Source organism: Algoriphagus alkaliphilus (assembly GCF_900103735.1).
Classification (GTDB): domain Bacteria; phylum Bacteroidota; class Bacteroidia; order Cytophagales; family Cyclobacteriaceae; genus Algoriphagus; species Algoriphagus alkaliphilus.
The window spans coordinates 1-57,671 of record NZ_FMXE01000013.1 but is presented as its reverse complement, the minus strand read 5'-3'; the positions used below and the strand labels follow the sequence as shown (position 1 = coordinate 57,671).

Sequence of the window (57,671 nt, the reverse complement as noted above, 5' to 3'; positions counted from 1 at the left end):
ACTATGGAATAAAATAAGAAGATTTGTAGGCAGAAAAGAATTGTTTCCTTACTTTTGCGCTTCGTTTTGAATCAAAAATATTAAAAATATACGTCCATGGCTGTAACTACACTCAAAAGAAAACTTAAAAGAAAAAGACAAGGTCAGACCGCTCGCGTGATCAAAATCAAGCAGTTGTGTGCGAAGCCTGTAATCAAAAACGTAGACGTTGAGGCTCTAAAAGCTTCTTTTGCTAAGTAATTGACAGTCTTTTAAAAGATATGAAGGCGGCCAGTGGTCGCCTTTTTTTCGATAAAAGTTTCCTGCTTCAAAGCATCTATTTGATTCTTTCTTTTTGTAGCCGTTCAAATTCTTCCAGCAAGGCAATCAACTTGATTCTCACATTTTTGTCAGAAATATCCAATCCCATGGAGGAGAATTGGGTATGAATAAACTTTAGTGCATTGTACGGTGTGACTTTAATTTTTTTGAAAGCAGCCTCTTCGGGACTGAGGATGTTATTGTACATATCCATCAATACATACCCCCGATCTGATGTTCTCAAGACCTCAAGCGCCTTATCTATGACTGAGTTCCAATTCATGTGAGTTTAGTTAATCAAGCAATGACTCTTGGGGAAAAGAGTCAAATCAGGTGTGTTAAGCACATCAAAAATACATGGAATAATTTCTTTTAAACAGCTTAAATTCCAGAATGGTTTTCATTTATCCCCATCATAAATTTTTTACCCTATAGTTTTTATAGACTTTAATCATTTTTGAAAGAATAATTTTTATATTTGTCATACTAACTATTGGTATGACACAAGAACTTTTCGCGAAATACTCTTTCCTGCTCGACCGTACGGCTCGTAAGGTAAAGCAATATGCCCAGCATCAGTTCAAAACAGGGGAATTTGACGTCACTGTGGATCAATGGTTAGTATTGAAAAACCTTTCTGAAAACGAACTGTTGAGCCAAACGGAATTGGCTAATCTGGTATTCAAAGATCATCCTACCCTCACACGTATCATTGACCTTCTTTGTAAAAAAGGATATGTAGAACGCGTTCCACATCCTCAAGACCGGAGGAGCTTTCAACTTCTACTCACTGAGTCTGGATCAGCTAAGGTCTCGGCACTCAAACCTAAAATCCTCGAAATTCGAGAAAAGGCTTGGGAAAACCTTACCACCAGAGATTTTGAGGAGTTTAAACGAATTCTTGATACCATTTATCAAAATTTGGATTGCCAGATTGGCGAGGAATAAAAGTATTTAGTGTACTAATTATATTTGTACGAACATTTTGGAATTTACATGGGTTAAACCCAAAAAGCCATGAATACAAACACAATCCATACCGACCTCTGTATCATAGGAGCTGGCCCTGTGGGGCTTTTTGCTGTTTTTGAAGCAGGATTGCTCAAGATGCGTTGCCACCTGATCGATGCCTTGCCACAAGTGGGAGGTCAGCTATCGGAGATCTACCCCCAAAAGCCGATTTATGATATCCCGGGATATCCAGAGGTAAAAGCACAGGATCTGGTGGACAATCTGATGGAACAGGCCAAGCCATTCCAGCCCACCTTCACCCTCGGTGAGCGTGTGGATCACATCGATAGACAGGCGGACGGGAGTTTTGTGGTAACCACAAGTGACAAAACTCATGTGCATGCCCAAGTCATCATCATCGCCGGAGGATTGGGTTGTTTCGAGCCAAGAAAGCCAGTCCTCACCAATCTGGAAACCTATGAGGGAAAAGGGATTACTTATATGGTGAAAAATCCCGAAACATTCCGTGACAAAAATGTGGTCATTGCAGGAGGGGGGGATTCCGCTTTGGATTGGTCAATCTACTTAGCTAAGGTGGCAAAACGTGTTACACTGGTACATAGAAATGAGACTTTCCGTGGTACTCCGGATTCTGCCGCCAAGGTGTTTGACCTAGCAAACCGGGGTAAAATCGACCTGATACTTTCCGCCAATCTGAAAGAAGTGAACGGAAACGGAAAACTTGAAAAAGTAATCCTTGAGGACAAATGGAAGCAGGACATGACTCTGGAAGCAGATTACCTGATTCCATTGTTCGGATTGAGTCCAAAGCTGGGACCAATTGCTGATTGGGGACTCAGTATTGACAAAAACGCAATTGAAGTCGATACCCGTGACTATTCCACAGGAGTAGAGCGGATCTATGCCATTGGCGACATCAATACCTACCCGGGTAAGTTGAAGCTGATTCTATGCGGATTCCATGAAGCCGCAATCATGATGCACTCAGCATTTAAATACGTGTATCCGGATCAAAAATTGAGCTTCAAATATACCACCGTAAACGGCGTCAACGCATTCTAACCCCACCCCCCGCCATGATCAAATTTACTGTAGAAGACCAAGACGGCAATCGTCAAGACATCGAAGCCCCGGACGACATGGGTTTCAGCCTGATGGAAATCCTGAAGGCATCTGAATACCCCGTTTTGGCGACTTGTGGCGGAATGGCCCTTTGCGCTACCTGCCATGTGGAAATATTGGAAGGAAAAGATGGACTTGGTCACGCGACTGACATAGAATTGGATCAGCTGGAAAACCTACCGGAATACTTCCCTACTTCCCGACTCGCTTGCCAAATACGCATCGAAGATATTCTCGATGGTGCAGTGCTGAGGTTGAGAGGGGAAGATGTAGTTTGATTTGAAATTTGATGCTTCTACTTCGCTCAGCACAAGAATTTGAGATTGAAACCATTCGGAGTCGAGTGGTTTTTTAATTTGTCTAATTTGAAAAAACAATAAATGGCCCCTCATAGGCAAACAAATAGGTCATTTCAGTTTCAATATATTCTTCTAAAAAAAAGTCATACAACTGCTGATAAGTCACCATCCGAATGGATTTATCGTCTGGAAAATATTCTAATCTCCTAATCTCAAATTTAAAATCAATTTGCTTTGGGTTATTTGACCAAATTCCCATATCTCCGAAAAAATTCAATTCCAGCTCACCATTTTCTTTGAGCGCTACAATTCTCCGGTTAAATCCACATCCCCTGATAATTTCCACCTCATTTGTAATTTTATCCACCCGATCCAAAAATGTAAACGTTTTAAAATCCATAACAGGAGTTTGCTTATTCAGTCGCCATTCAATAGAAAATCTCCCTGTACCACACCATGAAAATTTAGGTATGTGCTCGGTGGTTTGCTCACCTGAATTTGTGAAATCTACCGGAATAGCTGTAGTTATGGATTCTACGACATATACACCATAAGGACCATCAGGTTTTTCTTCTTCCTGACAACCAATCAGGAAAATAAGGGTAAGAACATAAAATGATGCAATTTTTCTCATAGCTAAATATAAGTATTAAGTTGATTATTTTTTCTATTTACCTTGGTTAAACTTACCGTTCCTTTTTTTGAATACTAAAAACGACTTCTTATCCAAGAGGAGATCTTATTTTTATAACTAATTTAAAAATGGTTTATTGATTTAAGCCTCTGAGCTCTTTTCACTTTTGTATTCCAACACATGGAAAGGGAGAAAAACGACACCAAAGACATCCACTGATCTTTTATTAACTTACCTCTCGCTCAATTCATAAAACAAAATGAAAACCCTACTCCTCTTTCTGTTTTTTATCCCCAATCTGGTTTTCTCCCAAATCACAACAGGACAGAAAGAAGGCGCAGTCAAAATCCAACAATTGATCGAACAATATTCTCATGCAAGGGAAACGCAGGATACCGTTTTACTTAAAAGGATATTGACAGATGACATCGATCAATTGGTGTCAAGCGGAGAATGGAGAATTGGAATAGAAGAGTCTCTCAAAGGAATGCAAAGCAGCACCCAATCCAATCCTGGAAGTCGTAGGCTTAAAGTAGAAAAAATCAAGTTTCTATCGGAAAAAATCGCCCTGGTAGACTGCCGCTATACCATTGAAAGTCCCAACGGGGCCGAGCGAAACATGTGGAGCAGTTTTACAGTACTTTTTCATAAAAACCAGTGGAAAATCACAGCTATCCGAAATATGAACCCTACAGGAGGAAACTAGAATCATAAACTTTTAACTTATTGATTTTTAATTATATAAATTCGGATATCCAATAAAGTGGAAACCAGAAACCACTTAAAAAAACGGGGCGAAACCGAAAAGCCTGACGAGTAGGTATTCCCAAAATCCCTCTAATATGCCAAAGTATGTCATCGAGCGAGAAATCCCCGGAGCGGGAAATCTCAGCGCTGCGCAATTGAAAGGTATATCACAGACCTCCTGTGGTGTGCTAAGCAAAATGGGTCCGGAGATTCAATGGCTTCACAGCTATGTCACCGGGGATAAAATTTACTGCGTATACATTGCCCCAAATGAAAAAATGATAAGAGAACATGCCAGACAAGGCGGATTTCCTTCCAATTCCGTTGCTGAAGTCAAAACAATGATAGATCCTGTCACGGCTGAATAATTTTATTTTTACTCAAAAAGTGTAGGAGTCCCATACTTTTTGAGTAATTCAAAACCATACCAACTTTTAGTCCATGCGAATCCTTTTCCTTTTTACGCTAATCCCACTCTTATTTTGGAATTGCAAATCCCAAACTGATCCACCCACTCTAATCCTTGCCAACGGCAAAATCTGGACAGGAGAAGGACCGGACACCTTTGCGGAAGCTGTGGCAATTAGAGGAAACAACATCTCAAAAACCGGGGATTCAAAATCGATTTTGGAACTTGCCGGGTCGAACACAGAAATTATCGATCTACAAGGCAAGCTTGTCACTGCCGGCTTTAACGATGCCCATATTCATTTTCTTGGAGGTTCACTGGGTTTAACCCAAGTGGATTTATTAGCAACCACTTCTCTGGATCAAGTCATTTCCATTACGGAAGCGTTTATTGAAAGAAATCCCGAAAAAGACTGGATCACTGGCCGAGGCTGGCAATATACCTACTACAGTTCAGGCTTACCGGATCATCAGAGCATGAAAGCTTTGGATATCGGTAAACCGATTTTCCTCCGTGCCTATGACGGACACAGCGCGTATGCCAACCCAAAAGCATTGGAACTGGCAGGAATCACTTCTTCCTCAGTTTTTGAAGGCTTTGGCGAAGTGGTAAAAGATTCCAAAGGAAATCCCACGGGCGCACTCAAAGAAGGCGCTATGGCATTGGTCGGAGACTTAGTGCCAGGACCCAGCTACGATGACAAAATGAATGCCCTCAAAAAGGGGATGGAACTCGCGGCTTCCCTTGGAATCACCAGCATTCAGAATGCCAGCGGAAGTGAAGAGGAATTGAAGCTATATCTTGATTTGATGAAAAAGGGAGAACTGTATATCCGCTATGCTGCCGCTTTTTCGGTGGGAGAAAAATCTACAGCTGAGGAACTGACACGATTTAATTTTCTAAAAGATAGTCTTGGTGCTGAAAATCCATGGATACGTGCCGATGCCATCAAGTTTATGATCGATGGAGTGATCGAGTCACACACCGCAGCGATGCTCGACCACTATTCCGACCTATTACCCGATGACGAACTAGCCCTTGGCATGCTCAACATTTCCTCTGTAAAGTATCAGAACTTGGTTAAGGAATTAGATGCCAAAGGCTTCCGTCTTTACACGCATGCCATCGGAGACCGGGGAGTGAGAGAGGTCTTTTCCGCCTATGAAAAGGCAGTACATGAGAATTCCTTCCGGGAAAGAAGGCATCGCATTGAGCACATCGAAACCTTATCTCCGGATGATATTCTGCGATTTGCAGCATCAGGGATAGTAGCCAGTATGCAACCCATTCATGCAGACCCTGCCACGGTGGGTGTCTGGTCTAAAGCAATCGGTGAGGAGAGGATACCTTGGTCCTTTGCTTGGAATTCGATTTTGACCAGTGGCGCAAAACTCGTTTTTAGTTCTGACTGGCCTGCATGCATAAGTCTGGATCCCATCCGAGGCATTCATGTGGCTGTCAACCGACGCGATCCTTTCGGTTTTCCGGAGATCGCTTGGATTCCTAAAGAAAAAATCAGCATATATGAGGCTTTGAAAGCCTATACCTCCCTAGGTGCCTTTTCTTCATTTGAAGAAGACCGAAAAGGTCTGATCAAAGAAGGTTACTTGGCTGACTTGATTGTTTTATCCGAAGATCTTTTTATTATAGACCCGATGAAAATCCATGAAGTAAAGGTGACAACAACAATTATCGATGGGAAAGTGATATTCGAAAGGAAATAGCTGTATCATTTTCTTTCTCTCCATCGTATTAAAGGAAAAAACCCAATGACTATGAAAAGACTTGTGATTTTAATTGCTGTTTCTTTCTTGAGTTCATGCGAGCTTTTTGATGATAAATCCAAAACCTATGAACTTGAAGAAATCCAAGAACTATACAATGAAATTGTAGCCCTGTCAGAATCTGTTTCATGCACGAATTCTGCAGAATGGAAGCTCACCCCAATGGGGAGTAAAGCCTGTGGTGGGCCTACACGTTACATCGCATACCATCAAAGTGTCGAATCCCGATTTTTGGGTTTGGTAACACAATACACGGAACTTCAGGCGGAGTATAATAAAAAAAACAACATTCCATCTGATTGTGCCGTGGTAGTTGAACCCCGGGGAATTGTGTGTGAAAATGGAAAGCCGGTGTTTATCGGAAATTAAAATTAAAATACCTACAGCAGGCCTGAAGTTCAGGGGAATCCCAGAATCCATCTATTCTCCTTACCTGCCAAAGACAGGCAGTTGATTTTTAAATTAAAAAAGGCCGGTATTCCGGCCTTTTAACATTAACAGAAATTGGTGTTAAGTTTAAATCTGCTAATAGGATGGGCAACACCTGTCAGTTACCGTTTTTGTAAAATTGATCGTGGTACTGATACCGTATATCATTTTTCGCTTTGATTTCTTTGGATTCGGTATCAATGACCATCACCGGAGGATTAGATTCTCCTGATTTAGCAGCGGACCAAGCAGGAAGCTCCCCCCCATTTGGATTACCACTTTTCACAAATTTAGTAAAATAGTTAAACATCGTATTGGAGACTTTAAAATCCTCCTGACTCCATTGGAATTCTTTAACTAAATGCAGATTACCCATTGCATATTCGATCTCCGCAGCATGGCGGGCACCGATTTGCCTGGGGGCCGGGGCAGGATTCCCGCTTCTTACTGTCCCCCCTGCCAAACCTGCTGTCAGGCTCTTGTCCACCAAAGGCGGTGAAAGCTTACTGAACAAATAGCGGTAAACCGGCTGCTGACTGTGGTTTCTGTGCAAGTCAAACCACTTCCAAGTACTGTAGGATATAAATCGGTCAGAGGCTAAATCCGTCGCGGCATATTCTACTTCTTCGGCGGTTTCGTGTGGATGAAGCATCAAAACTTGCTCCCAATCACTGGGATAAGTTTCCTTAACTTTGGCAATGAATGCCTGTTTAGTATAGGGTTGACCCTGCATAAAAGCCTGTCCGGGAATCTCAGCCGAATTCCAGCCCAAAAGCAAAGGAACCTGAGCTTGTTCTCCGGCCCTGAAGATTTCAGGAAGAGATTTGGGTAAAAAGTAATTGTCAATCACTACAGGAAAACCGAATCTTTTGGACTCCTGATAGATTTCAAATACATCCTTGGCAGACAACTTTCTCAATTCCGAGATGGTCGTATATCCCGCCAATTCGATAAACTCCTTGCCGGTTTTTTCGGCTTCAGAGAGACCTACAGGAGCTAAAGTTGGATTGATTCCTGCACCGCTTTCTCCAATTGCCCCATGAATGAGATTTTTTGCAAGTGGGGAGGCCATTTGATAGGAGACTGAAATAGAACCCGCAGATTCACCTGCGATGGTCACTTGATTGGGATTACCTCCGAAAGCGGCAATATTATCTTTCACCCATTGGAGCGCTAAAGTCTGATCAAGCAAGCCATAATTACCCGAACCCTTATAAGATGTTTCAGCACTGAGTTCAGGATGGGCTAAAAACCCAAAAATCCCCAAACGATAATTGACAGTAACTACAACAACTCCCTCCTTCGCCATGGATTCCCCGTTATATCGCGGTTCGGAAGCGTCTCCCGCCACAAAACCCCCACCGTAGAAATACACCAAAACAGGTAAATCCTTAGAATTTCGCTTGGCTGGTGTCCAGACATTTAAATAAAGGCAATCCTCAGAAACTCCGTCAGAAAAAGAGTTCATATCCCCAAAAACCAGCCCTTGAACAGGTCTAGCACTAAATTTCTTGGTTTCCTTGACCCCTATCCATTTGTCTGCCGGCATTGGAGCCTTCCAGCGGAGTTCTCCTACTGGAGGCTTGGCAAAAGGAATCCCGAAATAAGCCGAAATTCCATTGGTCACGTCGTAATTGCCTTCGATAATTCCATTTTTCAGTATAATCTGGACAGGCATGAAATTATTACTTTGAGCGTAGACAGAAAGAAAACCAAAAAAGAAAATCGCACAACAGGCTATCGTCAATTTCATAAAATGATGCGTTATTGGTTTCTATTGTATCATTATGAGACAATAATACTTGGTTCTGCCGAAAAAACCTAGTTACTTGGATCAGAATTAAGTCCCGATATGCCACTTCCTGAACTCTCCCAGTTTATCCCCCACCTTGCTTACGATTCCGTAGTCTTTGGTTTTTCGAGGGGCAAACTCAAAATTCTCCTCATGGAATACCACGCTACGGGTTGGCATGCGCTTCCCGGAGGATTTATAGGGAAAACCGAAAACCTGGAAGATGCCGTTAAGCGTGGCTTATTTGAGCGAACCGGATTAAAAGAAATTTACCTGGAGCAGTTTCATACGTTTGGAGAAGTCAACCGATTTAAGCCAGAGGTAATGAAGCGAATTTTGGAAGCCAACGACTATTCCGTACCACCTGAATATTGGATGTTGGATCGATTTTTCTCGGTCGCCTATTATGCACTCATCGACCACGAAAAAGTGACTTTACAACCCGACGCAATATCCGATTCTATTGCTTGGTATGAGATCGAGCAACTTCCGGAATTAATTTTTGATCATGGGCAAATTGTCCAAAAAGCACTACAAACCCTTCGAGAAAACCTGGATCGGAAACTGATCGGCGGCAATCTCCTTCCTGACCACTTCACCATGAATGAACTCCAGGCTGTCTATGAGGCGATTTTGGGTGAAAAACTTCGCCGTACCAGTTTTCAGCGAAAAATGCTCAGCATGGATATTCTCGACCGGCACGAAAAACTCTTTACCGGCAAAAGCCACAAAGCTCCTTATCTCTACAGCTTTAAAACCCGCTAAACCATGAAATATAAACTTTTACCTTTCCTAGTGCTTGGTATCCTACTTTTTTCCTGCGAAAAAAAAGAAACCTCATCCAGCTTATCGATCAATTCTGTAGCTACGGAAGGTGGCTTGATATCAGGGAAATTGGACTCCAGCGGTCAGATCAAAATCTTTAAAGGAATTCCATTTGCGGCACCACCCCTTGGAGACTTGCGCTGGAAAGCTCCTCAACCCGTACAGCCATGGGAAGGGATTAAAACCTGCACAGAAAATCCTCCTTCTCCGATGCAAAATCCTCCTATTCCATTTTTTGCCTGGTCATCTGAATTTTTGATACCAGCCCAGCCGATTTCGGAAGATTGTCTCTACCTCAATGTGTGGACAGCAGCAGAAAAATCAGACGAAAAGCGTCCGGTGATGGTGTGGATCTATGGGGGTGGATTTGGGTCGGGTGGAAGTACGGTGCCGCTTTACGATGGAGAGGACTTAGCAAAAAAAGGGATCGTGTTTGTCACAATCAATTACCGGGTAGGTATTCTGGGTTTTTTGGCCCATCCAGAACTCAGTGCCGAAAATCCGGATCAGACCTCTGGTAACTATGGCATTTTGGATCAAATAGCCGCATTGGAATGGGTGAAAAAGAATATCCGTGCATTTGGCGGGGATCCTGATAATGTAACCATCGCGGGCCAATCTGCGGGGGCTTTCAGTGTGAATGCATTGGTTGTATCACCCAAGGCAAAAGGACTTTTTCACAAAGCAATTGCACAAAGCGGAGGCATGTTTACTCCAAATAATGGGTTAGTATCCGGACTGCAAGGAGCTGAAGAACGAGGAAAAGTATTGACAGACACCTTGGGTCTCTCCCTGGCTGACCTTCGAAAAATTCCTTCCGACAGCCTATTGAAACTTGCGGGGAGATTTGGCCCGGTATTCGACGGAAAAGTGCTTCCCGGAGTCAGAAAGGCATTTGAAGATGGTGCTTTTTCAGATGTACCACTCCTGACAGGATGGAATGCTGATGATCGTGTTTCCGGTAATCAAGCGATTACTCCGACTGAATTTATCGCCAATGCCAAAAAGCAATATGGAGGTCGGGCTGGTGAATACTTGCAACTTTTCCCCTCGGGAAATGAAGTAGAACTGGAAGAGACCCTAAAAACTATCGGAGTTTTAAGCTTTGGCTTTCAGAATTATACTTGGGCAAAAATGCAAACCGAAAAAGGACAAAACGAGGCCTATCTTTACTATTTCACGCGTGTTCCACCCGGCGAACCCAATTTCGGAGCCTTCCATTCTGCGGAGTTCAGTTATGCACTCCACACTTTAAGAAATTGGAATCGTCCTTTTGAGAAGGCGGATTATGAGTTGGAGAAAAACATGTCGGACTATTGGGTGAACTTTGTAAAAACAGGCAATCCTAATGGTAAAAACCTCCCTAACTGGCCTGTTTTCGATCCGGAAAACCCCTTGGTCATAGAGCTTGGTACGGATGCCAAAGTAAGAGCCTTACCTTTTTGGGAGCAGATGAAGTTTATGGAAAGTCTAAACAAATAAATAATGCTGGCTACCCTCGGTCTCGTCACCATATTACTGCTTCTTTATCTTGTCATTACCAAAAAGGCATCGCCAGTAATTGCCTTAATTTTGGTTCCGATACTGACTGGAATTGCCGCCGGAAAAGTCATTGAGCTTCCGGTGATGATCGGTGATGGTATCCAGTCAATTGCTCCTACAGGAGTCATGTTTGTTTTTGCTATTTTATTTTTTGGGATATTACTGGATGCAGGTACTTTCCGGCCTATCATTCATCACCTGCTGAAAATTGCCGGGAATGACCCAATAAAAATTGCCTTATCCACAGCTATTTTGGCCATGCTAGTTCATTTGGACGGTTCGGGAGCTGTCACCTTCTTGGTGGTAGTTCCCGCGATGGTTCCGGTTTATGATCAATTGGGAATGAAGCGTCTAAACCTAGCCTGCATTGTGGCTTTGGCTGCCGGCACCATGAACATTCTCCCTTGGGGTGGGCCTACCATTCGTGCTGCCACAGCCTTGAATGTTTCAGTCACCGAGCTGTTCAACCCAATTTTTATTCCTTTTCTTTTTGGGCTTGCCACTGTATTGCTTATTGCATTTTTCTTGGGGAAAAGTGAAAAAAACAGAATCGGGGCAGCAGTTCTTCCTGTTGATAAGGTGGGCCTTCAACTATCCAATGATCTTGAAATGCCCAAGCTCTTCTGGATTAACATTTTCTTGATTTTACTGGCAATCACCGTCTTAATTTTAGGATGGGCCCCGCCGTATGTCATATTCATGGTAGCCTTTGCTATTGCTATGCTGATCAATTTTCCAAAAATTGAAGACCAGAAAACCCGCATAGACGCTCATGCAAAGGAAGCTATGCTGATGGCAAGTATCCTTTTTGCCGCTGGTTGTTTTACAGGAATTATCAAGGGCACAGGAATGATGGATGCCATGGCAGCAAAAGTCGAGACTTTAATGCCAGCGCAATTGGGAGCACAGTTACCCTTGATCACTGGCCTATTGGCAATGCCTGCGAGCATGCTGTTTGATCCCGATTCATTTTATTTTGGAATCCTGCCACTTTTGGCTTCTACCGCAGGACACTTCCAAGTAAGTGCTTTGGAGGTAGGTCAGGCTGCAATTATGGGTCAGATGACCACCGGATTTCCGGTAAGCCCACTGACTGGTGCCACCTTCCTTTTAATCGGACTTGCCGGCGTTGATTTGGGAGATCATCAGAAAAAAACCATACCACTGGCATTTTTGGTGACTTTGGTAATATTGACTGTATCAATCATAATGGGGATTATTTCAGTATGACATGCAAGAAAAACTAAGAATCGGTTGTGGTGCGGGATTTTCGGGAGATCGAATTGAGCCTGCTATGATACTTACCGAAAAAGGAAACCTGGATTATCTGGTATTAGAGTGCCTTGCTGAACGGACGATTGCTTTGGCACAAAAGCGAAAAAAACAAGACCCAAAGGCCGGATACGATGTTCTATTGGAGCGCCGGATTCTAGGCTTGCTTCCACTTCTGCTCAAAAATAAGACCCGCTTAATCACCAATATGGGTGCTGCAAATCCTCTGGCAGGTGCTGAAAAAATAATCGAGATCGCTCAAAAACTAGGTTTGAAATTAAAAGTCGCGGTAGTTCTCGGAGATGATGTTTTTAACAGGATATCCGGAACTGAGCTTTCTTTGGAAGGAAACGAAGCCCTCCTATCCTATGGGAATTTAGTTTCTGCCAATGCTTATCTCGGAGTCGATTCGATTCTTCCAGCGTTGAAAACTGACGCAAATATCATTCTGACGGGGAGAGTTGCAGATCCCTCCTTGTTTTTGGCTCCGATGATTTATGAATTGGGCTGGAATACTTCTGATTTAGATTTAATGGGAAAAGGAACCGTGATCGGACATTTATTGGAGTGTGCCGGGCAGATTACCGGAGGTTATTTTGCAGATCCTGTGAGCAAGCCTATTCCCGACATGCATATTCTCGGACATCCTTTTGTTGATATCTATACAGATGGTACTGCAATTATATCAAAAGTCAGTGGTACCGGTGGGGCCATCTCGGTCCAAACGGCGAAGGAGCAGCTGCTTTATGAGGTAATAGATCCTGGAAAATACGTTACTCCTGATGTTATAGCGGATTTCTCAAGCGTCAAATTTTTCGAACAAAACAAAGATGAAATCCGGGTAGTTGGAGGTTCCGGAAAAGGAATACCCAAAACCCTTAAAGTCAGTGTTGGCTACGAGGCAGGATTCATCGGTGAGGGAGAAATCTCTTATGCCGGATCCCACGCTATCGAACGGGCAAAACTCGCAGCCGAAATTATTGAAAAGCGAATCGGAGACAGGTTTGATGAATTTAAGGTGGATTACATCGGCTTGAGTTCCATGCATGGTCAGGAACTATCCAGAAATTATTTGCCTTACGAAATCCGCCTGCGTATTGCCGGAAAAACAAAAGACAGATCACTCGCCCAACTTGTCGGCGAAGAAGTAGAAGCGCTCTACACCAACGGTCCGGCAGGAGGTGGCGGAGCCAGAAAATACACCCATGAAGTTATAGGGGTAGTTTCAATTCTGATGGACCGAAACAATATCAATTCAAGTATTCAAGTCCTGGAATCATGAGTCAGAAACTTTGCGAAATCGCTCATAGTCGAGCAGGAGACAAGGGAAACACCCTAATTCTTTCCCTGATTCCATTCCAAGAGAGTGATTTCAACTTGTTGGTCAAAGAAGTCTCAGTTGAAAAAGTAAAAGCTCACTTCCGACACCAAGTTAAAGGTGAAATCATCCGCCACGTTTTGCCCGAACTGAAAGCACTTCAATTTACCTGCTTTGAAGCATTGACAAGTGGTGTAACCACATCTCTTGCCTTAGACGCTCATGGAAAAAGCTTAGGTTATGCCTTGCTGGAAATGGAAATTGATGATTCTATTGGGCTTTAACCCGAAATATGCATTAGCAATTCTATTGCGGTCTGAAATTGCTTCAAAATCAGACGTTATGTTGTTGTTTTCGACTTCACCATAGCGGTGCTGTGCCTCAGTCTCCAAACATCCTGATTTTCTTGCAATTTCGGCCCTCAAAACGAAAACCTAATGCATAGCCCGGCTTTAGTCCTTCATCAACTTTTCCAATACTTCCATCGCAGCCTCCGATAGCACCGTCCCCGGCCCAAATACTGCCGATACCCCGGCATCAAAAAGAAATTCGTAATCTTTCTGAGGGATAACTCCTCCTGCCACAACCATGATATCAGGACGCCCAAGTTCTTTCAGGGCCTGAATCAGCTGAGGAACCAAAGTCTTGTGGCCAGCTGCCAGAGAAGATGCTCCTACGATATGCACATCATTTTCTATCGCCTGCCCGGCTACTTCCCGAGGTGTCTGAAAAAGTGGCCCGATGTCCACGTCGAATCCCAAATCCGCAAAACCAGTTGCGATTACTTTGGCACCACGGTCATGTCCGTCCTGCCCCATTTTAGCAACTAGGATACGAGGACGACGACCTTCAAGTTCCGCAAAACGGTCGGATAATTCCTGAGCTTTTTTAAATGAATTCTGGTCTTTCACTTCTGCCGCATATACTCCGGAGATCGTTTGTGTCTGGGCTTTGTGTCGCCCAAATACTTTTTCCATCGCATCGGAGATTTCGCCTAAAGTAGCTCTTTTTCGCGCTGCTTCTACCGCCAGGGCGAGTAAATTACCTTCCCCTGTTTTAGCCGCCTGAGTGATGATTTCCAGACTTTTTTCAACCTCTTGGGAATTTCGGGCGGATTTCACAGCTTTCAATCGGGCAATTTGTGAATCTCTCACGACCTGATTATCCACGTCTCGCACTTCAATTTGGCTTTCTTCTTTGATCTGATACCGGTTAACTCCTACGATTATGTCACGACCGCTGTCTATACGAGCTTGCTTTTTGGCAGCTGCCTCTTCGATTCGGAGTTTTGGAAGACCTGTTTCAATCGCTTTTGCCATCCCTCCCAATTCCTCCACTTCCTCGATCAATTTCCAGGCTTTTTGAACCAGCTGATCGGTAAGGTATTCTACATAATAAGAACCTCCCCAAGGATCTACAACTTGGGTGATCCCCGTTTCCTCTTGTAAAACCAATTGTGTATTCCTCGCGATTCTTGCAGAGAAATCAGTGGGCAAAGCGATTGCTTCATCCAAGGAATTGGTGTGCAGCGACTGGGTATGTCCCATGACAGCGGCCAAAGCTTCTATGGCTGTTCGGGTCACATTATTAAATGGATCCTGCTCAGTCAGGGACCATCCCGAAGTCTGACAATGCGTTCGCAGCGCGAGTGATTTTGGGTCTTTGGGATTAAACTGCTTCACAATCTTCGCCCAAATAAGGCGACCTGCTCGCAGCTTGGCAATCTCCATAAAGTAATTCATGCCTATTGCCCAAAAGAAAGAAAGCCTTGGTGCAAAATCATCAATATCCAATCCCGCTTTAATTCCTGTTCTGAGGTATTCCAAACCGTCGGCAAGCGTGAAGGCCAACTCCAAATCCGCTGTCGCCCCTGCCTCCTGCATGTGGTAGCCTGAGATTGAGATCGAATTGAATTTAGGCATCTTTTGGGAAGTGAACTCAAAAATATCCGCAATCAACTTCATGCTGGGCTGCGGTGGATAGATGTAGGTATTTCGTACCATAAACTCCTTCAGAATATCATTCTGAATCGTGCCGGAAAGTTGTGCAGGCATAACTCCCTGTTCTTCGGCCGCTACAATGAAAAATGCCAAAATCGGAATCACAGCGCCATTCATCGTCATAGAAACTGACATTTGGTCCAGTGGAATCTGGTCAAAAAGAAGTTTCATGTCTTCCACGGTATCAATCGCAACTCCGGCTTTGCCTACATCACCCTGAACACGAGGGTGGTCAGAATCATAGCCACGATGAGTTGCCAAATCAAAGGCAACAGAAAGTCCTTTTTGCCCTCCTGCAAGATTTTTCCGGTAGAAGGAGTTCGATTCCTCAGCGGTGGAAAAGCCTGCATACTGACGGATCGTCCAAGGGCGCTGAACATACATCGTGCTGTAGGGTCCTCGGAGAAATGGGGGGATTCCAGCTACAAATTCTAAATGAGGAATCAAGCATATATTTTGAGTATCAAACCGATCCGGGATCGAAATCTGCTCCGGCGACTCCCAAACAGAGGAAACCTCTTCGTCAGGAGAAGTCTGTTTCCTTTTCTTCCAATTGTCAAAGTCAGGTCTCATGCTCCAGTCTGGTTTTGAAGTTCCACCAAATAAGAAGCCCGGCTTGGCTTCAATTCATATTCTTTCTCCAAAATCGGAGAAAATTCCAGGTTATTTTTCAAGTAATCTGAGGCGGGATATTTGTTTACTCCAATCTTGGAAATCTCCCCGGAAAGGATCGAATTTTGTTGTTTCTGTCGATGTTCTCTGACTTTTTTGTGAAGCATTCCGGACTCAAAAGCAACAAGCCAGCCTCCATTTTTTTCTAATTCCTGAAGCCCGCTTTTCACTTCATTTATGAGTTGAGTTATCAGCGTGTCCAAGTAATAAGATCCTGCGGCAGGATCACCAACCTTGCCGAAATACGATTCATAATTTAAAATAAATGAAACATTTCTGGCGACACGAAGCTCCAATTCAGTGGCTTTTTGTCCGGAAATAGGCCGCACCCACAGACCATTTGCTCCGCCTAAAATTGAAGCCATTGCTTCATAGGTTTGCCGAATAAGATTTGTATTTGAATCGAGCGTAGATTTGGACCAACCGGAAGTTTGCGCAAAAACACAGGTATCCTCCAATCTCAATCCGACATTATATTGCAAGGCAAGCTCGGCGTAAAAAAACCGAATTGCTTTCAGTTTGGCGATTTCGGGAAAATGTAAATCCCCAACCGAAGTGTAAAATCCGCTTTTTTCGAAAATAGTTATTGGGTCAATCCCCGATTTGTCGATGAGCTCTATGATTTCTCCGAATCCAAAAATCAACTCATCCAGACCAGAGGCACCGGCTTCGGCATATCTGCTAAAATTGAACATACATGCATGAAAACAGCGCTCATTGGGAAAACAAGAAAAAACTCTTCTAAAAGCTGAGATAGCCTCTTCCCAACTTTTACCTTGCTCAAAAAGCATGTCCATGGGTGACCAAAGCAAGCCCCCGGTAAGCCCAGATTCCTCCACCCCCATCTCATGTACCCAAGTCATAAAGTGCTCTAAAACTTGGGCTGGATCGCCAAGGGGTTTTAACATGATACTGATGTAATCCGGAATCACATCTTTCAAAAGCTCATTTAGGTTTTCATCTCCCTTCAAATGCAAAACCAACCCTTCTCCTCCATTTTCAAGGAAATCCATAATTTCCTGAATCGGTGTACTTGGATAAACAGCTAAAAAATTGGACCAGGACCTGGCAGAAAAATCCTGTAAAAACGGTTTGTCTTCAAAGCTGTTTTCAGGCAATCTTGGGAGATCCAATACATCCTCCCGAGTATAGAAAGGTTGAATTTGTATTTTCTCCCAAAGCAGGGATTTCAAGGCTTGATCAAAATCCTGCCCTCCCAAATCTTTGGCAGCCTGATTTTTCCAAGCTTCTTTGCTTGCGGGAGGAAAGTCGTAAAAAAGAGCTTGGGTCATATTTGGGTTGGGTCAATTCCTGATTTAGGACAAGTTCAAAAATAAGGAATGATGAGTGAATTGCCAGAAAGAAATGCATAAGTAAAGAGAATCGTAGGCCTAAAATTCTAAATGCCTAACTGTCAATTAATAGAGTTAAAAAAAATGCTTTCACTATTTACACAATAGAAAAATATCAAAAATTCAAACTTGGATTTGTGAAAGTGTCAATTTTAACCCGCAAACAAAATATAAATCTGAGGCTTGGAAAAAATCTACAAAAATTGATTTTTTCAAGCCCAATTCGATTTTTTATTTAAGTTAATTTTCCACAAATTTGAACCCCTTGCAATCGCCGGGAAATCCAAGAATACAATCTAATACTTTTCTAAATGAGTTTGGAAGCTAGCGCCGTATGGAATGAGTGTTTGCGTGTGATAGAACAACACGTAAACGAGCAGAGCTTTTCGACTTGGTTTAAACCAATCAATCCAGTCAAATTGGAAGGTTCCAGCTTGACAATTCAAGTTCCAAGTCAATTTTTCTACGAATGGCTGGAGGATAACTATGTACAAGTCCTCAAGCTTGCCATCAAAAGTACGCTCGGCCAAAATGGACGTTTGGAATATGCAGTAGTGGTGGACAAAGGAAATTCTAATAATCAACCCTATGTGGTTTCTTTCCCGCAGGGTAATACCTCGGGCAAAAAGCCGAATCCGCAGGCTGAGGTAAGGACTCCTTTTGAAATGCAATCCCTGAATGCAGACATGCTTACCCAAAGCAATCTGAACCCCACTTACTCTTTCAGCACTTACATTGAAGGCGATTGCAACCGACTTGCCAGATCTGCGGGCTTTGCGGTGGCTACTAAGCCGGGAATTACATCCTTCAACCCCTTGATGGTCTATGGTGGAGTTGGGTTGGGAAAAACCCACTTGGTTCAGGCTATTGGAAACGAGATCAAAAACGGCCCAGAAGACAAGTTTGTGCTTTATGTTTCTTCGGAAAAATTCGTGAACCAGTTCATGGATTCCATCAAGGATGGCAATGTGAAAAGCTTTACCAATTTTTACATGCAGGTGGATGTGCTGATCATCGATGACATTCAGTTCTTGGCTGGGAAGGACCGTACACAGGAGATGTTTTTCCACATTTTCAATCACCTCCATCAGAATAAGAAGCAGATCATCATGACTTCAGATTGTCCTCCCAGAGATCTGAAAGGCTTGGAAGAGCGATTACTTTCCCGATTTAAGTGGGGGCTGACTGCGGATTTGCAAATGCCTGATTTCGAGACCCGCGTGGCTATCATTCGACGCAAAATGCAGTCTGAGGGGATTTTCATCCCGGACGAAGTGGTGGAATATTTAGCTTATTCGGTAGACACCAATGTCCGTGAATTGGAGGGGATTTTAATTTCCCTGATTGCACATGCTTCACTCAACCGGGTTGAAATCAGCCTGGAACTGGCAAAAACTGTGATCAAAAACTTCATTAAAGATATTGAAACAGAAGTAGGAATTGACTTTATCCAAAAGTCAGTTTCCGAATATTTCGGCATTCATCTTGATGACCTCAAAGCCAAAACACGTAAGAAGGAAATAGTGATTGCACGTCAGGTAGCCATGTATTTTTCAAAAGAATTCACAAACCATTCACTCAAATCGATTGGCTATCACTTTGGTGGACGTGATCACAGTACAGTCATCCATGCCGTTCAGACGGTAAATGATATGTTTGAAACCGACTCGAGCTTCAAAAACTCGGTCAATGAGCTTAAAAAGAAATTCAAAATGAGATCGTATTGATCTCATTTTTTTTGACAAATATCCAGCATTCCTTCTGGTTATGCCTGCCAGTTCTAATCTTTTCCGCTTCCTTTAAATTGATCCTCCTTGTAGGCAAAGAGCACGTTGAACGTAGTCAGCGAACCATAGCATCGGGTGATGTATTGCTGTAAGTTGACACGATCTTCATCATCAAGTTTGGGATGATTGTTAATGTTTTGCTCCAGAACACGGAGTTTTTCCCGCACCATGACGATTTTTCGAAAGAAAGTTTCAACAGGAATCTCCTTAGTCTGTAAAGTTTTGTCTGATGGTTCGATGACTAAAGTTCCGCCCATCCATTTCCCTCCAAGTGGGACTAGCGGGGCGCGTTCCGAAGTCGCAATCAAAGCTTCCCGAATAGCCCGTTCCACATCCTTCATCGTGAGCATCGGGAAGTCAGGCACCTTGGCTTCCTCTACGGTAAATCCTTCGTAATCTCTTGCGAGCGTCTTTACTTCTTCCAAAGAAGAAAAGTATATTTTATAAAAGGTCTCATCGACGGAGACAATAACCCCGGTTCCAAATTTTGGGTGACCAATTCGACTTCCTACTCCAAGTTGACTTGCTGACATAGTATCTTTTCAAAAAAGGTTTTACGACGACCAAAATAAAGAGAAAGTGGGCATTGTATCAATTTTGGATTTGAATATTCAACCGAAAGAATCAGAAGTTTGTAACTTTTGCAAAATTCAGGCATTACTTTCTATAGATTTTTCGCACTTCAACCCATCAAACCATTCTTCCAATGAAATCGAGCCTGCCATTCGGCAGAATGCCCCGACTAAAAGTCACACAAGGGGTTGCTTACCTCTCAAACGAGATTCCCTGCCCTTTGGCAGGCAGGTATGGCTTTCAAGAAAAAATTACAATCCTATGAAAAAAATATTTCCTCAGTTGACTTCCATTTTTCTCGGTTTCACCTTTTGGGGTGCCGGCATGGTCAAACTCTATGCAGGCCATCAATTTATCGGGTGGATTGGGCCTCCTTGGCTAGTCGAGCGGCTACAGGAATATGAATTGGGACTATTTGCCGAATTCATTGCTGTCAGTCAAATCACCATCGGATTTATGCTACTGAGTACAAGATTCAAACTCTTGGGAAGCATCATGATGATTCCAATGATTCTGAATATTCTGATGGTAACCGTCTCTCAAAATTGGGCTGGAACACCCTATGTTCTCGCCGTGCTTTTACTTATGAATTTGTACATTCTTTGGCAATACCGTGACTTTTTTGGGCCTTTGGTAGATGAGGGAAAAAACGGTGGCAATCTCAATACCCGGAAGGAAAAATCCCGGCAAGGCCACCTGGTTTGGCTTGCAGGTTGGTCGCTTCAATTGATATCCGTACCCATTTCTTTCCAAAACCTTACCATAGCCTTTTCCACTGCCGCTATTGGGCTTATCCTGGCGATTCTGAGCTTCAAAGTTGATTCCCGTTTTACTAGAAAGATTGAAACCCATCCGTAAATTAGTCTTCCATTCAAAACCCATAAACTATGAACATCTATCCTTATCTCAACTTTGATGGCCAGGCCGAAGAAGCCATGACTTTTTATCAATCAATCCTCGGTGGAGAATTCGAGGGGGGAATCAGCTATTTTGGTGAGGCGCCAGGCATGGAGATTCCCGAGGAAGAAAAAATGCGCGTGATGCATATCAGCCTCAAGCTCTCTGAGGGGCTGAAAATCATGGCAAGCGATACCAGTCCAAGCATGGGGCATGTATGGATCAAAGGAAATCACAACTACATCTCAATCAACGCTGATTCCAAAGCTGAAGGCGTGCGTATTTTCTCGGGTCTGGCTGAAGGAGGGAAAGTAGAAATGGACTATCAAAAAACCTTTTGGGGAGCCTATTTCGGCAGCTTCGAAGACAAATTTGGAATCGGCTGGATGGTGAATTATGATCTACAGGGAGGGGAAGAGTAGGCATTAGACTTAAGTATCAAGATTTTAGTATCAAGAAAAGAGAGGCAAGAAGCAAGAACCAAGAGACAAGAGACGAAAGCTTAAACTTGAATTGACTAATTTATTTCTCACAGATTGCACGGATAAGCACATCTATGAAATCCAGTGCCTATTCAAATTATCTGTGAGCTTCATTTTGAAATCTCTCATAAACTTTGACACAAGTTTAATCCATGACTAACTTGCTATCTTATATCTAAAATCTAACGTCTCTCATCTAAGTGACAAGACTCGCCATCCTTGCCTCAGGCAGCGGCTCCAATGCCGAAAAAATCATGGAGCACTTTCAAAATTCCGACAAAGCAGCGATCGCCTTGGTTGCCTCCAACAAAACCGATGCTTTTGTGCTTGAGCGGGCAAAAAAGTTCGGAGTCCCCACCTATACTTTCACCCGGAAGGAAATGGATGCAGGAAAATTGCTTGAAAAACTTCAGGCCGAAAAGATCGACTGGGTGATTTTGGCAGGTTTTCTACTGAAAATCCCTGCTGAGTTGATCCGGGCTTTCCCAGAGCGGATGATCAATATCCACCCGGCTTTACTTCCAAACTATGGGGGAAAAGGAATGTATGGACACCACGTTCACGAAGCAGTAAAAGCTGCCGGAGACACCCAAACCGGCATTACTATTCACTTGGTCAATGAGCACTACGACGAGGGAAAAGTTATTTTTCAAGCGGCCACACCCCTGACACCAGAAGACACTCCAGAGTCCATCGCCCAAAAAGTTCACACTTTGGAGCATCGGTATTTTGCTGAGGTGATCGACAGCTTAATTTGATTTCCAAAATTTCGACATTTATCATTCGCTGTTCTACATTCTGTATAGGATATTATCCAGTCATTTCCCTCAAATCTTCGATGTTTTTAAAACCTTAAAGGTTCCTCTAAAACTTGTATTTCGTTAATCATAAATCCTACTTTTCGCCGCCTCCCCTTTTTTCCTACCTTTGGGACTTCCATCGATTTCATCCAAATCCATTCCCAAATGGCAATCAAAAAAATACAATCTGCCCTACTTTCAGTTTATTACAAAGACAACCTCGAACCCATTGTCGCACTCCTCAAACAACACGGAGTTAAAATCTACTCTACCGGCGGGACGCAAAAGTTCATTGAGGAACAAGGCGCTGAGGTCATACCCGTTGAGGAGCTGACCAGCTATCCTTCTATTTTCGGAGGAAGAGTAAAAACACTTCATCCTAAAATATTTGGTGGGATTTTACAAAGACGTGACCATGATGGTGACCTTGACCAGGCCATAGAATATGATATTCCTGCCATCGATTTGGTCATAGTGGATTTGTATCCATTTGAGGAGACTGTGGCTTCAGGAGCTGAAGAGGCTGAAATCATAGAAAAAATCGACATAGGAGGTATTTCTTTAATCCGAGCCGCTGCAAAAAACTTTAAAGATGTAATCATCATCGCTTCCAAAGCGCAGTACGGTGAACTTGAAGCAAAACTTTCCGAGCAAGACGGGGGAACAACAATCGAAGATCGTAGATACTTCGCTGCACAGGCATTTCAGGTTTCATCCAATTATGACACCCATATTTTCAACTATTTCAATCAAACTGAAAATATCCCAGCCCTGAAAATATCCGAAACGAAAGCCAAATCACTTCGCTATGGCGAAAACCCGCATCAAGCAGCACATTTCTACGGGGACATGGAAGCACTTTTTGACCAACTGAACGGCAAGGAACTTTCCTACAACAACCTTGTGGATGTCGATGCTGCGGTAAACTTAATTGCTGAGTTTGAAGGTGAGACTGCTTTTGCCATTCTCAAACACACCAATGCCTGTGGGGTAGCTTTGGCACCAACGGTGCAGGAAGCTTACAAAAAGGCTTTCGAAGCTGACACGACTTCTGCTTTTGGTGGAGTTTTGGTAACCAATCAAACTGTGGATAAAGCTGCGGCTGAGGAAATGCACTCGTTGTTTTTTGAGGTACTGATCGCTCCTCAATTTACTGAGGACGCTTTATCCGTATTGAAAGGAAAGAAAAACAGAATCCTTTTGAGACAGAAAATGGCTTTGCCCGGTACCAAAATGATCAAGACTTTGCTCAATGGCATCATCGAGCAGGATAAGGACTTGGCTACCGAAACCAAAGCCGATTTCAAAGTAGTCACTCAAGTTGCCCCTACGGATACAGAATTGGATGCTTTGGTTTTTGCAGCAAAAGTCTGCAAGCACACCAAGTCCAATACGATTATCCTGAGCAATGACACGCAGCTTTTCTCCAGCGGTGTGGGACAGACTTCCCGTGTGGATGCCTTGCGCCAAGCAATCACCAAGGCAAAGGAATTTGGATTTGAGCTAAAAGGTGCTGTGATGGCATCGGATGCCTTTTTTCCTTTTCCGGATTGCGTAGAGATTGCCCACGAAGCAGGAATCACGGCTGTCGTACAGCCGGGTGGGTCAATCAAAGATCAGGACAGTATCGCTTTCTGTGATGCGCATGGCATGTCGATGGTGATGACTGGAGTGAGACATTTTAAGCATTGATTTGAAGTATCAAGTATCAAGATTATAGTATCAAGACCTCCGGTTCGATTGGGATCGGAGGTTTTTTGGTTTTTGGGTTCCAACCAAAACGAACCGAAACTGCAAAAGAATAGCAGCTGTTCTTACCAAATCTAAAATAACACCCTTTATTGCTTTAATTGAATGGATCGAGTAAATTCAAATTCAATCTTGAAATCATGGAAGCCATAAGAATCAAAGCCTATCCAAAAAACAAAAAGCAAATACAATCCATTTCCGAATTTCTAAACAAAGAGGGAATTGAATTTGAGTTGGTGGAAAAAGAAGATTTTGTTGAATTCCTAAATGAAATAGAATCCAGCCTTTCGCAAGTCAAACAGATTCATGAAGGAAAAGTCAAAAAAGAACGTGCCAAGGATTTTTTAAATGAACTATGAGGTAATTTTAACTGCCGATTTTAAAAAGTATTTCAAACGGCTTTTTAAGAAGTATCCCTCCTTGAAAGATGATTTGCTTAAGCTTATTCAAAAGTTAGAACTCGATTATAAAATTGGCATAGCTCTAGGTTCTAATCTGTTTAAAATTCGACTTTTGATTGAAAGCAAAAAGAAAGGTAAATCTGGAGGAGCTAGAATCATTTACTATTTTTTGAGTCCAAAAAATGAAATCTATTTGATTCATATTTTTGATAAAAGTGAATTTGAAAATATCCCAAAAGATAAATATTTGGAGATTTTAAAATCAATTGGGCCATTTTCCTAACCAACCTGATATCAAAAATATAGTCACCATTTTTTGCATAGGTGTAGGTGAATACATTTTGAATCGAATCGTCAGCAAAAGGTGTGGAATCCTTTTCGCGTTTAACCATAATCCAAGTCCCAATTAATCGTTCATCAAGTTGATTGGGGAAAATAGAATTTAAAACAGATAGCAAACCGGCGAGGAAAACAAAATTCGAAATCATAGGACTAGATGTTGTTTGTCTTTTCGATTAACTAAAAAATAGTTGATAATCAAATTTCATTTTCGAGTTCAGAATTAAAATCAAAAAAATCTCTGATTCCAATTTGCCCAGATTTCTAAACCATCGAGTTTTATAAAACCTCAAAGGTTCTTAATTCCCTTTCTTTTCCCCACCTAAATCCCCTATTTTGCACCGCAAATCAAAACCGGATAAATCCCGTACATGGTACTTTGTACTTCGTACTTCGTACATCCTATGAAATCACATCAGCTCAAGCTATATAACACCCTTTCCCGTCAAAAGGAAGATTTTACACCACTCAGCCCTCCCTTTGTAGGAATGTATGTCTGCGGACCAACGGTTTACGGTGATGCCCACCTTGGACATGGGCGACCAGCCGTTACTTTTGACACCGTCAATCGCTATTTGACTCACCTTGGTTATCGAGTGAGATATGTTAGAAATATCACCGATGTAGGGCACTTGCAGGGAGATGCTGACGAGGGAGAGGATAAAATAGCAAAAAAAGCCAGACTCGAAAAGCTGGAACCCATGGAAGTGGCGCAGCAATACACAGACACCTATCATCGGGACATGGCCTTGCTCAATACGTGGAAGCCAAGCATTGAACCTCGTGCAACCGGGCATATTCCGGAACAGATCGCTTTGGTTGAAGCGATTCTAAAGGAAGGCTTGGCCTATGAAGTCAATGGTTCGGTCTATTTCGATGTCTTGAAATACAACAATACTTATCAATATGGTAAGCTTTCCGGTCGAATTCTGGATGAACTCATGAGTGGGAGTCGGGATCTGGATGGGCAGGGAGAAAAGCGAAATGCGGTGGATTTTGCACTTTGGAAATATGCTTCTCCGGAGCACCTGATGAAATGGGAATCCCCTTGGGGCCTTGGTTTTCCGGGTTGGCATCTGGAGTGTACTGCCATGAGTTCTAAATATCTAGGGACGCAATTTGACATTCATGGAGGTGGAATGGATCTGATGTTTCCGCACCACGAATGCGAGATTGCACAGGGAAATGCCAGCAATCATCACGATCCGGCCAAGTATTGGATTCACAACAACATGATCACCATCAACGGACAGAAGATGGGCAAGTCATTGGGTAATTTCATCAACCTGCAGGAGCTTTTCACCGGCAATCACAAGCTTCTGGAGCAGGCATACAGCCCCATGACCATCCGTTACTTTATGTTGACGGCACATTATCGATCTACCCTGGACTTTTCAAACGAGGCATTGAAAGCTGCGCAAAAAGGATACAAAAAGATCATCAACGGTCTTCGAATCGCAAAAGCGATTGAATTCACCTCGAATCCGGAAATCGAACTGGATCAAGAACAGATCAACCAGGTGGAGCAGAGCATTGCAGCCGCTTACCGTGCGATGGACGATGATTTTAATACAGCTCAGGCCATTGGCCATTTGTTTAATCTATTGAAGAAAATCAACTCCATCTTCACCGGACAGCTTCAATCAGCTGCTTTGGGCGAAGAAGTGTTTTCCAAAATGAAAGAGACCTTCGAGACTTTCGTGGTGGACATTCTGGGATTGATTGAGGAGAAAAGTGATGTGCAAGCCCCGATGCTTGACCTGCTTTTAAAGCTATATGGAGAGGCAAAAACTGCAAGAGATTACACCAAAGTGGATGAAATCCGTGCAGGTCTCAAGCGTATGGGATTTGTGGTGAAGGATATGAAAGATAAAATTGATTGGGCATATGAAGAATAGATTTTGGTTGATTGGATTACTGGTTTTTGGCTGGGCTTGTAACGGGGAAAAGACCACCGAAACAGCCGTTGAGGGAATAATCACCAGACCCTACCCTACTTTCAATGCGGATTCAGCCTATGCTTTTGTCCAAAAACAGGTAGATTTCGGACCGCGGGTTCCTGGCACAAAAGGGCACGCAGCCACTAAAAACTGGATAATTTCCAAGCTCAAAAGCTATGGTTGGAGTGTCCAAACCCAAGAATTCCAAATCAAAACCTATGATGGATTGAATTGGGACCTGACAAATATCATCGCTTCTTATAACCCAGCCGCAACCAAAAGAATCCTCTTAGCGGCACATTGGGACACCCGTAGAATAGCCGATAAAGACACCGAAAGGCTAAACGAACCCATCGATGGTGCCAATGACGGCGGTTCCGGAGTTGGGGTTTTGATAGAAATCGCAAGAACGATCGCTACTCAGGAATTGAAACCCGATGTGGGAATTGACATTATTTTCTTTGACGGAGAAGACGATGGCGAACCGGAAGGTGCCAAAACCAGAAATACCACGCAGGAATTTTGGTGGTGTCATGGTTCGCAGTATTGGTCCAAAAACAAGCATGTGCCCAATTACTCCGCTTATTATGGGATTTTGGTCGATCTCGTAGGGGCAAAAAATGCCAAATTCTATCGTGAGGGATATTCAAGACAGTATGCTTCGGGGATTCTTTCCAAAGTTTGGGGGCATGCAGCCAAGCTCGGGCATTCTGATTTCTTTATCCAAAAAGATGCACCTCCGATTATTGATGATCATGTATTTGTCAATGAATGGGGAGGAATTCCAATGATTGTTATCATTGAGTTTTCTCCGGATTATGGCTTTGGTCACTATCACCACACCCACAGGGACAATATGGACTTGATCGATGTCAGATCTTTAAGGGCTGTCGGAGAGACAGTTTTATTTACAGTTTATCAGGAATAGCATTTTTTATAAAGTTTTTTGCAATTTGTGCCTGTGCAGACGATTGCAGATTACAGATTAGGAAAAGGTCCAACATGAAAAGAGGTCATCAGATTACGATGAAGGAGATCGCCAAGAAACTTGGCGTGTCTGTTTCGACGATTTCAAGAGCGCTTAAGGATTCTCCGGAATTACATCCTGAAACCAAACGAAAGATCGTGGAAATGGCCAAGGAGATGAATTACCAGCCTAATTTGCTGGCGCAAAGTCTCCGGATCAGCCGTTCAAAGACCTTGGGAGTGATTGTTCCCGAGATCACCTCTCACTTTTTCGCATCCTGTATCAGCGGTATTCAGGATTTTGCCAACAAGCGTGGATACAATGTCATGATCTGCCAGTCCAATGAATCTTTGGATCAGGAAAAAGCGAATATTCGCGCTTTGGTTTCAAGCCAGGTGGATGGGCTGTTGATATCTCTGAGCCGGGAAACCAATCAGTTTGACCATCTTCATGAACTCTACAACCGGGAAATTAATTTTGTCCTATTTGACAGAGTCCACGAAGATATTCCAGTTTCAAAAGTCACCTTCAATGACGCCGGAGGAGCTTATCAGGTCACACATCACCTTCTGGAAGGAAATAACAGAAGGATTGTATATGTGTCCGGGCCTGAGGACATGTACATTTCTAAAAAAAGAAAAGAGGGCTATCTAAAAGCGCTCGCCGAATATGAAATTCAGGAAGACCCGTACCTAATTAAAATATCAGATTTGACATTGGAGGACAATGTGCGGATAGCCAAAGAAATTTCTGAAATGAAACCACGGCCTGATGCAGTATTCTGTATGATAGACCCTGTGGCCGTGGATGTTTTGACTCAATGGAAATCCATGGGAATCAAAATCCCTGAGGACATGGCTTTGGCTGGCTTTACCAACAATCCAACTTCAGCAGTTGTCGAGCCACCATTGACCACTGTCTCCCAACCGGGTTACGAAATGGGTAAATTGGCTGTGACTCACCTCCTGGATCAACTTGACGGATTGGCCTCCGAAGACCCTATTTCTATTGTTTTAGAAACGACATTGGTACCAAGGAAGTCCTCGCAGCATTTTGAAGCAAAAAAGTGACTGGTTATTAGTTATTTGTGTTGACCAGTCGATTCGTGACTACCTACAAATAACCAATAACTCAATACCCATGCGCCAAACCCTCACCCAAGCTTTCCTCTCCCACTTTTCCAGCACTCCAATTCTTGCCTTTGCTCCGGGCAGAATCAATCTAATCGGCGAACACACAGACTATCAGGAAGGATTTGTTTTTCCCGCAGCTGTGAATCAGGGAATCTGGGTTGGGATACAAAAAAACGAATTGAATGCCTGCCGCATATATTCTATGGATTTCAATCAGGAATTCACCTTCGAGCTGGATTTTATTTCCCCTAAAAAAGGCCACTGGGCAACCTACGCCATGGGTATGTGCGCCTTGCTTAAGCAAGCAGGCTATTCCGTCACGGGTTTTGATATGGTGATTGGTGGAGATATCCCTGTTGGATCAGGACTTTCTTCTTCTGCCGCCTTGTCTGTAGCAATCGGAACGGCGATCTCCGGACTTTTTGATTTTCAGATTCCAAAGAAAAACATTGCGCTCTATGCCCAAAAGTCCGAGCACCTCTATGCGGGAGTCAACTGCGGAATTATGGATCCTTATGCCTCTGCCTTTGGAGTAAAAGACAAAGCATTGTTACTCGATTGCAGGTCAAACACACATGAAGAAATCCCGGTAGCCTTGGGTGATTTTTCCCTGATTCTCATCAATTCCAAAGTAAAGCACTCACTCGCCGACTCAGCCTACAACGATAGAAGAGCTTCCTGTGAGGAAAGCGTGAAATTTGTTCAATCGGCATTCCCAGATATTAAAACACTGAGAGATCTTTCCGTTTTTGATTTGCCAAAAGTTGAAAGGTTACTCTCTCCTGCGCTTTTCCCCAAAGCCAAACATGTCATCACGGAGTGTCATCGCGTACATGAGGCAGCAAATGCATTAAAATCAGGTGATTTGGAAAAATTCGGAAGCCTCCTGAAGGCATCTCATCAGAGTTTAAGCAGGGACTTTGAAGTTAGCTGTCCCGAGCTGGATTTCCTTGCCGAGGAATCATGGAAGCTTAAGGGAGTTTTAGGGTCCCGAATGATGGGTGGAGGCTTTGGTGGTTGCACCATCAATCTAGTACAAAAATCAGAAACCGAATCGTTTCAGGACCAAATCAAAAGCTCCTATGTTAAGCAGTTCGGAATTTCTCCAGGATTCATTCCTGTGAAAATTGGATCAGGCGCCCAACTGGTTTAATCTCTAATGGATTTCGTCGATAGAATTGTACCGTTGGTCTATTAGAGAGGCCTATTTTCAAGCGTTTAGCCCACTTAATACGGAATTTCCCTAATTTCCCCAAAATTTCAAACCCTATGCATTTACCCAAAAACCTACGTAGTCTACTCTTTTTCATTGGAGTACTTGTCCTTGGATTAACCGGCTGCAGCAAAAAGCGTGAAGGCGATCCAAAAATCCTGATTTTCAGCAAGACAGCAGGATTCTACCATGAATCTATCCCTGCCGGAATCGCTGCCATACAAAAGCTCGGTGCCGAAAATGGCTTTCAGGTCGACACCACCAAAAACGCAGAAAACATCAACGAGGAAAATTTAGCACAATATGCCGCTGTGATTTTCCTCAGTACCACAGGCGATGTACTCAATAACTATCAGGAAGCTGATTTTGAGCGCTACATCCAGTCCGGTGGTGGATTTCTTGGAATCCACGCCGCCGCCGATACCGAATACGAGTGGGGATGGTACAACCGACTGGTAGGTGGGTATTTTTCAGACCATCCTGGAATCAACGACCCGCATCCGAATGTACAGCCGGGAAAAATCACGAAAACCGGCGAAAAGCATCCTTCTGTTGACTTTTTGCCGGAAAGCTGGGAAAGAACGGACGAGTGGTACAGCTACAAGCAAGTAAACCCTGACACCAAAAAACTCCTGATGTTGGATGAAACCTCCTATCAGGGAGGTCTTGACATGGGAGAGCACCCTATTGCTTGGTATCATGATTTTGATGGAGGCAGAGCTTACTACACCGGTGGTGGGCATACCAAGGAATCTTTTGAGGAAGCTGACTTTTTGAAACACCTTTTGGGTGGCATCCAATATGCAATCGGTGACAACAACCAATTGGATTATTCGAAAGCAAAGTCCAAGCGGGTGCCTGAAGAAAACAGATTTACGAAAACCAATCTTTCACTTGGAGAATTCACCGAGCCGACTGAGATGACAATCCTTCCGGATTTGGACATTCTGATTGCACAGCGAAGAGGTGAAATACTGCTTTTTGACAATGAGACACAGGAGTTGAAAGAAGTGGCCAAGCTCGACGTCTACTGGAAAACAGAAGTAAAAGGTGTCAATGCCGAAGAAGGATTAATGGGGATACAAAAAGACCCGAACTATGCAAAAAATAACTTCGTATTTGCCTTCTATGCTCCTACCGGAGACAAAGAAATAAACCGTCTTTCCAGATTCGTGTTCAAAAACGGTGTGTGGGATATGGCTTCAGAAAAAGTGATTTTGGAGCTTTATTCTCAACGGGATATTTGCTGCCACACCGGTGGATCCATTGCCTTCGACAAAGACGGAAACCTTTTCCTCTCTACGGGTGACAATTCAACCCCATTCAATCAGCCTAACACCCCAACTACCTTGAACTCTTACGCTCCACTGGACGGACGAGAGGGAAACAAGCAATGGGATGCACGCAGAAGCTCCGGCAACTCCAATGACCTGAGAGGTAAAATCCTCAGAATCAAAGTAGCCGAAGATGGATCTTACACGATCCCGGCAGGAAACTTATATCCTGAAGGAACTGAAGGAACTCGCCCCGAAATCTATGTTCAGGGTAACAGAAACCCATATCGAATCGCAATAGATCAAAAAACCGGCTTCCTTTATTGGGGTGAGGTGGGACCTGATGCGAGCAATGATTCCCTCGACGTAAAAGGACCAAGAGGATATGATGAAGTGAATCAAGCAAGAAAAGCCGGAAACTTCGGATGGCCCTACTCCATTGGCAATAATTACATGTATCGTGAATTCAATTACGAGATAGCTCAAACAGGTGTTGTTTTTGATGCCGCCAAACCTGTTAATAATTCACCAAACAACACCGGACTGAAGGAACTGCCCGCGGTACAGCCGGCATTTATTTGGTATCCTTATGGTGCTTCTCCTGATTTCCCACAGTTAGGGACCGGCGGAAGAAATGCAATGGCAGGTCCGGTTTACTATTCTGATCTGTATCCTTCCAAAACCAGATTCCCGGATTATTATGACGGCAAGCTTTTTATCTATGATTGGATCAGAGGTTGGATCAAAGCAGTAACAATGAAAGAGAATGGTGATTTTGACAAAATGGAAGCATTTATGCCAGGCACCAAATTCAACGGACTGATCGACATGGAAATGGGACCAGATGGCAAAATTTACATTTTGGAATATGGAAATGGCTGGTTTAGTAAAAACCCTGACTCCGGCTTGTCCAGAATTGACTTCAATAGTGGCAATCGGGCGCCTGTAGTGACAGGACTTTCAGTTGACAAAACCTCAGGAAGTAATCCATTGACAGTGACATTGACTGCAACGGCTTCAGACCCTGAAAAGGATGCCATTACCTATACTTGGGATCTTGGAAATGGTGAATCCAAATCCACAACTGAACCTACCCTGACGCATACATTTAACGGAGTGGGACAATACGAAATCAGGGTAACGGCTGCTGATCCAGCAGGATTGACAGGTGTAAGCGCACCGGTTTCAGTTTATTCAGGCAACATTGCTCCCGTGGTGAGCATCCAGATCGAAGGCAATAAGTCCTTCTATTTCCCCGGAAAAAAAGTAGCCTATTCGGTGTCCGTGTCGGATGCTGATCATCCCGATGCATCATCTGACCTAAGCACGCTTTTTGTCTCGGCAGATTACTTGCAGGGCGTGGATAAAGCTCAGGCAGACCTTGGCCATAAAATCATGAGTGAGGCGATGAACGGCAAAGCCTTGGTTCAATCCCTGACCTGCAAGACATGTCACAAGGAAAACGAAGCCTCCATTGGTCCGGCTTATGCGGATCTGGCTAAAAAATACCGTGAAAGAGACCGTGCCTACCTGTTGAATAAAATCAAAGTTGGTGGTGGCGGTGTCTGGGGTGAAACGGTGATGCCTGCCAACCCTGATCTATCGACATCCGATGCAAATGCACTGGTGACATACATCCTTTCACTTAGAAACGCAGCGAAAGAAACACTACCTGCAAAAGGATCCGTAGATCCAACTCAGGGAAAAGCCGCTGTACCTAATGGAGTCCTTGTAATCTCAGCAACCTATACCGACAAAGGAGGAGAAAACATCAAGCCATTGACCGGTTCGGGTTCATACATTCTGAGCAATAATAATCTGGATATGGGCGTAGCCAAGGAATTGGTGAGATTTGGCTCAATGAATTACAATGGTGCCAACCTGCTGACCGTACCTTCTGGTCAGGGAAGCTTTGCGATTCCAAGCATTGACCTTACTGGTATCGGATCGATTACGTTGATAACCGCTACTATTGCCCCGGTTGCACAGACTTTCTCCTTTGAAGTGTATCTTGATAGTCCAAGTGGCACCAAGGTTGGTGAAGGCACTTTCAAACAGCGACCAATTGTAGAAGGAGAACCAATCCCTTATTACACGCCTGTAAATATTGCGATCACAGGAGCTGCGGACGGCAAACTTCATACGCTTTACATTGTGTCAAAGCAAAACGGCGAAGGTGAAGCAGGGACATTTATTCTGGCAAGTATGACTTTCAATCCAAAGTAAATCTTGGAAGATCCTTAAATCAAAAAAGCCATCCTGAATTTTTCGGGATGGCTTTTTTGATTAAATAGTTGAGTCTTAGTTCTACTTACTACATAAATTCTTCGTTTTCAGAAATCTATTCAAGAAAAAACACACTCCCTCGTTTATCATTTATGGAAATCATCTCGACTAATATTGGCAAGCCTACTCCTTTCCTATGGAATGGAAAAGAGGAAAAAACAGGCATCTACAAAGTCCCGACAAACCAAGCCATCTACCTGACCAAAAATGATGTGATGAGCGATGAAATATCCAATCGGATCAATCATGGGGGCTATTACAAAGCCTGCTACGTTTTCTCAGCCGAACAATATCCCTATTGGAAAAACTTATATCCTGAATTAGACTGGAATTGGGGGATGTTTGGCGAAAACCTTACCCTTGCCGGGTTTGATGAAAAACTGGTATGTCTCGGAGACATCTATCGGGTAGGTGAGGCTTTGGTACAAGTGTCCCAATATCGGGAGCCCTGTTACAAACTGGGGGTAAAATTTGGCACCCAGCAAGTGATCAGACAATTCATAGCCCATGGATATGGAGGTACTTATCTGAGTATCTTGGAAGAAGGGTATGTAGAAGTGGGCCAAAAATTTATGCTTAAGGAACGTCCGGAAAGCACATTATCTGTTGCTGATCTATTTCAGTTGGTTCATGCCAAAGAAATGGATCCGAAACTCCTGAGTATTGCATCAACTAGTAAAGCGATCCCACAAAAAAAGCGAATCTGGTTAGCATCTTTTCTCAACTAGAAGTAATGTTTCTTCTATCCAAAAGTCTCCTCAGATTCTCGATGAAATTCAAGAAGGCGCTCTCACCTAAAATAATTGAAAATAAAACAGGAGTCAGCGCAAAGTCCAACTCCTGTATATTCAAATTATAGATTGATCAAATCTTTCAATACTTTCCCCTACTTCATCGGCGAAAAAGGCAGTGCTTTATAGAAAACCCCATCCACTTTTTCAACAATTTTACCAGGAGCCTCAGATTCGTCTCTTGCTTTAACCCAATCCGGATCCACTCTGAATCGGTCAAAAGCCGCATTGAAAGCCTCTTTGCTGTCATGACCGAACAGATATACCAATTTGGGTTGAGCACCGTCTTTTTCTACGGTCAGCCAATAAGGATAATTTTTTAGCCCTTGCTTTTCGAATAAATCTCTGGTGTGATCTCGAAATCTGGTTTGGATATTCTCGATTTTGCCCCTTTGCTGATGGTTCCAAAAGAAAAGGGTTCATTTGCTTTTCCAGCAGTGGATATGAATGGCATCGGGTCGATTACTTTGATGACAGCTTCACAGGAACCACTCAAATTACCTGTGTACTTTGAAATCCGACTTGACAGTCCGACAGGAGAAATAATTGCTCAAGGTGTTCATAAACCTGGAGAAGGTATGCAGGCTCCAAACATGCCAATACGAATGCATCAAACTTCAATTCCTTTGACAGGAACCACAGATGGCAAAAAGCACAAATTGTATTTTGTCAGCGATGCAAAAGGTGCAGATCTTGGAACGTTTATCCTGATGGGCATTACTTTCAACGCAAAGTAATTTATAAACTTACCAAGGTCTGTGTCTTCACAGACCTTAATTTAAAAAACCAGCCTGAAATCATTCAAGCTGGCTTTTTTTGCCTAAAACAGGCTAATCAAAGGTGCAGACCGAATCGGCAGGTTTCCAGATTACCTTTTGATCACTTAAATCGAATATGCTTATTTCTCCGGCAATCCGATTTCCCTCACAGTCTCTAATAATCAATGCCCAATGCCAAAGAGGATTACAGAAACCAAAAAAGAATACGGTCTTTCCTTGGTAGGTAGCTTGCATCAAGTAGGAATATTCCGAACTGCTTGGTACGCCGGCAGTTTCGATTTCCTGTTTAAGCCAAGCGAGATCCTCCACAGGATTTTCCACTCCGCATACAGTGGGGCCTTCATTTTCATTACAGGACAACAGAAAAGCGGAACAAATAAAAAAGAAAAGATACTTTTTCATGGCTATAAAATTTTTGATTCAGTAACGATATGAACAGGATAGGTTATTGGCTACAAATTCATAAAAAAATGCAAACCCGAATGATCAGGGAGGAGTTTTTGGTTTCAATCCAGATTACAAGCCGAGTTTTTAGGTTTCCATATCACTCGCTGATCTCGGACATCGTTCACTGAGGCTTCTTGGATGATTTCTCCCCGACAATCCTGAATTGCTGCCATAGTCAGCTGAAGAGGATCGCATCCATTGAAGAAAAATACGGTCCGTCCCTTGTATTTACCCTGCACGAGGTAAATAAAACCTGATCTATTTGAATTCTCGGTTTCCGCTTTGAGCCATTCCAAATCTTCTAAAGGATTGTCTACCCCGCAGTCTGCCTGCATGATCTCGGCACAGGATTGAAAAATGAGAAAAATCACGATCAGCCAAATTGACTTTTTCATAAACAGGAAATGATTTGGTTTCAGCGGTAAGAACGTAAAAACACTATAATTAGCTACAGGCTCAGTTGATTTCCAAAGAAAATTACCACAGAATTAAAAAGCCACCCTGATCAATTCAGAATGGCTTTTATGGTTCAAAAACTTTCAATGAAACATAAAGGGAATTATAAATTTTTAGAAACTTCGAATGCCGAATATTGAACATCGAATATCGGATAACAAACATCCTAACCTCCTTGCTCCCGAATTATTTTACTTCATCGGCGAAAAAGGCAGTGCTTTATAGAAAACTGCATCCACTTTTTCGACAATTTTACCAGGAGCTTCTGATGCATCCCGAGCCTTTACCCACTCCGGATCTAATCTGAATCGGTCAAAAGCTGCATTAAAGGCCTCTTTGGAGTCATGACCAAGGAGATAAACCAGCTTTGGCTGTCCACCATCTTTTTCCACCGTGATCCAATACGGGTAATTTTTTAGCCCTTGCTTTTCGAATAAATCCCGGGTGTGATCACGAAATCTGGTTTGGATATTCTCGATTTTACCGGGAAAGCAATGGTAGGTTCGTAACTGAAATATACCACTCTTCTTAGGCTTCTTGTGGTCGTTCAGATTATTGGCCCAAACCATAAATACCTGATCCACCTTTTGAACTAATGGGCCATTGGCCTCAGAAGCTTTGAACACTGTCTGCCATTCAGCACTATTGGCAAACTTATTCCAAAGTACATCCCGGGAGGCGGCATCGGGGTAGCCGATGATGAAAGTCAAGGTCTTGTCTGGATTTTCTTCAGAAATAAAGTACGCCACATTTTCAATTCCGTTTTTCTTGAGAATCTTCAAGGTGTGATTTTGAAATCTCGCGATAAGGTCAGGCATTTTCCCTTCGGATGCGGTATAGATTCGCATTTCAAAATACTTGGATTTGATACCCTGCTGGGCAAACAGGCCTGCAGAGATTAGCATAGCTACAAGAAATGTTAATAGGTTCTTCATAAGGTTTAAGGGTTTGATTTTTTTAGGGAAATACTGTTGAAATAAGGTTCAAAAAACCTCTTAGAGATTGAAACATTTGATATTGTGAGTTTTAAGAAATTTTATGCATTGTATTACTGATTAAAACTTCGAGGTTTTAAAAACCTCAAAGGTTAGATATTTTACTTCCAAGCTTTATACAACGCTGGACTCAATGCCAAAGCAATGGTCAAAAGCCCGAAAGTCTCACGATTCTCCTCCATTTGAGGTGTTTTCATAGTCAGGTCTTTTTGGACCCACTCGTCTGCTATCCAATCTCCAACACCACCTGGAAAAATATATATGGCCCCAAAAACACATAGAATCACGACCACCGTCAGCGGGATTTTCGGGAAAATTCCGCGGATCCCGAATAAACAGAATATCATCGCTGCCGCATAGATACTTACCCAAATTTCAGGATCAGGATCATTAAATTGCCAATAGGCGAAGAGCGCAAAAAGAATCAGCCATAGGCCAAAATAGAATTTGTTGAATTTCATAGATCTTTCGGGTTGATTGCATTAAAACTAAGCAATTTCAAAATCATTCCATCAGGCTTGGGATAAATGGTCAGGAAGAAGTTTTTGAACAGAATTTCGTAGTATTTTCGGTACCAAACCACTTCTACTTTCATTTGGATGATTCAAATCAAATTGACTGAAACGGAATCTGAGCTTCGGGGAATTCTTGAGCTTCAAAAGATAAACTTATTGAGTGAGCTTTCTGATTCTGAGAAATCAGAACAGGGATTTGTCACTGTCCAACATAGTCTTGATCAACTCAGACTGATGCATAACCTTGAACCTCATGTGGTCGCCAAAGAAGGGGACAAGGTAATCGGTTACATTTTGGCCATGACAAAGGAATCCAAGAACTTGGTTTCAGTTTTGGTTCCGATGTTTGAGCAGTTTGACTGTTTGATTTATGTAGAAAAATTACTGTCCGCCTATGACTATATGGTCATCGGTCAAATCTGCGTGGACAAAGCTTATCGGGGTCAGGGGATTTTTGACAAAATGTATGGAATCTATCGAAGTACTTTTTCTGACCGGTACGATTTTGCCATCACAGAGATCGCACTATCCAACATTCGATCACTCAAAGCTCATCAGCGGGTAGGATTTAATGTGATTCACGAGTTTGATGATACTACTCAAAATTGGGCAATCGTACTGCTTGATTGGAAGTGAGACTAAAGCAGGTCAGAGAAGGATAGTGCTGCATTTTCGAGATTGTAATTTTCTGATACTTATAGGGTAATAAGTAACATGATTGGGTAAGGAGAACGGGGATCTACGGATTCCCGTTTTTTAGTTTTCAAAAAGCCTAAACACCGGATTAGGACGATGCGCTTTCAGGATCAATTCCTCCAGTTCCGCTACCTTCTCAGGTTTTTCCGATGATAAATTCTGAGTTTCTCCGGAATCTTCTGAAAGGTTGAAGAGCTCAACTGTCATTTTTTCAGTGTCTTTGATTTGGTATTTGACCAGCTTCCATCCATCTTTTTGCACCGCTTGCCTTCCTCCCAATTCATGGAATTCCCAGTATAAATGATCGTGTTTGGCCTGATCATTTTCACCCAAAATTGATGACAACATGGATATTCCATCAATCTGGTCAGGTGCGCTTTTCCCTACCAAGTCAGCAAAAGTCGGCAGCCAATCCCAAAAAGCTGAAACATGGTTGGATGTGCTACCTGTCTTTACTTTTCCGGGCCATTTGACGATCGTAGGAACCCGAATTCCCCCCTCGTAAAGGTCTCTTTTGTATCCACGGAAGATTCCATTGCTGTCAAAAAAGTCAGGATCAGCACCACCTTCACGGTGCGGACCATTATCAGAGGTGAAGATGATCATTGTATTTTCAGTCAGTCCCAAAGCCTCAATTTTGGCCACAACTTCTCCCACGAACCGATCGATCCGCTCCACCATAGCGGCATGTGTGGCATGGGGATACCGTTGGGATTGGTAGGCGGGAATATTCATTTCCGGACCATAATCACCGCCTTTAGGGCCGACGTGAGGTGTTTCATCGCCAAACTTACTTCGGTATTTCTGAAAAACCTCATCATCCGGCACAGCCAATTCCGCATGAGGCATCACGATAGGCATAAAGAGAAAAAAGGGCTTCGACTGATTCTGATCAATGAATTCGAGTGTTTTTGTTTGAATCACATCAGGCGCATAGGTTACTTTATTTGTCCAATCATTACCTGGAAGGGCCACTTTCTCTTGATTTTCCCAGAGGTAAGCTGGATAATAGCGATGGGCATAGCGCTGACATAAATATCCATAAAATGTATCGAAGCCCTGCTTGGAAGGATGGCCGGATGTTTCATTCATCCCCAAACCCCACTTCCCAAAAGCTCCGGTAGCATAACCTGCCTCCCGAAATATCTTACTCAATGTCATCAATGTATCCGCCATGGGAAATTGTCCCTCTGGCTGAACTTCGCTATTGCCTCGGATGGGCGTATGACCAGTATGCAAACCAGTCAGCAGTGCAGATCGGGAGGGTGCACACACCGTCGAACCTGCATAATGGTGGGAGAAAAACAGGCCTTCCGCTGCCAGTCGATCGATATTTGGAGTTTCGGTGTATTGCTGACCCAAGAAGCCCACATCCCCGTATCCCAAGTCATCAGCCAATATAAAAATCACATTTGGAAGTCTTTCAGACGATTGTTCATCCGCTTTTTTGCAGGATACACTTCCAAAGAGAATCAGGATAATCAGCAATCGAATGGGCATAGTCTTGAATTTTTTCAGAAATTAGGAAAGACAAGCCAAAACACCAGCCCTCTTCACTTTTTTTCTATAAAAACCCCTCACAATAATTATTTTTTGGATCGGCAAGATCCCGAACTGATCGAAAAGGATCGAAAAGGAGCAAATACTGTAAATCGATATCGAATAGAATACTTAAGGGACTGGAAGGAGCGGATGGAAGTTTTGAAATGATTCTTTAAAATCCACGGAAAAATGGACCAATTACTTGTCAAGATGAACTTAATTGTTGCTTCAAAAAAAAAAATGTAACTAGAGAAATCTTTTCACCTTTCAGCGAACTTTTAAAAAGCACACACTTATGAAAATTGGTTACTTGGTTCTAATTCTTGTATGCATCTTTCTTTCTTGTAATCAAGAGGACGGTGAACCTGATATGAGGAACTTTAATGGAGAAATGACCGTGCTTTTTAACGGAGAAGAATGGAATTCTCCGATAAGTTTTTCTTTGCAAAAACAAATAACCTGTTCCCCTAATAATTCAATTATCCCGCTTGGATTCGGCTTTACTGCTTATGACGAGAGTGGTTACTTTCAACGAATATTAGATTTGGGTTTTATTCTTCCCACCACTGAAATCCAGTCAGCTCAAGAATTACTAAAAAATACATCTCAAAATGATCCAAATTTCGCAAATACAGTAGGTCAACCTGCACGACCCGGCTACATCACTACTATAGGTTATGATGCGATAAGTACAGTTTACCTATTGGATTCCGAATTAAGGGAAAGCTATTTCCAGTTAACGCATTATGATTCTGATAAAAAAGAAATCCACGGAGTATTTGAACTGGAGTTTTTTCTTTCATCTAAAAGTTCAAGCGAACCCAATGCTCCTGATCGAATTAAATTTACTCAAGGGAAATTTGTAGCCAAGGCGCCGCAGGAATGGTTTCAATGGGGAAGAGAATGTGATCCCCGATAAAAATGATCTAGCCTAAAAACAGAAACGGGAAGAAATTCTTGCGAAAATCTTCCCGTTTAATGAGTTGAAAACCATAGTCCTCAATTCACTTCAAGCTACAGTTAGTAGGCTATTCCCAGTTGCCCAGGTCAAAACCGAATGTCTGAAGTAGCTCCGAAGAGCATGTCCCAGTTTTCAGATACCTTGTTGTATTTCTGCGGTTGCCCGTCTCAAACCTTTCTTGCGAAAAGCTCCTTCATACCCAGTATCCTGATTTTGTCCGAAGACTCCATCTTGGGCCGATCTTAAATGCACTTCTGCGGTGGTCCGTCTCAAACTCCTGCGTTTAAGCAGTTGTTCCTTTGTGCCAGATGATATGCGCCATCATCCCGAAGGATTTTAGCACTGATTAATCCGTTTGTCGCATTTCTGGAGTTGCCTCTCTCAAAAGGTCAATTGCTTGTCCTTTCCTTCATGCCCGGAAATTTGAATTACTCCGAAGAGAAACTCAAACTCAGCTCATCGTTTTTGGCACTTCTGCGGTTACCCGTCTCAGAAATTTCTCCGAAGAAAAATCCCCCTTTGCGCCCGATCTCAACCTTTCAAACAACGGTCCGAAATCTTATTTTCGGCCTTTTTATCTCTTACTTGATGATTTAAAGTTGCCTGATTTACAGACAGATTCCAATTTTTTAAACTATTTTTTCTCCACAATTTTTCCCCAAATTAAAGATGGTAAAATCACAAGATTTCCACATTTTTTACATAGGTTATAAACATTTTGCAGAATTTTTTATCAAAAAACTGATTGTCATCAGCTAATTTATTTCAGCTGATTTTCCTTCCTTGATTTTTCCCTTAACTTAAATCCATCATATCAAGACTTCCTCCCAAAATGACTCATCGAAGATCCTTTCTAAAACAATCAAGTTTAATTGCAGGAGGCCTTTGGCTTGCTCCATCTCTAATTCAGGCAAAACAAAAAATAGCTCCAAGCGCCCGCATTCGGGTGGCACTTATCGGCTGCAACAATATGGGCTTCGGAATTCTACGTCATCACATCGCCCTGCCGGAAGTGGATTGCGTTGCGATCTGCGATGTGGATCAAAACATCCTGGACAAGCGAATCGGGGAGGTGGAAACTGCAACAGGAAAGAAACCCCAGCGATTTACAGATTTCAGAAAGCTTCTCGAATTAAAAGACCTTGATGCCGTCATCATCGGCACGCCGGATCACTGGCATTGCCTTATCGCTGTGGCTGCCTGTCAAGCCGGAAAGGATGTCTATGTGGAAAAACCCATGGCCAATTCCATCGGCGAATGTGATCTCATGGCTCAGGCTGCCGGCAAATACAACAGGATCATGCAAGTGGGACAGCAGCAGCGGGCAGGACAGGCATTTATCGAGTCTAGGGATTTGGTGAAAAGTGGCTACATCGGCAAAATCCGCAAAGTCAATATCTGGTCAAACTTCAATTACGGTTTGGGCAATGAAATTAAACCCGCGACCCCCGTTCCCCAAGGAGTGGATTACGACTTTTGGTTGGGTCCGGCTCCAAAGCGTGAGTTTAATCCAAACCGCTTTCACGGAAGTTGGAGGCACTTTTGGGATTATGGCGGAGGATTGATGTCAGACTGGGGAGTTCATTTGCTGGACATGGCAATTTGGGTCGAAGACAATCCAAGTGCTCCAGGTCATGTGATGACTTATGCGGCTAATGTGAATAAAGAAAACCGGGATCGGGACACTTTTGATACGATGAATGTCCTGTTTCCAAAAAAAGACTTTCTAATCAATTATGACATGAATGGCGGTTTGCAAACCGGGCCTTATGGCAAACCCTACGGAATAGCTTATGTGGGAGATTTGGGTACCTTAGTCGTCAACCGAAGTGGTTACGAAATCTATCCCGAGTGGGACCCTACAGCTAAAGCAAATAAAATCGAAGCGAAAAAACTGGAAGGAACCTCCGAATCCCACAATGCACATGTTGCCAACTTTGTGGAGTGCATCAAAACCCGAAATGAACCGAATTGTCCACCCGAGGCCGGAAGAATCGCAGCACTCCATGCGCACATTCCCAATATCGCCGCGCGAGTTGGGGCGGAAAGCTTGATTTGGAATGATGCTAAACGGGAGTTTGTCGGAAATAAAGAAGCAAATGACTTGATCTTTCCAGAGTATCGGAAACCTTGGATTTTGCCGAAAGTTTGATTAGGACTTCACCGTCATTGCGAGGGGCTAAAAATCAAAAACAAGTTGATCCTACAAACATCTGTGCCCCGAAGCAATCTTATTCCATGGCTGTTTGAAATTCTAGACTCCTTCGTCGCTTTAAACCTTCTATAAAATAAATACCAGCAAGAATGCGCCTCGCAGTGACGATCACCCACACTTCCAATTCTCCCCACTCCCATACCTCCTAACATCCCAACTCCCCTACTTCAACCCTATCCTCATCAAATACCCATCCGCTGTCATATACAAGTACTTTTCATCCGAATCAAAGCCACAGTTTGCTGTTCCATTTTCGGTTAAGACCGTACCCAGATGCTTTCCTTCGGGACTGATCACCAATACGCCTCCCGGCCCGGTGGCGAAGAGGGTTCCGTTGGAATGCACTTTTAAACCATCAGGAAGACCTTTTCGATTTGGCCCTTGAATTGAAGTAGCATCAAAAAGCACTTTTCCGGAAATCACATTTCCATTTTCATCCAAATCAAAGGCATAATAGCGCGCTTTCTCCGGATCAGATTGGGCCACATATAGCACTTTTTCATCAGGGTTAAGCGCAATTCCGTTTGGCCGACTCAGCGAATCAACCAACAAGTTGACTTTCCCATCCTTTTCCAATCGATACACGCCCTGAAAATCCAATTGCTTTTCATCCCAAGGATCCATCCCGTATGGTGGATCGGTGAAAAAGAGTTGCCCTTTGGAATTAAAGACCAAGTCATTGGGACTGTTGAATCGCTTGCCTTCATATTCGCCCACTAAAGTTTCAAACTCTGATTTTGGGGAATCCAGCGATGCCAACATCTTCCCTATTTGTCTTTCCCCATGTTGGCACAAAATCAAATTACCCGCTGCATCCAAGGTAAGTCCATTCGCTCCGGGCTCCCGCTTATCGGTGCGATCACCCAAGTATCCAGATGGACTCAGGTAAAGCGAAAGACTGTCTTCCTCCGTCCATTTCCAGACTTTGTTGGTAGGCACGTCGGTAAAAATCAAGGCTTGCTGCTCCTCAAGCCAAAGCGGACCCTCTGCCCATTCAAAGCCCGAAGCCAACACTTCAATTTTTGCATCTGCAGCAATCAGCGAATTAATAGCCGAATCAAGTCGCTCGACCGAACCGATGGTCTCAAACTTGGAGGTTTCAACTTCCTCTTGAATTTTAGGAGCAGAGCAGGCTGTAAGCAGAAAAACAGCCAAGTAAATGGATTGCCTCATGGTCTTTTGGGTTTGGAAAATGAAGTTAAACCAATCCCAACAAAAGTCCGAATCCATGATCAACTTATTCAAAAAGGCTCAACTTCATAAATTCATTGAAATTTGTGAAGTTGACTTCATAAATTTAGCTAAATTTGTGAAGTTGAGCTCATAAATTTACTTAAATTTGTGAAGTTAGACTCATGTATTTAGATCAAACGAACTCGTGCAAGTATCCCGAACCATCAACTCCCAACTCGAAGATCAGCTTTTCAAAGGGAAAGTCCTGATCCTCTATGGTGCCAGACGAACCGGGAAAACCACCTTGGTAAAAAACCTGCTGACGAAGTTTTCTGAAAAATCAGCCTACATCAACTGTGAGCTTCAGGAATACAAAGACGCCCTTTCCACCACAAATTCGGGGCTTTTGGCAGAATTTATCGGAAATCGCGAGCTGATCATTTTTGATGAGGCACAGCATATCGCGAACATAGGATTGGTATTAAAAGTACTGGTAGACACTTTTCCGCAGGTTCAGTTTATTGCAACTGGTTCTTCCAGCTTTGAGCTTTCGGGAATGGTCTCCGAACCACTGACCGGCAGATCTCGTCAGTTTCTGTTGCTTCCTTTTTCCCTGGAAGAAATCGGTCAGACACTCAACCCCATTCAGATCAAAGCCAACCTGCCCAACTTCCTGAGATTTGGACTCTATCCGCAGGTGTTCAACAGTATTGGAGATGAAAAAATCGAAGAACTCGCTGAGATTTCTTCCAATTACCTGTACAAAGACCTGTTCCAATTTGAGCAAATCAAAAAGCCTGATTTGCTATTTAAGCTTTTGGCGGCCATTGCCTTGCAGACTGGAAGCGAGTCCTCGCTGAATGAACTGGCGCAAATCACCGGAACAAACGTGCATACAGTCAAGCGTTATCTGGAGCTGCTGGAGAAATCCTTTGTAATCTTCCGTCTGAATTCCTTCAGCCGAAATCTAAGAAAAGAACTTGCCAAAAGTCAAAAAATCTACTTCTACGATGTAGGAATCCGCAATGCAGTAATCCGAAACTTTAATGAAATGAACCTCCGTACGGACGTGGGCGGTCTTTGGGAAAACTTCTGTATCACCGAACGGATCAAATTCAACCAAAACCATCGAAGGTTTGTCAACATCTACTTTTGGAGAACTTATGATCAAAAGGAGATCGACTACATCGAAGAAAAAGACGGACATCTGACCTGCTTCGAATTCAAATATGCTGAAGGAAGTAAGGGCAAGTTTCCCTCGGAATTTTCAGAGAATTATCCTGACTCAAGTTTCAAGGTGATTACACCAGCGAATTTCTTTGAGTTATATAAATAGACTTGTCTGGTCCAAGTCAGGAGACTTGAACCAAATCGAGTTATATCAATGAGTTACAACCCACTCGCCTGCGCCCCTTTCCCGCGTTGAGCGATCAGCTTAGCGCGGATTTTTTCTTTTCTGTAAAAAGCCAAGGGATCGGCCTCTCCCCCACTTTGGATTCTCGCCTCGCAAACCAATGTCCTCACATCTGTCAAAAAGGCATCCTGTAGCACTTCCTGCGCTCCGACTACATCTCCTTCATTTTGACATAGAGCTAACTTCTTTCTGTCCACCAACAGCGCTTTAGCATATGCCTGAGAAATGGCTTCTAAAGCCTGAATCAAATCTTCCAGCGGATCTTTGGTGTTATGACTCGCGTCGATCATCCATGAAATACTTTCCCAAGTCTGAGCGTTTTCCTCCGCCCCACCGATCAGTTCACAAAAAATCAAGAACAGCTGATAGGGTTTCACACTCCCTGTGCTGAGATCATCATCTCCATACTTGCTGTCATTGAAGTGGAATCCGGCCAATAAATTCTGATGCATGAGCGTAGCCACGATCTGCTCAATATTCGTATTGGGCAAGTGGTGGCCGAGATCGACCAGCACTTTGGCACGATCTCCAAGCTGTCGACAAATCAGCGCCGAAGTGCCCCAATCCGGAATCACGGTATGGTAGAAATTCGGCTCGTAAGGCTTGTACTCCAACAAAAGCTTCCAATCAGCCGGTAAACTAGCATAGATTTCCTTTAGGGATTCGGTAGTCCATTGCAATGCCTTTCTTATATGCGCCTGTCCCGGAAAATTACTTCCATCTGCAAGCCAAACCGTCAGCCCTTTACTTCCCAGGCTTTTTCCAATCTCAATTACCTGAAGATTATGCTCCACTGCCTGCTTTCGGATTGCTGGATCGGCATTACTGAGCGAACCCATTTTATAACTCAACGGTTGCCCGTAGTCCTGAAAAGTATTTGAATTCATTGCATCGAAGCTGATCTGGAGATCGGCAGCCTTTTGCCTGATCGCTTGTACATCCTGTGGTATATCCCATGGAATATGAAGAGAGACAGCATCCGTGCGCTTGGTCAGCTTGGCCAAAAGCCCGATATCCTCAAGCTTTTCTTCCAAATTTCTCGGTTCACCTCCGATGGAAAACCGGCCAAATCGAGTTCCTCCTGCTCCCAAAGCCCAAGAAGGAACAGCAATCTGAAAAGTTGCGATTTTGGAAATCAGGGAGTTTATATGTATTCCTTTCGAACCTAATTGTTCGGAAAGTAGGTCGAGTGATTTTTGGTGAAAAGAGGAAGACATGAGTTATTAGGTTATTGGTTATTGGTTGATTGTTATTTAGAGATCATGGTTGAAATTCAATAACTACCGACTTCGACTACGCTCAGTCTGACATTGGCATAAGCATAAGCCTGAATTTGAAATTAATCGTTCAATTTTCTTCCGTCTTCGGTCTTCCGTCTTCCCGCTTTTTATTTATCCAAAACGGAGCGGTCACAAACCAAAGCACCATACCGATACCCATGGTCCATTTCATTTGACTCAATTCCGAATTCCCCATAAAAAAGGTAATCGGAGGCACAATAGTCAGCAGTAAGCCTAAAAACGAACCTATTTTCAACAGATTTTTCATTACGCAAGTGATTTGGCAAGTGGATATTTCATTCTGGATAAAACAACAAAGATGGCAACTGCCACAAACCAACCAGGAAGTCCAAGAAAGAAGATTTCCACCCCGTAGAAGAAATTCAATCCCAAACAGAAGACCAAAGTCAAAACCCAGCTAAGCAAGGCAGGTACACTGAAATCAGACTTGGAATTCAATGCCCCTTCGGATTGGAAGCCCATCTTTTTGGAAAAATAAAAATCCGCAAAAATCACTGCGCCCATCGGCATCAAAAGCAAGCCATACAAGGCCACAAAATCCAGCAGTTTCATCACCAAAGCCGGAAAGCATGCCGCCAAACTGGTAATACCACCCACAATGGCTGTGATTTTCCAAGTTGGTACTTTAGGAAAAATCCCCTGCAACGCCAGCCCTGCCCGATAAATCGTGGGATTCGCTGTAGTCCAACCCGCGATCACCACGCAGATAGCTCCGGCAATGCCCAAGGTCTGATAAGCAATCGCTCCGGGGGCAAATTCCTGTGAGGCTGTATTGACCTGAAGAAATACCGAATAAAGAATTCCTGAGGCTATCCAGGCCACAAAATGTCCCAAAAAAACTCCTGCAAAAGAATAGAATCCATAGGTCCAGGACTTTGCGTAGCGGAGAATCGTCAAATCTGACATCCCTATATGCATGGCCATATTGCAAAACCAGGCGAAAAAGATGATGTGCCAAATCGTAAATTTGGACATACCGGCGAGTGGTACTCCATTCCAAATCACTTCCTGTGCAATGGTGCTCAAGCTTTCGAAAGAACCAACTCCAAGTTGGGCTAATCCCACAATTGCCGCGGCTATGAAAATCAAAATCATCCAGGGAGACATGATATTTGCAAACTTAGAAACTTGATTATAACCTTGGATAGCCACTAAAGTGATCACCGCCCCCATCACCAATACTGTGACAATCCAACCCGGTGTCCGCGGAAGCCAATCTGTCAAAGTAGGCATTTCAAGATCAAAAGGAATCCCCACAGCTGTGGCTGAAACGGCAATCATCGATCCCGCCAAAAAACAGAACATGAGAGCATTAACCAGATTGTACCAACGTACCAAATTTTTCCCGGCAATGCGCTCCAACTGATAATATAATGTCATACGCTTTGATGCTGCGATCGGCCCGGTGATCAGCCCCCAACTCAACACGGCCAGTAAATTCCCTATCAACAGCCCCAGTACCAAGTCTCCTGCGGCCACTCCATGTGCAACAAATAGTGGCCCAATGACAAACTCTGTCCCGGCAGTATGCTCTCCTGCATACATGCCCAGAAAGCTTTTGCCTCCTTTTAGGCTAGCCCCGGGAATAGGGGTCCGTTCATATTCATTGGTTTCACCAACTATTTTTTTTAATAATCTGTTGCTCATTGAAAATTATTTTGACTTCAATAAAACATAATGTCTGTCCCAACCTGTCCTGCCCTGTCTAAAATTTTTTCTACCCTTTGTCTAAGGTTTAGTTTGCAAAAAGTCAATTAAAAGGTGAATTTTAAAATCATGTTCTCTGATAATTTGAAGAATCTTTCAAATTCATAAAAAAAATCAAAACTATGATTCATTCAAGACACCACAGGATACCTATTGATCCGTTTTCTGAGAAATTCATCCTATCACCAGTAGACCTGTTATAATGAATACACCTATTATGAGTTTCAAGCATGTAAGCTACCTATGGGACGAGGCAAAAGCCGCGTCACTGGAAGGAAACGAGGTAGAACTTTTAATTTATCGTTCTAACCTACTCGGAGCCGACCTTCGGATTACCAATTATGGCGGAGGCAATACTTCTTGTAAAACAATGGAGCTTGACCCATTGACCAAGGAGCCGGTGGAGGTGATGTGGATCAAGGGTTCAGGAGGCGATATTGGCACAATGACCCGTTCCGGATTGGCTGGTTTGTATGTTGACAAACTCAGATCACTAAAAGGCATCTATCGCGGAATTGAGTTTGAGGATGAGATGGTTGGATTATTCAATCATTGTATCTATGATTTGGACTCAAAAGCTCCCTCGATCGATACGCCCCTACACGGTTTCTTACCATTCAAACATATTGATCACCTGCATCCCGATGCCGCTATTGCAATCGCCGCATCGAAGGATGGAGAAAAGATCACCCAAGAACTATGGAAAGGTGCAATTGGATGGGTTCCTTGGCAGCGACCAGGCTTTGACCTGGGCTTGCAACTTAAGGAAGCCTTAGACAATAATCCGGGAATCCGGGGGATTATGCTTGGAGGTCATGGGCTATTCACTTGGGCAGACACGGCCTATGAGTGCTATCTCAACAGCCTTGAAGTCATTGAAATGGCATCTGCTTATTTAGAATCAAATTATGGAAAAAAACGACCGGTTTTTGGAGGGGAAAAAGTTAAATCTCTTTCGCCGGATCAGCGAAAATCCCAAGCAGCCAAACTAGCTCCGATTCTACGTGGACTTGCATCCTCGGAAAAACGGATGGTAGGTACTTTCAGTGATTCAGAAGTTGTACTACAATTCGTCAATAGTCAGGATCTGAGCAAACTTGCCCCAATGGGGACTTCCTGCCCAGACCACTTTTTGAGAACCAAGATCAGTCCATTGGTTCTGGAATTGGCCCCAGATTCGGACCTGAGCGATGTCAATGGCCTCAAAGAAAAAATCGGTGCTGCATTTCAGGCTTATCGGGAGATGTATGCAGATTATTATCAAAAGCATAAACACCCAAACAGTCCGGCAATGCGCGACCCCAATCCGGTTGTGATTTTGTGGCCAGGCGTTGGACTTTTCAGCTACGCAAAAGACAAGCAAACCAGCCGGGTAGCCAGCGAATTCTACATCAATGCCATCAATGTCATGCGTGGTGCTGAGGCGGTTTCGGAATATGTATCACTTCCGCTTCAGGAGGCTTTTGATATCGAATACTGGTTGCTTGAGGAAGCAAAACTTTCGAGAATGCCGAAAGAAAAACCACTTTCCCGAAAAATTGCGCTCGTCACAGGAAGTGCGGGAGGCATTGGAAAAGGCATCGCTGAAAAATATGTTCAGGAAGGTGCCTGCGTGGTGTTGACTGATATTGATCCGGAAAGATTAGCCACTGCCGTTGCGGAATTTGAAAAAAAATATGGCAAAGATGTGGTCTTGGGGGCAAAACTTGATGTAACTGATTCCGGGAGTTTGGCAGACGCCATCCAAGCAACTTGCCTAAAATTCGGTGGTATAGATATCGTGGTCAACAACGCCGGGATTTCCATTTCCAAAGCTTTTGAAGATCACACAGATCAAGATTGGACTCGATTGAACGACATTTTGGTCATGGGACAGTATCAGGTTTCCAAAGCTGGCGTAACTTTAATGAAGCAGCAGGGACTCGGAGGGGATGTGATCAATATTGTCAGCAAAAATGCACTGGTGGCAGGTCCAAAAAATGTAGCTTATGGCACAGCCAAAGCAGCACAATTGCATATGTCAAGATTGATGGCTGCGGAGTTGGCTGAAGATAAAATCCGCGTGAATGTTGTAAACCCGGATGCAGTCATCGAAAATTCCAATATTTGGGAAGGCGGCTGGGCTGAAAATCGCGCCAAGGCTTATGGCATTGATGTAAAAGATCTCCCCCAATATTACGCTAACAGAACATTATTAAAAGAAAGTGTGAAAGTGAGTGACATTGCAGACGCAGCTTTTGCTTTTGTAGGTGGACTTTTAACCAAAACAACAGGAAATATGCTCAACGTGGATGGTGGTCTCGCGGCCGCATTCCCTCGATAAATTCGATTCTTTATTACCCTGATTTACCCAAGCCAATAGACCCAGTAACCTATGCTTCTTGACAAATCCGAAAAAATCGCTGTGGATTCTCGCACACCGAAATATCTCCAGGTGGTCAATTTGATCCTAGAGGACATCGAAAAGGGAAAACTTAAAATCGGAGACAGAATTCCCTCTATTAATGAGACAAGTTTTGATTTTCTCCTTTCCCGTGACACGGTGGAAAAAGCCTACAATGAACTTCGTGACAGGGGAATCATTTCTTCGGTGAGAGGCAAAGGCTTTTATATTTCGTCTACTCATATGGGACATAAGGTCAAGGTACTCTTGCTTTTCAACAAACTGAGTTCGTATAAAAAGATCATCTATTATTCGATTATCGAGACACTAGGAGCAGATGCTACGGTGGATCTGCAGATTCATCATTACAATCGAAACTTATTGGAGGATTTGTTGGAATCCAACATCGGAAATTACAACTATTATGTATTAGCTCCTCATTTCTTCAACAGTCTTGGACACCCTGAAACAGCATATGACCTCATCACGAGAATCCCCAAGGATAAACTTCTGATCATTGACCGGGCCGTAAAAGACCACGAAAATGAATTCCCGGGAGTCTATCAGGACTTTTCAAAAGACATCTTTGAAGTACTGGAGTCAGGCATTTCACATTTGAGAAAATACACCAGGCTGATTTTGGTTTTCCCAAAAGGCGACCTATATCCTGTAGAAATCATGGATGGATTTAAGCGTTTTTGCTTTTTCCATGATTTCAAAAATCTTATCGTTGACGGCGTAGATGACGACGAGCAGCTGGATATGGGAGATTGTCATATCGTCTTGGCAGAAACAGATCTGGTAAACATTGTCAAGAAATCACGGGAACAGATGTTTAAACTTGGCAGAGACATCGGGATCATTTCATACAACGACACCCCCCTGAAAGAAATCCTTGCAGAGGGAATAACTACCATCTCCACGGATTTTCAGAAAATGGGCAAAACCATTGCCGAGCAAATTTTGGGGATTGAGGACCGAATTCCAATCAAAAATCAATTCCGGATGACCTTGAGAAAGTCTTTGTAGTTGAGAGGTTTGGAAGTAGGGAAGTTAGGAAGATTGGGAGTTCTGCAACTTCGGCGTTCGATATTCAGTGCCTGTCTGCCGTAAGGCAGGTTCGATGTTCTTTATTGAAAAATTGGAAGATTGAAAAATTGAAAGATTCTCTTCTTGGACAATCGATATTCAGCCTTCGAGGTCATCTCCTTGGTTGTAACTATCAACGCTACTCACTAGCTCGTAAATCGTACTTCGTAAATCCTACTTATTTTACCATCTCGTAAATCGTACTTCGTAAATCTAAAATCATAAATGCCCAAAACTCCTGTCACTGCTGTCTTTGACATCGGAAAAACGAATAAAAAATTCTTTCTTTTTGATGAAAATCTAAAAGAAGTCCACAGTACCTACACGCGGATTCAAGCAATCCCTGACGAAGACGACTTTCCCAGTGAGCCTATTCTTCCCCTTCGGGAATGGATGTTGAACACCTTTTGCGAAGCATTAAAATCTCAGGAATTCGAAATCAAAAAACTCAATTTTTCAGGTCACGGTGCTTCATTTGTCCAAACAGATGAAAATGGGGAACCTGTCACGCCACTTTACGATTACCTTAAGCCTTTTCCGGAGGATCTGTTGAAGCGTTTTTATTCCGAAAACGGAGGAAAAGCAGCCTTTTGCCAGCAAACCTCCTCCCCTCCGCTGGCCATGCTCAACTCTGGGCTTCAGCTCTATTTTCTCAAATATGCCAAACCGGAGTATTTCAAAAAGGTACGTCATTGCCTTCACTTACCCCAATATTTAAGCTTGATTTTCACCGGAGAAATGGTCTCGGACTACACCAGTATAGGCTGTCATACCGGACTTTGGGATTTCGGGAAAATGGATTACCATGATTGGGTCAAAAGAGAAGGAATCGAAGCACTTTTGCCCCCGATTCTCCCAGGTAATTCTTTATTGAAAACAAAACCTGAACTTGGAGGAATTCCCTGCGGAATAGGTGTTCATGACTCCTCCGGTGCACTTTTGCCTTATCTGAAGCAAGAAAAAGAGCCTTTTGCCCTACTTTCCACCGGAACTTGGGCGATCAGCATCAACCCATTTAACAAAACCTCTCTTACAGAATCTGAACTTTACAAAGATTGTCTTCAATTCCTAAGCATAACAGGACAACCCATCAAAATTTCCAGGTTATTTATCGGCGAGGAGCACAAAGTCCAGGTAGAGGAAATGTATGCGCATTGGACACTTCCCCTTGGCACTTACAAAAAGCTAAAATTCGATGAGGCGCTCTATCAAAAAGTGAGCAAAAACCCGAAAAAGCGAATCGGCTTTAAATACCTGAAACCTGCTGACTATGGACTTGAAAAAGTTGATTCCAGCGATTGGAATAGTTTTTCAGAATTCACTGAAGCCTACTATACCTTCCTCCATGAGCTTACCGACATTCAAGTGGCCTCAATCCAACTTGTCCTTGAAGGTGCGCCGGTGAATCGGCTGTTTGTGGATGGAGGCTTCAATGCCAACGTTATATTTCTGGAGATGCTTCGTAAAAAACTTCCTGAAATGGAGATCATACCCAGTGATTTCCCAAACGGTTCGGCATTAGGTGCTGCAATGCTGGTGAATCTGGACTCCTAGGTTTAACTTACCCCAAATGGAAAACTTCAAGCCGAACGTTGCCTTATTTATCCCTTGCTATGTGGATCAATTCTACCCCAAAGTAGGAATCGCCACCCTGGAGTTATTGGAAAAATTAGGATGCAAGGTCAGCTTTCCGGCAGGCCAAACCTGCTGCGGGCAGCCGCTGGCAAATGCTGGTTATGAGCGAGATACAATTGGAACAACCCGGCATTTTGTTGCCATTTTCAAGAACTTTGATTATGTAGTTGCACCTTCGGGAAGCTGCGTGTTGCATGTCAAGGAGCATTCTCCAAGAGTTCCGAGTTTAGAAAAAGAGCAAAAGGAACTCCATGATAAGGTCTTTGAATTGACCGAATTCATTACAGACATCCTGAAAGTAGAACGGCTGGAAGGCAGGTTTCAACATCGGGTCGGCTACCATGCTTCCTGCCATGGGCAGCGTGGATTACGCCTGGCTTCCAGTTCGGAGCTCAACCAGATACCATTCAATAAAGCCCGAAAACTTTTGGGAAACCTGGAAGGTTTGGATTGGGTGGAGCTCGACAGGACAGACGAATGCTGTGGATTTGGGGGGACTTTTGCCGTCACGGAGGAAGCTCTTTCGATCCGCATGGGAAGGGACCGACTGGAGGATCATCTCCAACATCAGGTAGAAATCATCACTGGTGGCGATATGTCCTGCATCATGCACCTGGAAGGAATTGCCACACGAGAAGGACAAAAAATCAAGTTTATGCACATCGCTGAAATCCTAAACCAAGCGATCACATGAGTCATCCCGAAAATGCCACCGAGTTTCTGAAAGATCAGGCCAAAGCGAAATGGCATGACGAAACGCTGTGGTTTGTCCGGGATAAGCGCGACCGCATCAGCAAAACCATTCCCGAGTGGGAACAACTCCGGGATTTGGCCTCTCAGATCAAGGACAACGTCTTGGTGAATTTGGCCTCATACCTGGAAGATTTCGAGCGAAATGCACTTCAAAACGGGATTAAAATCCACTGGGCCGCTGATGCTGAAGAGCATAATCAGCACGTTCTAAGGATTCTCCAGGAGAAAAACTGCAAAGCTATCGTCAAGAGCAAATCCATTCTGACCGAAGAATGCCATCTGAATCCCTATCTGGAAAAAGAAGGAATAGAAGTGGTGGACACTGACCTGGGTGAGCGTATCGTTCAATTTTTGAATCAACCGCCAAGTCACATCGTCCTTCCTGCCATTCATTTAAAAAAGGGCGAAATCTCCGACCTTTTCCATGAAAAACTCCAAACCGAAAAGGGAAATGATGATCCTTATTATCTCACACAAGCAGCCAGGATTCACCTAAGAGAAAAATTCCTGGGTGCAAAAGTTGCGATCACAGGAGTCAATTTCGGTATTGCCGAAACCGGAGAATTTGTAGTCTGTACTAATGAAGGAAATGCCGATATGGGCGTTCACTTGGCTGATGTCCACATTGCCTGTATGGGAATCGAAAAGATTCTTCCCCGCAGAAAAGACTTGGGCGTATTCCTGAGATTACTCGCCCGCTCTGCCACCGGGCAACCCATCACCAATTACAATTCCCACTTCAGAAGTCCGTCTCCAGGTAAGGAAATTCACATCGTGTTGGTTGACAACGGCCGAACTGCTCAACTGGCACGGGAAAAATTCAAGAATTCGCTCAAATGTATCCGCTGCGGCGCATGCATGAACACCTGCCCAATCTATCGAAGAAGCGGTGGGTTCAGCTATGGCAGTACAGTTCCCGGACCGATAGGCTCGATCCTATCGCCGGGACTGGATATGAAAAAACACAGCACGCTGCCTTTCGCCTCCACGCTTTGCGGCAGCTGTTCGGATGTGTGTCCTGTGAAAATCAACATTCATGAGCAACTCTACGAATGGCGGCAGGAGATCACCAAAACCCATGGGGAATTTGGAAAGGGACTTTCCATGAAGTTGGCAAATGGGATTTTCAAAAGTCCCCTGGCCTATAAAATCTCCGGAAATCTGATGCGAGCAGCATTGAGAGCTTTGCCGGACAGCATGATCTATCATCCTTTGAATACTTGGGGAAAAAGCCGAAACCTGCCGGAAACTCCCACAGAAACTTTTCAGCAATGGTATCAAAAGAACCGTCCATGAGCAGTCGGGAAAAAATATTAGCGGCCATCCGTGGCGTTTCTTCGGAAAGTAAATCACTTCCTGAAATTCCTGATTTTCGCCTTTCCGGTGATTTGGAGGAGGTATTTAGACAATCCATTTTAGGAAATAAAGGCGAGATGCTTTCCAAGGCCGAATTTAAAAAGTGGATTCCCTGCATGAATTTTCAAAAAGTCATTTCCCTTTCAGCCCATTTCAGGACTACCGGAAATTTAACTTTACCGGAGGATCCCCACGAATTGGAAGATCTGGGTTTGGCTATTTTGGATGGACAATTTGGAGTAGCGGAAAACGGGGCCATCTGGCTGGAAGATACCAACCTTGGACTTCGCGCTTTGCCATTTATCACAGAGCATCTAGTGATTGTGCTCGACCGATCTAAGCTGGTCGAAACCATGCATCAGGGCTACGATTTAGTCGGAAACGCCCACTCAGGCTTTGGGCTTTTTATCGCAGGCCCATCCAAAACAGCCGACATTGAGCAATCGCTCGTCATCGGAGCACATGGGGCAAAGAGCCTGCGAGTGGTTTTGGTTTGAATTTTTTTGACCGAATTTTGATTACATTAAAGTAAATTCTGAAGTCATGAGAGAAATCGAGCATAATCCAAAGCGACTACACTGAGGGATGATTATAATCCATGCGAGATTCCATGTGGCCGCTAAAAAACAAATTATAAACACATGAAATCGAGCATGATCCCGTATTTACGGGCTCACACACTGGGATGATTATCCAAAATGCGAGATTCCATGTGGCCGCTAAAAAACAAATTATAAACACATGAAATCGAGCATGATCCCGTATTTACGGGCTCACACACTGGGATGATTATCCAAAATGCGAGATTCCATGTGGCCGCTAAAAAACAAATTATAAACACATGAAAATAACAGTTCAAATACCCGAAGAAAAGCTTTCCTTTTTTATGCAACTGATGGGCGAAATGGGGATTTCTTTTGATATAACTACTGAAATACCTGTTGAACATCAGCAAGAAGTATTGGAGAGAATAAAAAATTCAAACCCTGAAAACGATGTTTCTTTGGATATATTTTTTGAAAATTTAAATGAAAAGCTCAAACAAAAAACTCTATAAAGTAATCATCAGCGAGGAAGCTGCATTTGATATCGAGGGTTTTGCTTTTTGCTATGAAAATAAGTCAATCGGTTTGGGATTGCGATTTTCAAACGAATTAAAAACTCATTTGGAAGGATTGAAATTGAATCCATTTTTTTCAGGTTAGATATGAGAATGTTCGCTGTCTGCCAATGAAAAATTTTTCTTTTATGATTCATTTCACAATTGAGGAGTCAGAAAATGTAGTCAACGTCAGAGCGGTATTCCACACTAGCCAAAATCCGAAAATTTGGAGCAAAAGGTAAAACCTTAGATATTTTTTTAAGCCATTGAATGAATTGCAATTCTGTTTCCCTCTGAATCCAAGAAGACTCCCATATAACCGATGTCCGGAGCGATCATCCGCTTAGGAATCTGCACTTCTCCTCCTGCATCTTTCACGCGACTGAGTTCCACCTCGCAGTCTTCTGAGGAAAAGTAAATCAGCGTTCCTGCCAGTTTGGAAGTATGATAGAAGTCTTTGTGAAATACTAAGCCCCCTCCTGCTCTACCTTTGCTTTCATCCCATGGAAACCAGGCCATTTGAAAATCGCCCATTTCCTGCTGGTTCAATATGCAGTCAAAAACTTTTTGATAAAATGCAATTGCCCGGTCCATATCCGCTACCGGGATCTCAAACCAACCTACTGTTACTGATTTCATAGCGTTTGGATTTTTGGTTGTCGAGTAGGTAAGGGGAATTTCACCCCAAACCTCTCACAGCACCGTGCGTGATAGTCTCTCCGCCGCGGCGGACGCTTCCAAAGTTAGGCCTCCTTTTCTTACCAAGAGTTGGTGGTACCAGTTGCCAGTGAGCAAAAAGATTTGGCTTTCCTGGGTAGACTGTTTCCAACCACCTGATTGCTTTCCTTTTACCCAGTCTCCGTTTCTGTGCCATCTTCCATTCTATCAGTTTCTTGTTTAGCCAAAACCATAATCCTACCGTTGTCCATTTGTGGAACTTGCAGTAATAGTTAATCCAGCCTTTTAACATGACATTGATAGCAGATGACAGTTCTTGGATATTTCCTCTGAATTTCCTTATCGAAAATTTTCTGAGTTTATCCCTGACTGA

General features: G+C 43.3%; 57 protein-coding genes. 38 read left to right on the top strand and 19 right to left on the bottom strand.

The window, feature by feature from the left end; all coding sequences use genetic code 11:
* Positions 1-316 precede the first annotated feature (316 nt).
* Entirely contained in the window at positions 317-583 is a 267-nt protein-coding gene (locus BLQ81_RS10695) for a hypothetical protein (protein WP_092729951.1), read from the bottom strand.
* A gap of 215 nt (positions 584-798) precedes the next feature.
* On the opposite strand from BLQ81_RS10695, the gene BLQ81_RS10690 reads away from it, so the two are divergent.
* From BLQ81_RS10690 to BLQ81_RS10680, 3 genes are all read left to right on the top strand, one after another.
* Positions 799-1,248, top strand: coding sequence for a MarR family winged helix-turn-helix transcriptional regulator (locus tag BLQ81_RS10690; protein WP_092729950.1), 450 nt, complete (start codon positions 799-801; stop codon positions 1,246-1,248).
* Between the two features lie 69 nt (positions 1,249-1,317).
* Positions 1,318-2,334, top strand: coding sequence for an NAD(P)/FAD-dependent oxidoreductase (locus BLQ81_RS10685; RefSeq protein ID WP_092729949.1), 1,017 nt, complete (start codon positions 1,318-1,320; stop codon positions 2,332-2,334).
* Between the two features lie 14 nt (positions 2,335-2,348).
* Positions 2,349-2,672: a 2Fe-2S iron-sulfur cluster-binding protein gene (locus BLQ81_RS10680; protein WP_092729948.1), complete on the top strand. Its 324-nt coding sequence runs from the start codon at positions 2,349-2,351 to the stop codon at positions 2,670-2,672.
* A gap of 82 nt (positions 2,673-2,754) precedes the next feature.
* On the opposite strand, the gene BLQ81_RS10675 is transcribed toward BLQ81_RS10680, so the two are convergent.
* Entirely contained in the window at positions 2,755-3,327 is a 573-nt protein-coding gene (locus BLQ81_RS10675) for a hypothetical protein (RefSeq protein ID WP_092729947.1), read from the bottom strand.
* Between the two features lie 259 nt (positions 3,328-3,586).
* Between BLQ81_RS10675 and BLQ81_RS10670 the strand changes: the two genes are divergently transcribed.
* From BLQ81_RS10670 to BLQ81_RS10655, 4 genes are all read left to right on the top strand, one after another.
* Positions 3,587-4,033 carry a nuclear transport factor 2 family protein gene (locus BLQ81_RS10670; RefSeq protein ID WP_092729946.1) on the top strand — a complete coding sequence of 149 codons (447 nt, stop codon included), beginning with the start codon at positions 3,587-3,589 and terminating at the stop codon, positions 4,031-4,033.
* 136 nt (positions 4,034-4,169) lie between these two features.
* A complete protein-coding gene (locus tag BLQ81_RS10665; protein ID WP_092729945.1) occupies positions 4,170-4,442 on the top strand; it encodes a DUF4242 domain-containing protein in 273 nt (90 codons plus the stop codon).
* 73 nt (positions 4,443-4,515) lie between these two features.
* Positions 4,516-6,207 (top strand): amidohydrolase, encoded by a 1,692-nt coding sequence (locus BLQ81_RS10660; protein ID WP_092729944.1) that lies wholly within the window; start codon positions 4,516-4,518, stop codon positions 6,205-6,207.
* A gap of 51 nt (positions 6,208-6,258) precedes the next feature.
* Positions 6,259-6,636, top strand: coding sequence for a hypothetical protein (locus BLQ81_RS10655; protein WP_139183613.1), 378 nt, complete (start codon positions 6,259-6,261; stop codon positions 6,634-6,636).
* A 178-nt stretch (positions 6,637-6,814) separates the two neighbouring features.
* Here the strand turns inward: BLQ81_RS10655 and BLQ81_RS10650 are convergent, their stop codons facing one another.
* Positions 6,815-8,449 (bottom strand): carboxylesterase/lipase family protein, encoded by a 1,635-nt coding sequence (locus tag BLQ81_RS10650; protein ID WP_092729942.1) that lies wholly within the window; start codon positions 8,447-8,449, stop codon positions 6,815-6,817.
* 99 nt (positions 8,450-8,548) lie between these two features.
* Between BLQ81_RS10650 and BLQ81_RS10645 the strand changes: the two genes are divergently transcribed.
* The 5 genes from BLQ81_RS10645 to BLQ81_RS10625 are packed head-to-tail and all read left to right on the top strand — an operon-like array spanning position 8,549 to position 13,729.
* Complete coding sequence (locus tag BLQ81_RS10645) at positions 8,549-9,253, top strand: NUDIX hydrolase (RefSeq protein ID WP_092729941.1); 705 nt, start codon at positions 8,549-8,551, stop codon at positions 9,251-9,253.
* A 3-nt stretch (positions 9,254-9,256) separates the two neighbouring features.
* Positions 9,257-10,795: a carboxylesterase/lipase family protein gene (locus BLQ81_RS10640; protein ID WP_092729940.1), complete on the top strand. Its 1,539-nt coding sequence runs from the start codon at positions 9,257-9,259 to the stop codon at positions 10,793-10,795.
* 3 nt (positions 10,796-10,798) lie between these two features.
* The gene (locus BLQ81_RS10635; protein ID WP_092729939.1) at positions 10,799-12,085 is read left to right on the top strand and encodes a CitMHS family transporter; all 1,287 of its coding nucleotides are present in this window, start codon (positions 10,799-10,801) and stop codon (positions 12,083-12,085) included.
* Between the two features lies 1 nt (position 12,086).
* A complete protein-coding gene (locus BLQ81_RS10630; protein WP_092729938.1) occupies positions 12,087-13,409 on the top strand; it encodes an acyclic terpene utilization AtuA family protein in 1,323 nt (440 codons plus the stop codon).
* Positions 13,406-13,729 carry an AtuA-related protein gene (locus tag BLQ81_RS10625; protein ID WP_092729937.1) on the top strand — a complete coding sequence of 108 codons (324 nt, stop codon included), beginning with the start codon at positions 13,406-13,408 and terminating at the stop codon, positions 13,727-13,729. Before BLQ81_RS10630 ends, BLQ81_RS10625 begins: the two co-directional genes overlap by 4 nt.
* Before the next feature lie 168 nt (positions 13,730-13,897).
* Here the strand turns inward: BLQ81_RS10625 and scpA are convergent, their stop codons facing one another.
* A complete protein-coding gene (gene scpA, locus BLQ81_RS10620) occupies positions 13,898-16,018 on the bottom strand; it encodes a methylmalonyl-CoA mutase (protein WP_092729936.1) in 2,121 nt (706 codons plus the stop codon).
* Positions 16,015-17,409: a methylmalonyl-CoA mutase family protein gene (locus BLQ81_RS10615; RefSeq protein WP_092729935.1), complete on the bottom strand. Its 1,395-nt coding sequence runs from the start codon at positions 17,407-17,409 to the stop codon at positions 16,015-16,017. The genes scpA and BLQ81_RS10615 overlap by 4 nt, the downstream gene beginning before the upstream one ends.
* A 371-nt stretch (positions 17,410-17,780) precedes the next feature.
* Here BLQ81_RS10615 and dnaA point away from each other — a divergent pair, with 371 nt between their 5' ends.
* On the top strand, positions 17,781-19,196 hold the full coding sequence (dnaA, locus tag BLQ81_RS10610; protein ID WP_092729934.1) for a chromosomal replication initiator protein DnaA: 1,416 nt from the start codon (positions 17,781-17,783) through the stop codon (positions 19,194-19,196).
* 53 nt (positions 19,197-19,249) lie between these two features.
* Here the strand turns inward: dnaA and BLQ81_RS10605 are convergent, their stop codons facing one another.
* Positions 19,250-19,789, bottom strand: coding sequence for a hypothetical protein (locus BLQ81_RS10605; RefSeq protein WP_092729933.1), 540 nt, complete (start codon positions 19,787-19,789; stop codon positions 19,250-19,252).
* A gap of 301 nt (positions 19,790-20,090) precedes the next feature.
* Between BLQ81_RS10605 and BLQ81_RS10600 the strand changes: the two genes are divergently transcribed.
* The 12 genes from BLQ81_RS10600 (at position 20,091) to BLQ81_RS10545 (ending at position 34,038) form a co-directional block, all read left to right on the top strand.
* Positions 20,091-20,687, top strand: a complete 597-nt coding sequence (locus BLQ81_RS10600; RefSeq protein WP_139183612.1) for a hypothetical protein — start codon at positions 20,091-20,093, stop codon at positions 20,685-20,687.
* A gap of 29 nt (positions 20,688-20,716) precedes the next feature.
* A complete protein-coding gene (locus BLQ81_RS10595) occupies positions 20,717-21,148 on the top strand; it encodes a VOC family protein (protein ID WP_092729931.1) in 432 nt (143 codons plus the stop codon).
* 260 nt (positions 21,149-21,408) lie between these two features.
* Positions 21,409-21,966 (top strand): phosphoribosylglycinamide formyltransferase, encoded by a 558-nt coding sequence (purN, locus tag BLQ81_RS10590; RefSeq protein WP_092729930.1) that lies wholly within the window; start codon positions 21,409-21,411, stop codon positions 21,964-21,966.
* Between the two features lie 207 nt (positions 21,967-22,173).
* Positions 22,174-23,700, top strand: coding sequence for a bifunctional phosphoribosylaminoimidazolecarboxamide formyltransferase/IMP cyclohydrolase (gene purH, locus BLQ81_RS10585; protein ID WP_092729929.1), 1,527 nt, complete (start codon positions 22,174-22,176; stop codon positions 23,698-23,700).
* A 197-nt stretch (positions 23,701-23,897) separates the two neighbouring features.
* Positions 23,898-24,116: a hypothetical protein gene (locus BLQ81_RS10580; protein ID WP_139183611.1), complete on the top strand. Its 219-nt coding sequence runs from the start codon at positions 23,898-23,900 to the stop codon at positions 24,114-24,116.
* The gene (locus BLQ81_RS10575; protein WP_092729927.1) at positions 24,106-24,441 is read left to right on the top strand and encodes a type II toxin-antitoxin system RelE/ParE family toxin; all 336 of its coding nucleotides are present in this window, start codon (positions 24,106-24,108) and stop codon (positions 24,439-24,441) included. Before BLQ81_RS10580 ends, BLQ81_RS10575 begins: the two co-directional genes overlap by 11 nt.
* A 460-nt stretch (positions 24,442-24,901) precedes the next feature.
* Complete coding sequence (gene cysS, locus BLQ81_RS10570; protein ID WP_092729926.1) at positions 24,902-26,395, top strand: cysteine--tRNA ligase; 1,494 nt, start codon at positions 24,902-24,904, stop codon at positions 26,393-26,395.
* A complete protein-coding gene (locus BLQ81_RS10565) occupies positions 26,385-27,365 on the top strand; it encodes a M28 family peptidase (protein WP_092729925.1) in 981 nt (326 codons plus the stop codon). The genes cysS and BLQ81_RS10565 overlap by 11 nt, the downstream gene beginning before the upstream one ends.
* Before the next feature lie 74 nt (positions 27,366-27,439).
* Positions 27,440-28,474: a LacI family DNA-binding transcriptional regulator gene (locus tag BLQ81_RS10560; protein ID WP_092729924.1), complete on the top strand. Its 1,035-nt coding sequence runs from the start codon at positions 27,440-27,442 to the stop codon at positions 28,472-28,474.
* A 70-nt stretch (positions 28,475-28,544) separates the two neighbouring features.
* Positions 28,545-29,690, top strand: coding sequence for a galactokinase (locus BLQ81_RS10555; RefSeq protein ID WP_092729923.1), 1,146 nt, complete (start codon positions 28,545-28,547; stop codon positions 29,688-29,690).
* A gap of 116 nt (positions 29,691-29,806) precedes the next feature.
* Entirely contained in the window at positions 29,807-33,250 is a 3,444-nt protein-coding gene (locus BLQ81_RS10550) for a ThuA domain-containing protein (RefSeq protein WP_092729922.1), read from the top strand.
* A gap of 152 nt (positions 33,251-33,402) precedes the next feature.
* Positions 33,403-34,038: an MOSC domain-containing protein gene (locus tag BLQ81_RS10545; RefSeq protein ID WP_092729921.1), complete on the top strand. Its 636-nt coding sequence runs from the start codon at positions 33,403-33,405 to the stop codon at positions 34,036-34,038.
* A gap of 158 nt (positions 34,039-34,196) precedes the next feature.
* On the opposite strand, the gene BLQ81_RS10540 is transcribed toward BLQ81_RS10545, so the two are convergent.
* Complete coding sequence (locus tag BLQ81_RS10540; protein WP_245693240.1) at positions 34,197-34,475, bottom strand: NIPSNAP family protein; 279 nt, start codon at positions 34,473-34,475, stop codon at positions 34,197-34,199.
* On the opposite strand from BLQ81_RS10540, the gene BLQ81_RS10535 reads away from it, so the two are divergent.
* Positions 34,452-34,838, top strand: coding sequence for a carbohydrate-binding protein (locus BLQ81_RS10535; RefSeq protein ID WP_092729919.1), 387 nt, complete (start codon positions 34,452-34,454; stop codon positions 34,836-34,838). The genes BLQ81_RS10540 and BLQ81_RS10535 overlap by 24 nt on opposite strands.
* Before the next feature lie 93 nt (positions 34,839-34,931).
* On the opposite strand, the gene BLQ81_RS10530 is transcribed toward BLQ81_RS10535, so the two are convergent.
* The 5 genes from BLQ81_RS10530 to BLQ81_RS22265 all read right to left on the bottom strand — a co-directional run bounded on the left by BLQ81_RS10530 (position 34,932) and on the right by BLQ81_RS22265 (position 37,373).
* Positions 34,932-35,282: a hypothetical protein gene (locus BLQ81_RS10530; RefSeq protein WP_092729918.1), complete on the bottom strand. Its 351-nt coding sequence runs from the start codon at positions 35,280-35,282 to the stop codon at positions 34,932-34,934.
* A gap of 104 nt (positions 35,283-35,386) precedes the next feature.
* Complete coding sequence (locus BLQ81_RS10525) at positions 35,387-35,722, bottom strand: hypothetical protein (RefSeq protein WP_092729917.1); 336 nt, start codon at positions 35,720-35,722, stop codon at positions 35,387-35,389.
* A gap of 252 nt (positions 35,723-35,974) precedes the next feature.
* Positions 35,975-36,718 (bottom strand): NIPSNAP family protein, encoded by a 744-nt coding sequence (locus tag BLQ81_RS10520; RefSeq protein WP_092729916.1) that lies wholly within the window; start codon positions 36,716-36,718, stop codon positions 35,975-35,977.
* 161 nt (positions 36,719-36,879) lie between these two features.
* The gene (locus tag BLQ81_RS10515) at positions 36,880-37,239 is read right to left on the bottom strand and encodes a transmembrane 220 family protein (RefSeq protein ID WP_092729915.1); all 360 of its coding nucleotides are present in this window, start codon (positions 37,237-37,239) and stop codon (positions 36,880-36,882) included.
* A complete protein-coding gene (locus tag BLQ81_RS22265) occupies positions 37,236-37,373 on the bottom strand; it encodes a hypothetical protein (RefSeq protein ID WP_175454213.1) in 138 nt (45 codons plus the stop codon). The genes BLQ81_RS10515 and BLQ81_RS22265 overlap by 4 nt, the downstream gene beginning before the upstream one ends.
* A gap of 4 nt (positions 37,374-37,377) precedes the next feature.
* On the opposite strand from BLQ81_RS22265, the gene BLQ81_RS10510 reads away from it, so the two are divergent.
* Positions 37,378-37,929 (top strand): GNAT family N-acetyltransferase, encoded by a 552-nt coding sequence (locus BLQ81_RS10510; RefSeq protein WP_092729914.1) that lies wholly within the window; start codon positions 37,378-37,380, stop codon positions 37,927-37,929.
* Between the two features lie 120 nt (positions 37,930-38,049).
* Here BLQ81_RS10510 and BLQ81_RS10505 read toward each other — a convergent pair whose 3' ends face one another.
* Positions 38,050-39,489 (bottom strand): arylsulfatase, encoded by a 1,440-nt coding sequence (locus BLQ81_RS10505; protein ID WP_092729913.1) that lies wholly within the window; start codon positions 39,487-39,489, stop codon positions 38,050-38,052.
* A gap of 412 nt (positions 39,490-39,901) precedes the next feature.
* On the opposite strand from BLQ81_RS10505, the gene BLQ81_RS10500 reads away from it, so the two are divergent.
* Positions 39,902-40,450, top strand: coding sequence for a hypothetical protein (locus tag BLQ81_RS10500; protein WP_139183610.1), 549 nt, complete (start codon positions 39,902-39,904; stop codon positions 40,448-40,450).
* An 874-nt stretch (positions 40,451-41,324) separates the two neighbouring features.
* A complete protein-coding gene (locus tag BLQ81_RS10490) occupies positions 41,325-42,644 on the top strand; it encodes a Gfo/Idh/MocA family protein (RefSeq protein WP_092729910.1) in 1,320 nt (439 codons plus the stop codon).
* Positions 42,645-42,869: 225 nt separating this feature from the next.
* Here BLQ81_RS10490 and BLQ81_RS10485 read toward each other — a convergent pair whose 3' ends face one another.
* The gene (locus tag BLQ81_RS10485) at positions 42,870-43,880 is read right to left on the bottom strand and encodes an SMP-30/gluconolactonase/LRE family protein (protein WP_092730010.1); all 1,011 of its coding nucleotides are present in this window, start codon (positions 43,878-43,880) and stop codon (positions 42,870-42,872) included.
* A 205-nt stretch (positions 43,881-44,085) separates the two neighbouring features.
* Between BLQ81_RS10485 and BLQ81_RS10480 the strand changes: the two genes are divergently transcribed.
* On the top strand, positions 44,086-45,216 hold the full coding sequence (locus BLQ81_RS10480) for an ATP-binding protein (protein WP_092729909.1): 1,131 nt from the start codon (positions 44,086-44,088) through the stop codon (positions 45,214-45,216).
* A 53-nt stretch (positions 45,217-45,269) separates the two neighbouring features.
* Here the strand turns inward: BLQ81_RS10480 and BLQ81_RS10475 are convergent, their stop codons facing one another.
* The 3 genes from BLQ81_RS10475 to BLQ81_RS10465 form a co-directional block, all read right to left on the bottom strand.
* Positions 45,270-46,511 (bottom strand): TIM barrel protein, encoded by a 1,242-nt coding sequence (locus tag BLQ81_RS10475; protein ID WP_092729908.1) that lies wholly within the window; start codon positions 46,509-46,511, stop codon positions 45,270-45,272.
* 130 nt (positions 46,512-46,641) lie between these two features.
* Positions 46,642-46,842 carry a hypothetical protein gene (locus tag BLQ81_RS10470; RefSeq protein WP_092729907.1) on the bottom strand — a complete coding sequence of 67 codons (201 nt, stop codon included), beginning with the start codon at positions 46,840-46,842 and terminating at the stop codon, positions 46,642-46,644.
* Positions 46,842-48,242, bottom strand: coding sequence for a purine-cytosine permease family protein (locus tag BLQ81_RS10465; protein ID WP_092729906.1), 1,401 nt, complete (start codon positions 48,240-48,242; stop codon positions 46,842-46,844). Before BLQ81_RS10465 ends, BLQ81_RS10470 begins: the two co-directional genes overlap by 1 nt.
* A 262-nt stretch (positions 48,243-48,504) precedes the next feature.
* Here BLQ81_RS10465 and BLQ81_RS10460 point away from each other — a divergent pair, with 262 nt between their 5' ends.
* The 8 genes from BLQ81_RS10460 (at position 48,505) to BLQ81_RS22260 (ending at position 56,723) form a co-directional block, all read left to right on the top strand.
* Entirely contained in the window at positions 48,505-50,625 is a 2,121-nt protein-coding gene (locus BLQ81_RS10460) for a bifunctional aldolase/short-chain dehydrogenase (RefSeq protein ID WP_092729905.1), read from the top strand.
* A gap of 51 nt (positions 50,626-50,676) precedes the next feature.
* Positions 50,677-51,714 (top strand): GntR family transcriptional regulator, encoded by a 1,038-nt coding sequence (locus BLQ81_RS10455; RefSeq protein WP_092729904.1) that lies wholly within the window; start codon positions 50,677-50,679, stop codon positions 51,712-51,714.
* A 285-nt stretch (positions 51,715-51,999) separates the two neighbouring features.
* Positions 52,000-53,328, top strand: a complete 1,329-nt coding sequence (locus BLQ81_RS10450; RefSeq protein ID WP_092729903.1) for an FGGY-family carbohydrate kinase — start codon at positions 52,000-52,002, stop codon at positions 53,326-53,328.
* A 16-nt stretch (positions 53,329-53,344) separates the two neighbouring features.
* A complete protein-coding gene (locus BLQ81_RS10445) occupies positions 53,345-54,103 on the top strand; it encodes a (Fe-S)-binding protein (protein ID WP_092729902.1) in 759 nt (252 codons plus the stop codon).
* Positions 54,100-55,458, top strand: a complete 1,359-nt coding sequence (locus tag BLQ81_RS10440) for a lactate utilization protein B (protein WP_092729901.1) — start codon at positions 54,100-54,102, stop codon at positions 55,456-55,458. The genes BLQ81_RS10445 and BLQ81_RS10440 overlap by 4 nt, the downstream gene beginning before the upstream one ends.
* Complete coding sequence (locus BLQ81_RS10435) at positions 55,434-56,015, top strand: LutC/YkgG family protein (RefSeq protein ID WP_245693238.1); 582 nt, start codon at positions 55,434-55,436, stop codon at positions 56,013-56,015. The genes BLQ81_RS10440 and BLQ81_RS10435 overlap by 25 nt, the downstream gene beginning before the upstream one ends.
* 344 nt (positions 56,016-56,359) lie before the next feature.
* Positions 56,360-56,575, top strand: coding sequence for a hypothetical protein (locus tag BLQ81_RS10430; protein WP_092729899.1), 216 nt, complete (start codon positions 56,360-56,362; stop codon positions 56,573-56,575).
* On the top strand, positions 56,547-56,723 hold the full coding sequence (locus BLQ81_RS22260) for a hypothetical protein (RefSeq protein ID WP_175454212.1): 177 nt from the start codon (positions 56,547-56,549) through the stop codon (positions 56,721-56,723). The genes BLQ81_RS10430 and BLQ81_RS22260 overlap by 29 nt, the downstream gene beginning before the upstream one ends.
* A 155-nt stretch (positions 56,724-56,878) precedes the next feature.
* Here BLQ81_RS22260 and BLQ81_RS10425 read toward each other — a convergent pair whose 3' ends face one another.
* Together BLQ81_RS10425 and BLQ81_RS10420 are read right to left on the bottom strand one after the other, a co-directional pair.
* Positions 56,879-57,259 (bottom strand): VOC family protein, encoded by a 381-nt coding sequence (locus BLQ81_RS10425; RefSeq protein ID WP_092729898.1) that lies wholly within the window; start codon positions 57,257-57,259, stop codon positions 56,879-56,881.
* Between the two features lie 40 nt (positions 57,260-57,299).
* On the bottom strand, positions 57,300-57,671 hold a 372-nt coding region (locus tag BLQ81_RS10420), incomplete at its 5' end, for a group II intron maturase-specific domain-containing protein (RefSeq protein WP_317042028.1).

Bases quoted from the DNA above. Each gene is read 5' to 3' on its own strand.
- BLQ81_RS10695 (WP_092729951.1), bottom strand. From the start codon at position 583: ATGAATTGGAACTCAGTCATAGATAAGGCGCTTGAGGTCTTGAGAACA.
- BLQ81_RS10690 (WP_092729950.1), top strand. From the start codon at position 799: ATGACACAAGAACTTTTCGCGAAATACTCTTTCCTGCTCGACCGTACG.
- BLQ81_RS10685 (WP_092729949.1), top strand. From the start codon at position 1,318: ATGAATACAAACACAATCCATACCGACCTCTGTATCATAGGAGCTGGC.
- BLQ81_RS10680 (WP_092729948.1), top strand. From the start codon at position 2,349: ATGATCAAATTTACTGTAGAAGACCAAGACGGCAATCGTCAAGACATC.
- BLQ81_RS10675 (WP_092729947.1), bottom strand. From the start codon at position 3,327: ATGAGAAAAATTGCATCATTTTATGTTCTTACCCTTATTTTCCTGATT.
- BLQ81_RS10670 (WP_092729946.1), top strand. From the start codon at position 3,587: ATGAAAACCCTACTCCTCTTTCTGTTTTTTATCCCCAATCTGGTTTTC.
- BLQ81_RS10665 (WP_092729945.1), top strand. From the start codon at position 4,170: ATGCCAAAGTATGTCATCGAGCGAGAAATCCCCGGAGCGGGAAATCTC.
- BLQ81_RS10660 (WP_092729944.1), top strand. From the start codon at position 4,516: ATGCGAATCCTTTTCCTTTTTACGCTAATCCCACTCTTATTTTGGAAT.
- BLQ81_RS10655 (WP_139183613.1), top strand. From the start codon at position 6,259: ATGAAAAGACTTGTGATTTTAATTGCTGTTTCTTTCTTGAGTTCATGC.
- BLQ81_RS10650 (WP_092729942.1), bottom strand. From the start codon at position 8,449: ATGAAATTGACGATAGCCTGTTGTGCGATTTTCTTTTTTGGTTTTCTT.
- BLQ81_RS10645 (WP_092729941.1), top strand. From the start codon at position 8,549: ATGCCACTTCCTGAACTCTCCCAGTTTATCCCCCACCTTGCTTACGAT.
- BLQ81_RS10640 (WP_092729940.1), top strand. From the start codon at position 9,257: ATGAAATATAAACTTTTACCTTTCCTAGTGCTTGGTATCCTACTTTTT.
- BLQ81_RS10635 (WP_092729939.1), top strand. From the start codon at position 10,799: ATGCTGGCTACCCTCGGTCTCGTCACCATATTACTGCTTCTTTATCTT.
- BLQ81_RS10630 (WP_092729938.1), top strand. From the start codon at position 12,087: ATGCAAGAAAAACTAAGAATCGGTTGTGGTGCGGGATTTTCGGGAGAT.
- BLQ81_RS10625 (WP_092729937.1), top strand. From the start codon at position 13,406: ATGAGTCAGAAACTTTGCGAAATCGCTCATAGTCGAGCAGGAGACAAG.
- scpA (WP_092729936.1), bottom strand. From the start codon at position 16,018: ATGAGACCTGACTTTGACAATTGGAAGAAAAGGAAACAGACTTCTCCT.
- BLQ81_RS10615 (WP_092729935.1), bottom strand. From the start codon at position 17,409: ATGACCCAAGCTCTTTTTTACGACTTTCCTCCCGCAAGCAAAGAAGCT.
- dnaA (WP_092729934.1), top strand. From the start codon at position 17,781: ATGAGTTTGGAAGCTAGCGCCGTATGGAATGAGTGTTTGCGTGTGATA.
- BLQ81_RS10605 (WP_092729933.1), bottom strand. From the start codon at position 19,789: ATGTCAGCAAGTCAACTTGGAGTAGGAAGTCGAATTGGTCACCCAAAA.
- BLQ81_RS10600 (WP_139183612.1), top strand. From the start codon at position 20,091: ATGAAAAAAATATTTCCTCAGTTGACTTCCATTTTTCTCGGTTTCACC.
- BLQ81_RS10595 (WP_092729931.1), top strand. From the start codon at position 20,717: ATGAACATCTATCCTTATCTCAACTTTGATGGCCAGGCCGAAGAAGCC.
- purH (WP_092729929.1), top strand. From the start codon at position 22,174: ATGGCAATCAAAAAAATACAATCTGCCCTACTTTCAGTTTATTACAAA.
- BLQ81_RS10580 (WP_139183611.1), top strand. From the start codon at position 23,898: ATGGAAGCCATAAGAATCAAAGCCTATCCAAAAAACAAAAAGCAAATA.
- BLQ81_RS10575 (WP_092729927.1), top strand. From the start codon at position 24,106: ATGAACTATGAGGTAATTTTAACTGCCGATTTTAAAAAGTATTTCAAA.
- cysS (WP_092729926.1), top strand. From the start codon at position 24,902: ATGAAATCACATCAGCTCAAGCTATATAACACCCTTTCCCGTCAAAAG.
- BLQ81_RS10565 (WP_092729925.1), top strand. From the start codon at position 26,385: ATGAAGAATAGATTTTGGTTGATTGGATTACTGGTTTTTGGCTGGGCT.
- BLQ81_RS10560 (WP_092729924.1), top strand. From the start codon at position 27,440: ATGAAAAGAGGTCATCAGATTACGATGAAGGAGATCGCCAAGAAACTT.
- BLQ81_RS10555 (WP_092729923.1), top strand. From the start codon at position 28,545: ATGCGCCAAACCCTCACCCAAGCTTTCCTCTCCCACTTTTCCAGCACT.
- BLQ81_RS10550 (WP_092729922.1), top strand. From the start codon at position 29,807: ATGCATTTACCCAAAAACCTACGTAGTCTACTCTTTTTCATTGGAGTA.
- BLQ81_RS10545 (WP_092729921.1), top strand. From the start codon at position 33,403: ATGGAAATCATCTCGACTAATATTGGCAAGCCTACTCCTTTCCTATGG.
- BLQ81_RS10530 (WP_092729918.1), bottom strand. From the start codon at position 35,282: ATGAAAAAGTATCTTTTCTTTTTTATTTGTTCCGCTTTTCTGTTGTCC.
- BLQ81_RS10525 (WP_092729917.1), bottom strand. From the start codon at position 35,722: ATGAAAAAGTCAATTTGGCTGATCGTGATTTTTCTCATTTTTCAATCC.
- BLQ81_RS10520 (WP_092729916.1), bottom strand. From the start codon at position 36,718: ATGAAGAACCTATTAACATTTCTTGTAGCTATGCTAATCTCTGCAGGC.
- BLQ81_RS10515 (WP_092729915.1), bottom strand. From the start codon at position 37,239: ATGAAATTCAACAAATTCTATTTTGGCCTATGGCTGATTCTTTTTGCG.
- BLQ81_RS22265 (WP_175454213.1), bottom strand. From the start codon at position 37,373: ATGAAAGTAGAAGTGGTTTGGTACCGAAAATACTACGAAATTCTGTTC.
- BLQ81_RS10510 (WP_092729914.1), top strand. From the start codon at position 37,378: ATGATTCAAATCAAATTGACTGAAACGGAATCTGAGCTTCGGGGAATT.
- BLQ81_RS10505 (WP_092729913.1), bottom strand. From the start codon at position 39,489: ATGCCCATTCGATTGCTGATTATCCTGATTCTCTTTGGAAGTGTATCC.
- BLQ81_RS10500 (WP_139183610.1), top strand. From the start codon at position 39,902: ATGAGGAACTTTAATGGAGAAATGACCGTGCTTTTTAACGGAGAAGAA.
- BLQ81_RS10490 (WP_092729910.1), top strand. From the start codon at position 41,325: ATGACTCATCGAAGATCCTTTCTAAAACAATCAAGTTTAATTGCAGGA.
- BLQ81_RS10485 (WP_092730010.1), bottom strand. From the start codon at position 43,880: ATGAGGCAATCCATTTACTTGGCTGTTTTTCTGCTTACAGCCTGCTCT.
- BLQ81_RS10475 (WP_092729908.1), bottom strand. From the start codon at position 46,511: ATGTCTTCCTCTTTTCACCAAAAATCACTCGACCTACTTTCCGAACAA.
- BLQ81_RS10470 (WP_092729907.1), bottom strand. From the start codon at position 46,842: ATGAAAAATCTGTTGAAAATAGGTTCGTTTTTAGGCTTACTGCTGACT.
- BLQ81_RS10465 (WP_092729906.1), bottom strand. From the start codon at position 48,242: ATGAGCAACAGATTATTAAAAAAAATAGTTGGTGAAACCAATGAATAT.
- BLQ81_RS10460 (WP_092729905.1), top strand. From the start codon at position 48,505: ATGAATACACCTATTATGAGTTTCAAGCATGTAAGCTACCTATGGGAC.
- BLQ81_RS10455 (WP_092729904.1), top strand. From the start codon at position 50,677: ATGCTTCTTGACAAATCCGAAAAAATCGCTGTGGATTCTCGCACACCG.
- BLQ81_RS10450 (WP_092729903.1), top strand. From the start codon at position 52,000: ATGCCCAAAACTCCTGTCACTGCTGTCTTTGACATCGGAAAAACGAAT.
- BLQ81_RS10445 (WP_092729902.1), top strand. From the start codon at position 53,345: ATGGAAAACTTCAAGCCGAACGTTGCCTTATTTATCCCTTGCTATGTG.
- BLQ81_RS10440 (WP_092729901.1), top strand. From the start codon at position 54,100: ATGAGTCATCCCGAAAATGCCACCGAGTTTCTGAAAGATCAGGCCAAA.
- BLQ81_RS10435 (WP_245693238.1), top strand. From the start codon at position 55,434: ATGGTATCAAAAGAACCGTCCATGAGCAGTCGGGAAAAAATATTAGCG.
- BLQ81_RS10430 (WP_092729899.1), top strand. From the start codon at position 56,360: ATGAAAATAACAGTTCAAATACCCGAAGAAAAGCTTTCCTTTTTTATG.
- BLQ81_RS22260 (WP_175454212.1), top strand. From the start codon at position 56,547: ATGAAAAGCTCAAACAAAAAACTCTATAAAGTAATCATCAGCGAGGAA.
- BLQ81_RS10425 (WP_092729898.1), bottom strand. From the start codon at position 57,259: ATGAAATCAGTAACAGTAGGTTGGTTTGAGATCCCGGTAGCGGATATG.